The following is a 57671-nucleotide window of genomic DNA, read 5'->3' as shown; positions in this document are numbered from 1 at the left end:
ATATTTTGATCAACCCATTGCGACGTGATAACCGTATGGCTTACGTACCTCGCCCAGGGATCGGTGAGTGGGTTGTACCAAAAGGTGAGTATTTTGTTATGGGTGACAACCGTGACAATAGTGCTGATAGTCGTTACTGGGGTTTTGTACCAGAAGCGAATTTAGTCGGCAAGGCGGTAGCTATTTGGATGAGCTTTGATTTCGATCGCAAGCCTGATAGTTTACTTCCATCTTGGATCCCTACCGGCGTACGTTTTGAGCGTATAGGTAGCATTAAATAATCGAGAGAAAATGACAACTCCAGCGAATAGGCTTCAGCGCAAGCTGGGCTACCAATTTAACAATTGTGAGTTGATGACATTAGCACTGACACATCGCAGTGCTAATGGCACCCACAATGAGCGCCTAGAATTTCTAGGCGACTCTATTTTAAGTTTTGTTGTTGCTGATGACTTATATCACCGTTTTCCTACTGTGGATGAAGGTGATATGAGCCGAATGCGTGCAACACTAGTCCGTGGTAAGACATTGGCTGAGCTAGGACGTGAGTTCGAGCTAGGCGACTACTTACTATTAGGTCCAGGTGAACTGAAAAGCGGCGGTTTCCGTCGTGATTCGATTCTGGCTGACTGTGTTGAAGCAATCATTGGCGCGGTTTATCTAGATAGTGATGTTGAGACTGTGCGTCAAGTCGTATTGGCTTGGTATAAATCACGTCTTGATACAATTGAACCAGGCATCAACCAAAAAGATCCTAAAACACGCTTGCAAGAGTGTCTTCAAGGTCGCCGTTTACCATTACCGTCGTATACTGTAATTAAGGTACAAGGTGAAGCTCATAACCAAGAATTCACCGTACAGTGTGATGTTTCAGGTTTGGATGAACCTGTTATCGGTAAAGGCGGCAGTCGGCGCAAGGCAGAGCAGGCAGCAGCAGAAATTGCACTTAACCAGTTGGAATCATGACAGATAAACAACATTGTGGCTTTATAGCCATTGTTGGTCGACCGAATGTCGGTAAATCAACCTTGCTTAACCGTTTAGTGGGACAGAAGTTATCGATAACTTCTCGTAAACCACAAACCACGCGCCACCGCATTATGGGTGTAGACACACGTGACGGCTATCAAGCGGTTTATGTGGACACACCTGGATTGCACATTGAAGAAAAGCGTGTGATTAACCGTTTAATGAACCGCGCAGCAAGCAGTTCATTAACCGATGTCGAATTAGTGTTATTTCTTGTAGATGGCACAGTGTGGACAGCGGATGATGAGATGGTACTGAATAAGCTTATTAAAAGTGAGCTACCAACAGTATTGCTGATCAACAAAGTCGACAACATTAAAGAAAAGCATGAGTTATTTCCGCATTTGCAGGAATTAGCGAACAAAATGCCATTTGTTGATGTGGTGCCTATTTCTGCAAAGAAAGGTACTAACGTTGATACGATTGAAAAAATTGTTCGTGAACATTTACCTGAGTGTGATTACTACTTCCCTGAAGAGTATGTAACGGATCGTTCACAACGCTTTATGGCGTCAGAAATTATTCGTGAAAAACTCATGCGCTTTACCGGTGAAGAATTACCGTATTCAGTGACAGTTGAAATCGAGCGTTTTGATTTTAACCCTGAAACCAACGGTTTTGATATCAACGGTTTGATTCTGGTTGAACGTAAAGGCCAGAAGAAAATGGTGATCGGTAAAGGCGGCGATAAAATCAAAGTCATTGGCCGTGAAGCCCGTTTAGATATGGAAGACCTATTTGAGCGTAAAGTGTACTTAGAACTTTGGGTTAAAGTGAAATCAGGTTGGGCAGATGACGAACGTGCACTGCGCAGCCTAGGTTACATTGACGATCTATAAGGAACGTAATGGAGGGCCTACAGCGTTGTTTCGTCCTTCATTATCGTCATTATAGTGAGACGAGCCTGATCCTTGATGTGTTTAGCGAGGATCATGGCCGTCTTACCCTACTTGCAAAAGGAGCGCGTCGTAAGCGTTCTAACCTCAAAGGAACCTTGCAACCTTTCACACCATTATTTATGAAATGGAGTGGTAAAGGGAGCATGCCGGTTCTCACTCATGCTGAGCCAATCAGTATTGGGCTGCCGCTGCGCAGCTATATTTTATATTCCGCGATGTACGTTAATGAAGTATTAGCGCGAGTATTAGAAAACCATACCCCTTATCCGGTGTTGTTTCTCGATTATTTGAATGTGTTGCGTGAGCTTGCACAAGCGGATAATCCAGAGCCCGCATTGCGTCGTTTTGAACTCGCCTTATTACATCATCTTGGTTACGGTATCGATTTTTTGCATTGTGCCGGCAGTGGGTTTGCGGTCGACGATCATATGACCTATAACTACCGCGAACAATTAGGATTTATTGCCTCAATAAAAATCAGCCAATTGACTTTTCGTGGTAATGAATTGAAAGCCATTGCTGCAAGGTGTTTTGAAACCCCGGAACAACTTCGAGCTGCGAAACGCTTTACACGCATAGCCTTAAAGCCGTATCTTGGTTCAAAACCACTAAAAAGTCGGGAATTATTTATTCCTCGAGCAAGGAGCATCGGAAAATGAGTAACATTCTACTGGGTGTCAATATTGATCATATCGCAACATTACGTAATGCCCGTGGCACACGATACCCTGATCCTGTTCATGCTGCAGAAGTAGCAGAACGTGCAGGTGCAGATGGTATTACGGTGCATTTGCGTGAAGATCGTCGCCATATCAATGATCGTGATGTGCGTATCTTACGCGAAACATTACAAACGCGAATGAATCTAGAAATGGCCGTTACCGATGAAATGGTGGCGATTGCTTTAGAGACTCAACCTGAATATGTCTGTCTAGTACCAGAAAAACGTGCGGAATTGACAACCGAAGGTGGCTTAGATGTGGCTGGGCAATGTGAAAAAATTACTGCTGCAACCACAGCATTAGCCGCAGCAGGGATTAAAGTATCACTATTTATTGATGCCGATAAACGCCAGATTGATGCGGCGCTTGCAACTGGCGCACCCTTTATTGAGTTACATACAGGCCATTATGCCGATGCAACCACAGAAGAAGTGCAAGCTGCTGAACTTGAAAAAATAGCGGTTGCTGCGACCTATGCGGCAAGCTTAGGCATTAAAGTTAATGCGGGACATGGCTTAACCTACCATAACGTCAAAGCTATCGCCGCCTTACCTGAGCTATATGAACTCAATATTGGCCATTCTATTATGGGACGCGCAATGTTTGATGGCCTTGAAAAAGCCGTGGCAGATATGCGTCTCTTGATGCAGGAAGCGCGTGGCTAATGGCAATTCTAGGTTTAGGGACTGATATTGTTGAAATCGAGCGGATTGAAAAAGTCCTTTCTCGTAGCGGTGATGGTTTTGCTGAGCGGGTGTTATCAGCCTCTGAACTTGAACAATATTACCGATTAAAGTTACGCGCTCGTTTTGTTGCAAAGCGATTTGCGGTTAAAGAAGCAGCGTCTAAAGCCTTGGGTACAGGCATTGCTTGCGGTGTCTCTTTTCAAGACTTTAGTGTTAGTAACGATGCACGTGGTAAACCGATGGTGACTTTTTCAGGTCAAGCATTAGTGTTGTTAACAGCAATGGAGGGCCAACATGTGCACCTAACGATTGCTGATGAACGGCGCTATGCTGTCGCAACAGTGATTATTGAGCGTTAAACTAAGGCTAATAACGGTAATAAAAAAAACGCTAGCTGATAAAGCTAGCGTTTTTTTATAACTTTTTAGAGCTATAGTGCGGTGCCACTATGTTGTATTAATCAGCAACAGATTAACGCCGGTATTGCTTTGACGCTTTAACGACATTATCCATTTCATCGATCAACTCAAGCAGCTCTGGTTCAATATCTGCCATTATGGTATTGGCTTTTAATTCGCTCTCAATAGTATGGCAGAGGTATTTTAGCCGTGGGACACCACTGTAAGCACAGCTACCATGTAATTTATGGATTGATGGCCACAGTTCAACCGCTTTACCATCCAGCGCTTCATTAACCAGTAATTCGACCTCAGGCATGTAATCAAGCAGCATCTGTAACATATCTCGCGCCAGATCTTGTTTGCCTGCCGCTTGCTTTAGCGCTAATGACCAATCAAAACTAATGCTATTGTCGATAGCCTGTGGCGCGGTTAGCGCGAGTTGATTTGCTTTGCTTGCGACGGGAGCAGTTAGCTGGGCGCCTGAATGGTGGCTTGGCGTGATCCACTTTGCCAGAATTTGTTGCAAAATATGCTCTTCAATTGGCTTGGTGAGGTAATCATCCATACCTGCATCAATTAACCGCTCACGTTCTCCTGCCATAGCATGAGCTGTAACTGCAATAATTGGCGTAGTATGGTTAAGCTGGGTCTTATGGATTTCTTGGCAAGCAGTCACGCCGTCCATTTCTGGCATTTGAATATCCATAAAGATCAGATCAAATGCTTTTTGATGGGCATATTCGACCGCTTTTTTACCACCGGTTGCGGTAATGACCGTCTCAACCCGCTCGCCAAGTAAGGCTGAAATCAGTTTTAAGTTAGCAGGGTTATCATCTACCGCCATCACAGTTAATGGCTGCACGGGTTCTTGTGGTGGCGCTAACACCGCTAATTCTGGTTCGTTATTTTCATCATTGTTATCACACAGTGCTTCAAATAATTTTCGCGATGCGATCGGTTTACCAAGGCAAAGTTCGACCCCAGTATTGGTGAGCTTTTCAGACAGAGCCAGCTCGGTGGTGGGTAAGCACACCAGAACCTTGTCGGCGATTTGTTCAGCTTTGAAAACGTGATCAAACAGTACTGCCGTTGGTGGTTGCTCACTTGGCGATAAACACAATAATGCAAAGTCATGCTGTTCAATATCATCAGGCATGGTTGAGCGGTAAGTAACATGAACACCGGCGTTAATTAGTCGCTGCTGTACTACTGAAGCTGCCTGCATATTAGGCTCAATCAGTAATAACTTTTTACCCATCAGTGATGAAGTATCAATTAATTGCGAGACAGGTAAGTCGGTTTTATGCATGCGAATGCTAAACCAGAAGGTTGAACCTTGATGGAGACGACTGGTTAAACTGACTTGGCCACCCATTTGACTCACCAGTTTCTGGGTGATCACCAAGCCTAGCCCCGTACCGCCATAACGACGCGATATGCTGGCATCAGCCTGACTAAAGGCTTGGAATAATTGTGCTTGTTGGCGCTCTGAAATACCAATACCGGTATCACGCACCATAAATTGCAGTTCAATATTATTCTCATGCTCAGATTTAAGCTCAACCGAGACATCAATATTGCCTGTTTCAGTAAATTTAACCGCATTACCAATTAAGTTGGTGACAACTTGTTGAATACGTAATGGATCACCAATTAAGCCAGGTGGAATACGGGTATCGATTTTAAGGGTTAATTCTAAGCCTTTCTCATGCGCACTTGGTGCCAATAAGCGCATTACATCATCAAGGGCGTCAGTGAAATCAAATGGAATATTTTCCAGTAATAATTTGCCGGCTTCAAGTTTTGAGAAATCCAAAATATCATTGATGATGGTGAGAAGGTTATTGGCTGAATTCTCAATCGTCAGCAGATAATCTTGCTGATTGGTATTAAGCTTGGTTTTGAGCATTTGGCGAGTAAAGCCAATCACACCATTGAGAGGGGTACGTAATTCGTGCGACATATTGGCCAAAAATTCAGATTTCACCCGTGCTGCTTCTTGAGCGCGTTTTTTGGCGATATCTAACTCAACGTTTTGAATTTCAAGTTGCTCTAAGGTTTCGCGTAAATCAGACGTTGCCTGATCAATACTTTGCTGCATTTCAATATGGTATTCCGAGAGCGAGATTGCCATCGCATTGATACCGTTTTTAAGGGTATCAAGCTCACCTAATAATTGGCCTTCGATACGAATATCAAGATGACCACGACGAATTCTGTCAACCACGCTGATCATATGAGATATCGGGCGAGTAACATCCTGCATTAATCGATACGCAAACAGCGATGATAAACTTAAGCCAAGTAACAGTACCATTAAGGCGGTAAACACTTCTTGATATTGCTGTAATCGTAATGAGCTTAAATCGAGCTCTATGGCAATATAGCCCAGCGGTTTTCCTAATGAGCTAGCACCAGTATTGGCTCCAAATTGGCCTTCGGTCAAAATGGGGGTGCGTAAAATGAGGGTGTTATCGTTGAGCTGGGTATCTAATAATCGTGGAATAGGTTTGTCATCGGGATACATAAACGAGGCAAAATTGCGATGAAAGTTAGAGGTCGCAAAGATTTTATTGTGATCAGTAAATACCGCAATGCTACGAATAATATCGGAATGCTTGCGATGGGTATAACCAATCAAACGTCGAATTGCCTCGCGATTTTTTTCGGTCATACCATATTCTGCCGAAATAGCTAACGGCTCAATGATACTTGTTCCGGTCGAAATCAATTGATGTTCGAGATCTTGATAGCGGCTCATAGTGAAAAAAGCGCTTAATAACAAGCCGATTATCAGTGTAGGTGCTAATGTCAGGGTAAAGACCCTGGCACGAAGTCCATATTTGGTCATGGTTCTCTTAATTACAAGCAAGCGATTCTGTGGGAGAATTAGTACCTATCTATATTCCTAGTTTAATGACACTAGGACTATGCAACAAATACTCAATGTCTGAACGGTGAGCAAAACACTATGGCACGCTTTTTTAAGCCTCAAAAACGTAAAACTGACACCAAACATAAAGAAATTACTATTAATCGCTTAGATCACCATGGCGCTGGTATTGGTCATCTAAACGGTAAATCTGTCTTTGTGGATGGCTTACTTCCCACTGAAACCGCAGTGGTACAGTTAACGGAAGATAAAAAAAATTACGCTCGTGCTCGAGTGATTAAACGCCTTTCAGACAGTAATGCCCGTATTAAACCCCATTGTGCGATCTATGACCAGTGTGGTGGTTGTAATTTGCAGCATTTATCGCATCAAGGCCAAGTGATTGCTAAACAACAAGTGCTGAATGAGTTAATGGCAAAGTTTGCGGTCATTGATCAAGCAAGCTGCATTCAACAACCACCGATTATCAGTCAAGCTTGGCATTATCGTCGTTGTGCACGGATTGCGGTGCGCGTCGAAAATAATGGTCAGCTACAGTTTGGCTTTCGTAAAAAGCAAAGTAATGACATTGTTGATGTTAGCGCGTGTCCAGTATTGGCACAGCCATTGAATGAGTTGTTATTGCCTCTACGTGAGTTATTGCAAAACCTCAAAGGCCGCCGTTTTGTCGGTCATATTGAATTAACCGATGCGGATAATGGCTGCGTGGTGTTAATTCGTCATCTTGCGCCTTTTAATGCCGACGATAGCGCGTTAATTCAAGCCTTTGCAGTCCAACACAATATTATGCTGTTTTTGGCGCCAGAAACCGATGAACTAATCCACAGTTATGGTGACCAACCTTATTATGAGATTGAGGGGCTTAAACTGACCTTTTCACCAAAAGACTTTATTCAGGTAAATGGTGATGTAAATCGCAATATGGTCGCTCAAGCTATCGAATGGCTCGATGTTCAGCCCCAAGATAGGGTGTTAGATTTATTCTGTGGTTTGGGTAACTTTAGTTTACCGATGGCTCAGGGTGCTAAAGCTGTTGTCGGTGTCGAAGGCATTGATGAAATGGTGTTACGCGCCACTGACAATGCTCAAGTAAATGCGCGACACAATGCCACTTTTTATCAGGCTAATTTAGACCAAGATGTGACGAAATTAGTGTGGGCACAAGAGCAATTTGATAAAATTTTATTGGATCCTGCGCGTGCTGGGGCAGCAGGAGTGATGGAACATGTGGTTAAGCTTGCACCTCATAAAGTGGTGTATGTTTCATGCAACCCAGCCACATTGGCGCGTGACAGCCAAGTGCTATTACAACAAGGTTATCAATTAGAGCGTCTTGGTATGTTGGATATGTTCCCTCATACCGGACATTTAGAATCAATGGCACTATTTGTAAAGGTTCAAAAAAAGCAGAAAAAATAGCAACAGCAATTACATTTATTGCCATTAATAGTAAACAGGATAGAAACATGGTCGCAGTACGTGGAGCACATCTAAAACAAAACACGACATTTGAGCTCGCCTCATGGGTCGAAAGTTTACGTTTAGATGCAAAAACGTTTGGACGTTTAGAAGGAACTTACCTGCGTTGTCAGGAACTCATTGTTGATCAGGAAAATGGTGCGCTATTGTTATGGCGTGGCCGTGAAATGGTTGAGATTCTGGTAACGCTAAGCATGGATACCGATACTTTAATATCGGCAATGCTATATCCATTAGTTGAAGCGGGTTGTTATAGCCATGACCAAGTAAAAGAAGACTACAATGCCAACATCCTGCATTTAGTGCAGGGTGTCGAGCAAATGTGCGCCATTAGCCAGCTTAAATCGACTGCAGAAGAAGCGGCACAATCAGCACAAGTTGATAGTATTCGACGGATGCTGCTCTCAATGGTTGATGACTTCCGTTGTGTGGTTATCAAGCTGGCTGAGCGTATCTGCAATTTACGTGAAGTTAAAAATGAACCCGATGCTGTACGACGTGTAGCGGCTCAAGAGTGTGCCAATATTTATGCACCGCTCGCTAACAGGCTGGGTATTGGACAGTTGAAATGGGAAATTGAAGATTATGCTTTCCGTTATCAACATCCAGAAGTATACAAACAAATAGCCAAACAGCTTTCAGAGCGGCGTATTGATCGTGAAGGATACATCACGCATTTTGTTGATGATTTATCTGAAGCGATGCAGGCATCAAATATTCGTGCCGAAGTGCAGGGCCGACCAAAGCATATTTACAGTATTTGGCGCAAAATGCAGAAGAAGAGCTTAGAGTTTGATGAGCTGTTTGATGTGCGCGCGGTACGTATTGTGGCGGAAGAGCTGCAAGATTGTTATGCCGCATTAGGGGTGGTACACACCAAATATCGTCATTTACCCAAAGAATTTGATGACTATGTTGCTAATCCTAAGCCTAACGGTTATCAGTCGATTCATACGGTAGTGCTTGGCCCTGAAGGTAAAACAATAGAGATTCAGATTCGCACCAAGCAAATGCATGAAGAATCAGAGCTGGGCGTGGCTGCGCATTGGAAATACAAAGAAGGACCTGCGGCCTCTGGTGGTGCTCAGTCTGCGTATGATGAAAAAATAAATTGGCTGCGTAAATTGTTAGTCTGGCAAGAAGAGATGTCAGATTCTGGTGAGATGCTTGATGAGCTTCGTAGCCAAGTGTTTGATGATCGTGTCTATGCCTTTACCCCAAAAGGTGACGTGGTTGACTTGCCGTCAAATGCGACGCCGTTAGATTTTGCTTATCATATTCACTCTGAAGTGGGGCATCGCTGTATTGGTGCTAAAGTTGAAGGCCGTATTGTGCCGTTTACTTACCACCTGCAGATGGGTGATCAAGTTGAAATTATCACTCAAAAAGAACCAAACCCTTCTCGCGATTGGCTCAACCCGAATCAGGGATTTGTGACCTCAAGTCGTGCTCGCGCTAAAGTAAATGCCTGGTTCCGTAAACAAGATCGCGATAAAAACATTATTGCAGGTAAAGAGATCCTTGAGGCTGAGCTTACGAAAATTAATGCAACCTTAAAAGATGCTCACTCTTATGCCAGCAAGCGTTTTAATGTTAATTCGCCGGAAGAGCTTTACGCAGGTATTGGTAGTGGTGATTTGCGTATTAACCAGATTATCAATCACATTAATGCGTTAATTAATAAACCAACCGCTGAAGAAGAAGATCAACAACTGCTAGATAAGTTGTCTGAGGCCAGTGATAAAGCTTCTCACAATACCAAAAAACCACGCCGTGATTCGGTGGTGGTCGAAGGGGTTGATAACCTTATGACCCATTTAGCGCGTTGTTGTCAGCCGATCCCTGGTGATGATATTCAAGGCTTTGTCACTCAAGGGCGTGGTATTTCCGTTCACCGACATGATTGTGAACAACTAGAAGAACTGCGTCACCATGCACCAGAACGTATTATTGATACGGTTTGGGGTGGTGGTTTTGTTGGTAACTATACTATCACTGTACGAGTGACAGCTTCTGAGCGTAATGGTTTGCTTAAAGAACTCACCAACACCTTAATGAATGAGAAAGTCAAAGTTGCTGGTATGAAGAGCCGCGTTGATTATAAAAAGCAAATGTCGATCATGGACTTTGAGCTTGAGTTAACCGATTTAGATGTACTCAGTCGCGTATTGAGCCGTATTGAGCAAGTAAAAGATGTTGCTCAAGCTAAACGTTTATACGGCTAACGATGATAGGCAACATCAACTACAGAAATAGGTAGCCTCGGCTACCTATTTTTTTATATAAGGAAGACAATAATGACTAACAACACTGCCGTTGATATTGATAGTTTATTAAAAATCATGGCCCAGTTGCGCGATCCCCAACAAGGTTGTCCGTGGGATTTAAAACAAGATTTTGATTCAATCGTTCCTTATACCATTGAAGAAGCTTATGAAGTGGCTGATGCGATTGAGCAAAAAAATTGGGGTGATGTTAAAGAAGAGCTTGGTGACTTATTATTTCAAGTGGTGTTTTATAGCCAATTAGCCCAAGAACAAGGCTTGTTTGATTTTAATGATGTGGTTGCTGGTATTAGTGATAAACTCACTCGTCGTCATCCACATGTTTTTGGTGAGGCTGAATTTGCTGATGAAGCGGCAGTAAAGCAAAACTGGGAAGCAGAAAAAGCCAAAGAGCGCGCCGAAAAGGCACAAGATGAGAGTTTGCTTGCCAATATTCCATTAGCGTTACCCGCCCTGACACGAGCCAATAAAATTCAGCAGCGTTGTGCTAGCCAAGGTTTTGATTGGGATACGTTAGGTCCTGTGGTTGAAAAAGTACAAGAAGAGCTGGATGAAGTGATGGCAGAGGTAATTCAAACGCCTCAACAGCAACATAAGATCGCGGAGGAAATGGGAGATTTACTGTTTTCAGTGGTAAATTTAAGCCGTCATCTCGATGTAAAGCCAGAACATGCACTGCAACAAGCCAATAAAAAATTTGAGCGACGTTTTCGCCAAGTTGAAAAAAATGTGCTAGAACAAGGTAAGTCTTTAGACCAATGTTCATTAACTGAGCTAGATCTTGAGTGGAATAGAGTAAAGCAGCATGAATGCAAAAAATAACTATTCCCATTAAGAATTGCTATGTTATAAAGGTATGAAAACTTAGTGGTCAAAAGCAGCGAAATGGGGTGAAAACTAGGCGCAAATCACTTCCTTGATTTGAGACAAAAAAAATCTTAGGGGTGTGTGATAGTTTTCACGTTGTGGCGATAAATGGTGTCTGGTATACTAATTTCCCGTCCAGATACACTTTATCCTCTACACCAATCTTCCAGGTTTAACATGACAACGAATTATATTTTTGTTACGGGCGGAGTAGTATCCTCTCTAGGTAAAGGCATTGCTGCAGCATCTTTGGCAGCTATTCTAGAAGCACGTGGTCTTAATGTGACCATGATGAAATTAGACCCTTACATTAACGTTGATCCAGGCACAATGAGCCCTACTCAGCATGGTGAAGTATTCGTTACGGAAGACGGTGCAGAGACTGATCTTGACTTAGGTCACTACGAGCGCTTTATACGCACCAAAATGACTAAGCGTAATAACTTTACTGCTGGTCGCGTATACGCTGATGTTCTACGTAAAGAACGTCGTGGTGATTACCTAGGTGCAACGATTCAGGTTATTCCACATATCACTAACGAAATTAAAGATCGTGTGATTGCTGGTGCTGCGGGTCATGATATCGCGATTGTTGAAGTCGGCGGTACGGTAGGTGATATTGAATCACTACCATTTATGGAAGCTATTCGTCAGCTTGCAGTACAACAAGGTCGTGAAAACACCATGTTTATGCACTTGACGCTAGTACCTTATCTTGCTGCTGCTGGTGAAGTGAAAACTAAGCCAACGCAACACTCAGTTAAAGAATTACTTTCTATCGGTATTCAACCAGATATTTTGGTTTGCCGTAGTGATCGTGTTATTCCTGCCAACGAACGCGCAAAGATTGCGTTGTTCTGTAACGTGCAAGAAAAAGCGGTTATCTCAATGAAAGATGTAGATTCAATCTACAAAATCCCACAGCTTATTAAGGCACAAGGCCTTGATGACTTAGTATGTAAGCGTTTTGGTATTACTGCACCAGAAGCTGATCTATCTGAGTGGGAACAAGTTATTTATGAAGAAGCTAACCCTACTGCTGAAGTGACTATTGGTATGGTTGGTAAGTACATTGAATTACCTGATGCTTATAAGTCAGTCAACGAAGCACTTAAACATGCTGGTTTGAAAAACCGTATTTCAGTACAAATTAAATACATCGATTCTCAAGATGTTGAGTCTAAAGGTACTGAAGTACTTGCAGGTCTAGACGCAATTTTAGTACCTGGTGGCTTTGGTCATCGTGGTATTGAAGGCAAGATTCTGACGGCTCAATATGCACGTGAAAACAAAATCCCTTATTTAGGTATTTGTTTAGGTATGCAAGTCGCGTTAATTGAATTTGCTCGTAACGTAGCAAACATGGCGGATGCACACTCAACAGAATTTAGCGCTGAAACTAAACACCCAGTGGTTGGCTTGATCACTGAGTGGGTTGATGGCGATGGTAACGTAGAAGAGCGTACTGAAAAATCTGATCTTGGCGGTACAATGCGCCTTGGTTCTCAGTTATGTCATCTTCAAGATGGTTCAAAAGCACGTGAATTATACGCACAAGCGTCTATTCATGAGCGTCACCGTCACCGTTACGAAGTTAATAACAACTTGCTGCCTAAGTTAGAGAAAGCAGGTCTGAAAGTATCAGGTTTGTCTGCTGACAAGAAGCTAGTTGAAATTATTGAAATTCCGAACCACCCTTGGTTCGTTGCTGCACAGTTCCACCCAGAATTTACTTCAACACCTCGTGATGGACACCCATTATTTGAAGGTTTTGTAAAAGCTGCGGGTGTACATCACCGCGGTGAATCTGATAAGTAAGGATTACTGATAGCTGTAGCAGTTCTCGCTGCAGCTATTTTATTTAGCTTTTAATTTGAAGATAAAGCAGAGGAAACACAATGTCTAAGATCGTTAAAGTTCTAGCTCGTGAAATCATTGACTCACGTGGCAACCCAACAATTGAAGCTGAAGTTCACCTAGAAGGTGGTTTCGTTGGTATGGCTGCTGCACCGTCTGGTGCTTCTACGGGTTCTCGTGAAGCTCTTGAGCTTCGTGATGGCGATAAATCTCGTTTCCTAGGTAAAGGTGTTCTTAAAGCTGTTGCTGCTGCAAACGGTCCAATCGCTGAAGTACTAATGGGTAAAGACGCGACTGATCAAGCTGCAATCGACCAACTAATGATCGACCTTGACGGTACTGAAAACAAATCTAACTTTGGTGCTAACGCAATCCTAGCTGTTTCTCTAGCTAACGCAAAAGCAGCTGCTGCATCTAAAGGCATGCCTTTATACGAGCACATTGCTGAGCTAAACGGTACTGCGGGTCAGTTCTCTATGCCTCTACCTATGATGAACATCATCAACGGTGGTGAGCACGCAGATAACACTGTTGATATTCAAGAGTTCATGATTCAGCCAGTAGGTGCTAAGTCACTTCGTGAAGCTGTACGCATGGGTTCTGAAGTATTCCACAGCCTAGCTAAAGTTCTTAAGTCTAAGGGCATGAGCACAGCTGTAGGTGACGAAGGTGGTTTCGCACCAAACCTTGAGTCAAACGAAGCTGCTCTTAAAGCTATTCAAGAAGCTGTTGAAGCTGCAGGTTACGAGCTAGGTACTGATATTACTCTAGCTATGGACTGTGCTGCTTCTGAGTTCTACAACAAAGAACAAGGTATCTACGACCTTAAAGGTGAAGGTAAGCAATTCACTTCAGAAGAGTTTAACTACTTCCTGAAAGATCTTACTGAGAAGTTCCCAGCTATCGTTTCTATCGAAGATGGTCTAGACGAATCAGATTGGGCTGGCTTCAAGCACCAAACTGAACTACTAGGTGACAAGATTCAACTAGTAGGTGACGATCTATTCGTTACAAACACTAAGATCTTCGCTGAAGGTATTGAGAAAGGCATCACTAACTCAATCCTAATCAAGCTTAACCAAATCGGTTCTCTAACTGAAACTTTAGCTGCTATCAAGATGGCTAAAGACGCTGGTTACACTGCTGTTATCTCTCACCGTTCAGGCGAGACAGAAGACGCAACTATCGCTGATCTAGCGGTAGGTACAGCTGCAGGTCAAATCAAGACTGGTTCTATGAGCCGTTCTGACCGTGTTGCTAAGTACAACCAACTTATCCGTATCGAAGAAGCACTAGGTGAGCGTGCTGTTTTCAACGGTCTTAAAGAAGTTAAAGGCCAAGCTTAATTTCTAAGCCTATTATTGAGCTTGCTCAATTAGCCTAAATCAAACCGTCTCTTAGGAGGCGGTTTTTTTTTAAGTAAAAAAATGACTGTGCTACAAATATCGCTTAATCAATGATTTTTGGTTGATTTGTCAGCAAAAATGACACGCAGCTAGCACTGGAACAACTCAATAGCCATAATAGTGGTCACAATAAGCCGATTATGGGATTATTACCTTGCCGTAGCATCTATTCCAATTATTCACCGAGTGGTTGATTGGAATGTATATTGTTGGCATTAACATTTGCGCTGATTTTAAAGGGGAACCATGCGTCTGTTTATCATTATCCTGCTAGTGGTTTTAGCATGGCTGCAGTACGATTTTTGGGATGGTAAAAACGGTATGAATGAATATACCGCAGTAAAAGAAAGTGTTGCCCTTCAACAAGCGGCAAATACTGAATTACAACAACGAAACCAACAAATGTACGCAGAAATTAAAGATCTTCATGGTGGTAAAGAAGCAGTAGAAGAACGTGCGCGGAATGATTTAGGCTTAATCAAGCCCGGTGAAACCTTTATTCGTATTTTGGGTGATAATAATTAATTAGCCGCGTTTTCTGTTGTGAGTAATAAGTCTAATGATGACTGAAGAATTTATTGCCGTAGTACCAGCGGCTGGCGTTGGCAGTCGTATGGCGGCTGATCGTCCTAAGCAATACCTTTATATTGCAGGTAAAACGATTTTAGAACATACCGTAGATCGGTTATTGAGCTTAACGGAAATTACACGAGTCGTGATTGCCATCAGTGCAGATGACCCTTATTTTCCACAACTAGCGTTAGCTAATGATCCGCGAATTACTGTGGTTGATGGTGGCGCCGAACGGGCTGATTCAGTGTTTGCGGGCTTAGCCGCGATTGATAATGATAATGCATGGGTATTAGTGCATGATGCGGCGCGTCCTTGTGTGCGTTCAACTGACCTACGGGCATTGATCACCGCGGCGATCACCAGTGACTGCGGTGCAATTTTAGCCGCGCCAGTGCGTGATACTATGAAGCGTGGACTCCATCACTCAACGCCGCCTCAGATCAGCCATACGGTCGATCGCGACAACTTATGGCATGCGCTGACACCGCAAATGTTTCGCGTCGGGTTATTACGTCAATCGTTAACCTCGGCATTAGCGCAAGGCGCAACCATAACCGATGAAGCCTCGGCGTTAGAGTTTTGTGGCCATACACCACTGCTCGTTACCGGACGTAGCGATAATCTCAAAGTGACTCAGCCCGAAGATTTAGCCTTGGCTGAGTTTTATTTACAACTTTTATTAAAGGAACAACCTTAATGCGTATTGGTCATGGGTTTGATGTGCATAAATTTGGTGGCGCCGGTCCGGTTATTATTGGTGGTGTTGCAGTTCCTTATGAACAAGGTTTAATCGCCCATTCTGACGGTGATGTTGCTTTGCATGCTGTCTGCGATGCGCTATTAGGTGCGATTGGCGCTGGTGATATCGGCCGTCATTTTCCTGATACTGACGCCGAGTGGGCAGGTGCTGATAGTCGCTTCTTACTGCGTGATGTTTATAACAAAGTCAAAGCTGCAGGTTATTGTCTGGGTAATGTCGATGTGACGATTATTGCTCAAGCACCTAAGATGGCACCGCATATTGAAGCAATGTGCCAAGCTATCGCTGAAGATCTCGATACTGATATTACCAATGTTAATGTTAAAGCAACCACGTCTGAACGTTTAGGTTTTACCGGACGTAAAGAAGGTATTGCTTGTGAAGCCGTTGTTTTAATTAAAAAGGTATAACCCCACCATGTCGACAAATAACACCTCAGCTAACGTAATGGATTGTTTTAAGTGGTTGCATGATCAACCAACTTGCCAAGGAAGTATTAAGGCAAACCCACAAGATTTTATCGTTAACGAACAGCTAGGTTTTAGCTTTAGTGGTGCTGGTGAGCACTTGATGGTTAAAATTCGTAAAACTGGCGAAAACACTAAATACGTAGTCAATGAATTAGCCAAAGCGTGTGGTGTGAAATCACGAGATGTTAGCTGGGCTGGTCTTAAAGATCGCCACGCTGTCACTGAGCAGTGGATCAGTGTTCATTTGCCGGGTAAAGCCGATCCTGATTTAAGTCAGTTTGAAGCTGAGCACCCAGGGATTGAAGTGCTTGAGATGACTCGTCATGACAAAAAGTTACGCCCAGGTGATCTACAAGGTAACTGGTTTCAATTGCGCTTAACTGATTTAGATCAGCCGCAAGCATTAGCTGAGCGTTTAGAGCTTGTTAAGCAACAAGGTGTGGCTAACTATTTTGGTGAGCAACGTTTTGGTCATGGTGGTAATAACGTCATTAAAGCGCGCGCTTGGGGTAATAACGAGTTCCGTGTGCGTGATAAGAGTAAGCGTAGTTTTTACTTATCTGCTGCACGTTCATGGATGTTTAACCAAGTATTGTCAGCCCGTATCGAACAAAACCTCACCCGTGAAATAATGGTAGGTGATTGCCTACAAGCGGCGGGTGATGAGCGTACGTTTATTGCAGAAACAATTACACCTGAATTACAGCAGCAAGTTATGCAAGCTGAAGTGGCAATTACAGGTCCATTATTGGGCGATAATGCCTTACCGACAACAGCAGATGCACAAGCATTTGAACTGGCGATTGTGGAGCAAGAGCCAGCGTTAGTGGCACTCGTTCGTGACAATCGTATGCGTCATGATCGCCGCCCATTATTATTATTGCCGCAGAATATGCAATGGCAGTTTGATGATAACGGTGTGATCCTTTCTTTTGCTTTGCCTGCTGGTAGTTTTGCGACTTCGGTTGTGCGTGAGTTGATCATGCCGCTAGAATCAGAAGGTATGAATGATGAGAATACTGATCAGCAATGATGATGGTATTTTTGCTGAAGGAATAAATACCTTAGCCCGCGTCTTAGCAGACTTGGGCGAGGTAACTGTAGTGGCGCCTGATCGTAATCGTTCAGGCGCATCCAATTCATTAACGATTGATTACCCACTACGTATTCGTCAGCAAAGTAATAACAAGGTTGCAGTGCAAGGTACACCAGTTGATTGTGTTCATTTTGCGCTTACTGAATGGTTAGATGAGTTGCCTGATATTGTGGTAACTGGCATTAACCATGGTGCCAATCTTGGCGATGATGTGTTGTATTCAGGCACTGTTGCCGCAGCGACGGAAGGCTACTTTTTAGGTGTACCAGCGATTGCGGTGTCATTAGTAGGCGATAACCACTTTGACACCGCCGCTCAAGTGGTCAAAGTGTTGATTGAAAAAATGATCAACCAGCCATTAGCGACTCAAAAAATAATTAATGTTAATGTTCCCGATGTGCCGTTTGAGCAATTAAAAGGGTGGAAAATAACCCGTTTAGGTGCTCGACATCGTGCTGTCAGTATGATCAAAAAAACCGATCCTCGAGGTAATCCCTTGTATTGGTTAGGTCCTCCTGGTGACACACAAGATGCGGCAGCAGGAACAGATTTTTTTGCGATTGAACACGGAGAAGTATCGATCACTCCGTTGCAAGTCGACCTGACTGCGCATGATGCCATAGCTGGGTTAGAAAGCTGGATGCATGTTGTGGAGATCCGATAACTATGCGTTATCAGAGACAAGTTGATAATTTAATTGCACTATTAACCCAAAGAGGCATTACTGATCAACGGGTGTTGCGCGCGATTGCAGCAATACCACGTGAATTTTTTGTCGATGAAGCATTTTCTTATCAAGCGTATGAGAATAATGCGCTGCCTATCGGTAGTGGTCAGACAATTTCACAACCTTATATTGTTGCTAAAATGACGTCGCTATTAGCACTGACACCGCAATCTTCGGTGTTAGAAATTGGTACCGGTTCCGGTTATCAAGCATCAGTATTGGCACAATTAGTTGATCATGTTTATTCTGTAGAGCGAATTAAAGGCCTGCAATGGCAAGCAAAACGCCGCTTTAAGCAGTTAGAACTGTATAATATATCAACCAAACATGGTGATGGATGGCAGGGCTGGGAAAGTAAAGGCCCATTTGATGCTATTATTGTCACCGCCGCGCCAAGTGAGGTTCCCCAGAGCCTAAAAGATCAACTTGCTGATGGCGGTCGCTTGATATTACCCGTAGGTTATTCTGAACAAGTGTTAAAATTGATTGTTCGCAATGGCGAGCAGTTTATTGAAACGAATATCGAACCGGTTAAATTTGTGCCGTTAGTGGCTGGAGATTTGGCGTAAACCATGAGTATTGAACGTATGATAAAAAAAATAATTCAACCTTCTTTGCTAGCAGTAAGCTGTGTAGCTCTGCTGTCGGCATGTAGTAGTCATACGCCTGCTCCTGTTTCAAATCTTGCTAAAGATTATTCTCAATTACAGCGTGGTAGCTTTCACGGCCGTTATTACACCGTTCAGAAGGGTGATACGTTATATTTTATCTCTTACATGACTGATCGCGATGTAAAAGATATCGTCAAATTAAATCGCTTACCTCGCCCTTATACAATTTATCCAGGGCAAAAATTAGCGATTCCAGTTGCAGACAGTTACGCATCGACAGCTTCACGTAATAGTAATGTGGTTGTAACCCCACTGGTTGCGCCATCGACAGCCCCAACGGTAACCCATACTGTAGCCAAACCTGTCGCTGTTAAACCTGTTGTGCAAAAAACAACCAACAAACCAGTTGCGAAGCCGAAAGCAAAAGAGTACTCTGGAAATTCAAAAGTTAACAAACCTGTAACAACCAAGCCAGTAACTAAAGCGCCAACCAAGCCGGTGGCTAAGCCGACAGTACAAGTTTCAAGTTCTGGCTGGGCTTGGCCAGTAAAAGGTAAAGTTATTGCAGGGTTCTCTAGTGCAGATAATGGCAACAAAGGTATCGATATTACTGCCGCTCGCGGTACACCAATTCGAGCCACAGCCGCAGGTAAAGTGGTATACGCCGGCGATGCATTACGAGGATATGGTAACTTAGTGATCATAAAGCACAGTGAAGATTATCTCAGTGCTTATGCCCACAACGATAAAATATTAGTCAAAGAGCAGCAGTCAGTTAAAGCTGGCCAGGAAATCGCTACTATGGGTAGTTCGGGTGCATCAAGCGTTAGGTTGCACTTTGAGATTCGTTATAAAGGTAAGTCAGTTGATCCAATGCGCTTTCTTCCCAAGTAGCAAGCCATAATAAAAATAGTGAGAAACGTACAAATTAGAGATGACATCATGAAGTTGTAATGTCTTTAACTCGCCATCTGGGAGGCGCTATGAGTAGAAGCAGCACAGCCAAAAAACTTGAATCATTGACATTAGATGACAGCATTGAGCTTAACAGCTTAGTGATGCCAACTGATAATAATTCTGATACGTCAACATCGAGTGAAGATGTTGATATCTCCAAATATGAGACCAACGCTAAAGCGCTTGATGCAACACAACTTTATCTAGGTGAAATTGGATATTCTCCTTTGCTTACTGCTGAAGAAGAAGTGTTGTATGCTCGCCGTGCCCTGCGTGGTGATGAAGTGTCACGAAAACGCATGATTGAAAGTAATCTTCGTTTAGTGGTCAAAATATCACGTCGCTATAGTAATCGTGGTTTAGCGTTACTTGATCTGGTTGAAGAAGGTAATCTTGGGCTTATTCGTGCGGTTGAGAAATTTGATCCAGAACGAGGCTTTCGTTTTTCAACCTACGCAACATGGTGGATCCGTCAAACTATTGAACGGGCGATCATGAACCAAACCCGTACTATTCGTTTACCTATTCATGTAGTGAAAGAGCTTAATGTCTATTTACGTACGGCACGTGAACTCGCACAAAAGCTTGATCATGAACCAACGGCTGAAGATATCGCACTGCAACTTGAAAAATCGGTGGATGATGTTAACCGTATGCTGCGTCTTAATGAACGAGTGAGTTCGGTTGATAATCCTATCGGTGGCGATTCTGATAAAGCACTATTAGACATTATTCCTGATGAAAAAGGCGGTAGCCCTGAAACGTCGACTCAAGATGATGATATTAAGAACTCGATAGTACATTGGTTACAAGAGCTGAATCCAAAACAGCGTGAAGTATTGGCGCGTCGATTTGGCTTATTGGGCTATGAAGCATCAACATTAGAAGATGTGGGTCGAGAAATTGGCTTAACCCGTGAGCGTGTTCGCCAGATTCAGGTCGAAGGTTTACGTCGTTTACGCGACATGCTAATCCACCAGGGGTTAAGTATTGAATCCTTATTTAACCAAGAAGTTTAACCAACAACTATCATAAACAACTGCTATGTTGAATATCAATGCGCACGGTCTTTTTGAACCTACTTTTACGTGAGCAAATCTTATAGCCAATAAAAAAGGACGCGCGAGCGTCCTTTTTTTATGAGCTTAAAATGTGATATTTGTTATTAGCTATTAGTGTATTAACGCTTTAAGGCGATACAGCTCATCTAATGCTTGGCGAGGGGTTAACTCATCAGGGTTAACATTTGCCAGTGCTTCTTCGACTTCACTTGGCTCAGGGATCAAGCTCAGTTGATGTTCCTCACGTGGCGGCTGTCCTGCAACAACGGGTTGTTGAGCTTGTTGGTGTCCAAGTGCCTCTAACTGCTTAAGCTTAATTTTAGCACGCTTAATAACGGCTTTGGGTACGCCAGCAAGGCTTGCCACGGCTAGACCGTATGACTTACTAGCCGCGCCATCTTGAACGCTATGCATAAAGGCAATATTGTCGCCGTGTTCAACCGCATCAAGATGGACATTGGCCAACCCAGAGAGTAGTGATGGCAGCTCGGTTAACTCAAAGTAGTGGGTGGCAAATAATGTCATTGCAGCAATTTTATCTGCTAGCCATTCAGCACTTGCCCATGCCAGAGATAAACCATCATAAGTACTGGTACCACGGCCAATTTCATCCATTAACACTAAGCTATGTTTAGTTGCATTATGAAGAATATTGGCTGTTTCTGTCATTTCGACCATAAAGGTTGAGCGTCCAGAAGCAAGATCATCAGAAGCACCAATACGAGTAAATATACGATCTAGCGGACCGATTGTTACTGCCTCTGCTGGTACAAATGAACCCACATGTGCCAATAATGCGATCAAGGCTGTTTGACGCATATAAGTTGATTTACCGCCCATGTTAGGACCGGTAATGATCAACATGCGACGATCTTGGTGTAACGCGATCGGGTTAGCAATAAACGGTTCACTTAGCACTTGCTCAACCACAGGGTGACGGCCCGCAGTAATATTAATGCCAGTGGTGGTGGTTAACTGTGGACGACAGTAGTTTAGGCTATCAGCACGCTCGGCTAAGTTGGTCAGAACATCTAATTCAGATAATGCACTTGCTGCCAGTTGTAACCGTTCTAAATGCGGCAGTAGCTGATCAAATAACTCATCCCACAATTTTTTCTCAAGCGCTAACGCTTTTGATTTGGAATTGAGTACTTTATCTTCGTGCTCTTTTAATTCAGGAATAATATAGCGTTCAGCATTTTTTAGGGTTTGACGACGAATATAGTGTTCAGGCACTAAATGACTTTGACCACGACTGACTTGAATAAAGAAACCATGAACCTGATTAAAGCCAACTTTAAGGCTATCAATGTCATGACGTTCACGTTCACGGTTTTCAAGATCGGTTAAGTATTGTTTAGCGCCATCGGCTAAATCTCGCCATTCATCGAGTTCAGCATTATATCCCGGTGCGAGCACGCCACCATCACGAATAATCACGGGCGGATTTTCAATAATAGCGTGTTCAAGTAATTGGCACAGATCATCCATTGGCGCAGCATTCTGGGCTAATTCTGCAATGCGATCTTGGGGTATTTCAGCTAATAATTGCGCCAGTTCTGGCAAATATTGCATCGCGGTACGCATGCGGGCTAAATCACGTGGGCGTGCTGAACGTAACGCTAATCGTGCGAGAATACGTTCTAGATCGCCCATATGACGTAATACGATAGCGGTATCAACAAACATGCCGCTATCTTTAAACGCTTCAATGGCATTTAAGCGGCCATTCAGTTGCTGTTGATCGCGAATTGGTTGGTGAAGCCAGCGCTTCAATAAGCGGCTGCCCATTGGGGTCGCGGTATGATCCAATACCGATGCGAGGGTGTTATCAAAGCCGCCAGCTAAATTTTGGGTTAATTCTAAATTACGTCGTGTCGCAGCATCTAAAATAACCGCATGATCTTGGGTATCAAGAGTGATTGCACGAATATGAGGTAGCGCAGTACGTTGAGTGTCTTTGACATATTGCATCAAACAACCAGCAGCACATAAGCCAAGGTTGGCTTTTTCAACCCCAAAGCCGACTAAGTCTCGAGTACCAAATTGTAAGGTTAGTTGCTGGCGCGCAGTTTCAAGTTCAAATTCCCAAATAGGGCGACGACGCTTACCTTTAAACGGTTCAACTAAATGTAAATAAGTAAAATCTTCAGGGTAGAGTAATTCCGCTGGACTGGTTCGTTGCAGTTCTGCCTGCATTTCTTCTTCAGTCGTAGGTTCAGTTAACATGAAACGGCCAGAGGTAATATCAAGCGTTGCATAGCCAAATTTATTATTAGCAGTGTAGATTGCTGCAATTAAATTATCACGACGTTCATTAAGCAGCGCCTCATCACTAACTGTACCTGGAGTGATGATACGCACAACTTTACGTTCAACTGGGCCTTTACTGGTCGCGGGATCGCCGATCTGCTCACAGATAGCAACAGACACCCCTTGCTGAACTAATTTAGCCAGATAGCCTTCAGCTGCATGGTGAGGAATACCCGCCATCGGAATCGGTTCACCGTTGGTCGCACCACGTTTTGTCAGAGAGATATCAAGTAGTTGTGAAGCTCGCTTGGCATCATCAAAAAACATCTCATAGAAATCGCCCATGCGGTAAAACAATAAAATATCAGGGTTTTCAGCTTTGATTCGAAGGAACTGCTGCATCATAGGAGTATGTTTTTCTAAGCCTTTTATCGTCACGATATTGCCTACTCTTGCTGGTTCAACGTCGGCCACTTAAGGTAGCTCGACCAATTAAATAATGAAGCTTAAGGATACGTGAATCAGTGGATCGGGCAAAGTAACCATTAGAGTTTTTTTATCATCTTTGCAATGGTCGTTAACAAGCGTAAAGTTAACGCTTACCGCTCAATATGTTAAATACCGTAATGGGTAACCCGCTTGGAGGCATCAATGACAAATATCGAACAATTAGCTGTTGAACTTGGTCAGGTATTAACAGTAAAAAAATGGATCGCAACCACCGCAGAGTCGTGTACCGGAGGTGGGGTTTCATTTGCTATAACCGATATTCCAGGAAGCTCTGCCTGGTTTAATCGTGCATTTATTACTTATAGCAATGAAGCTAAGCAGCAAATGCTAAGTGTTACCGAGCAAGCGCTGACTGAGTTTGGTGCTGTCAGTGAGGCGGTAGTATTTGAAATGGCATGTGGCGCTTTAGCCGCTTCTCGAGCAGATATCAGTGTTGCTATCAGTGGTATTGCAGGACCTGACGGCGGCACTGATGAAAAACCAGTTGGTACAGTATGGTTCGCTTGGGCTGATGCGACAGGATGGCAACAAACACGCTGCTGTTTATTTAATGGTTCACGCCAAGCGGTGAGACAACAAGCGATTGCTGAAGCGTTGTCAGGGTTGATTGAGCGAGTTAAGCAAGTCATAGCACAGTGATATTATTCTTAAAAAATTGTATTTAACAAAAAAAATTAAACCAGAACTAGACACTGTATGAATAGACAGTATACTAAGTCTCATACCCAGTTTAGTCACTTTATTTTAGCATCCGTTGGAGAGTCAAATGGACGACAACAAGCAGAAGGCTCTTGCCGCAGCGTTAGGCCAGATTGAGAAACAGTTCGGTAAAGGTTCAATCATGAAATTGGGCGATAACCGTACTATGGATATCGAGACCGTTTCAACGGGTTCATTATCACTTGATATTGCATTAGGTGCTGGTGGCTTACCAATGGGACGTATCGTAGAAATCTACGGTCCAGAATCATCAGGTAAAACAACCCTAACCTTAGAAACAATTGCAGCGGCTCAAAAAGCAGGTAAGACGTGTGCATTTATCGATGCAGAACACGCTCTCGATCCAATTTATGCTGAAAAGTTAGGTGTTGATATTAACCAACTTCTTGTTTCTCAACCTGATACTGGTGAGCAAGCATTAGAAATTGTTGATGCACTAGCACGCTCAGGTGCTGTTGACCTAATTGTTGTCGATTCGGTTGCTGCTTTAACACCAAAGGCTGAAATTGAAGGCGAAATGGGTGACTCTCATATGGGTCTGCAAGCACGTATGCTATCGCAAGCAATGCGTAAGTTAACTGGTAACCTTAAACAGTCTAACTGTATGTGTATCTTCATCAACCAAATCCGTATGAAAATTGGTGTGATGTTTGGTAATCCAGAAACCACAACAGGTGGTAACGCGTTGAAGTTCTACGCTTCTGTTCGTCTTGATATTCGTCGTACTGGCGCAATTAAAGATGGCGATGAAGTGGTAGGTAACGAAACCCGCATTAAGGTTGTTAAAAATAAAATTGCGGCACCATTTAAGCAAGCAGAAACACAAATTCTTTATGGTCAAGGCTTTAACCGTTTAGGTGAGCTGATTGATCTTGGTGTTAAGCACAAGTTTGTTGACAAAGCAGGTGCTTGGTATAGCTACAATGGTGACAAAATTGGTCAAGGTAAGGCTAACTCTACTAAGTACCTTGCTGATCACCCAGAGCTAGCTGCGGAATTAGATAAAAAATTACGTGATTTACTATTAAGTCCAGCCGTTGAATCAGAGCAAAAAGACAGTGAAACATCTGCTGCTGAAGACGGTGATGCTTTTTAATTAAACGCATTCGCCTTGTAGGCTAAAACAATACATACTTTAACCCAGCCTTTGTGCTGGGTTTTTTTATGACATTTTTTGTATTAATCAACATTAACTTTAATTCGCAAACCGAGGCTGTTTTCTGCTTTAATATGCTAACTAAACGTTTTTGCTTTATATTTTTTATTCAATTGAGTTATTAATTTCATTAACTAGGCATATTTATAATGAAAGAACACGTGTCGTGGATACGTTGGGTAGGGCAAACCATTCGACGGTTTACCGAGTGGCTTTACACTCTGCGCCATATTTTTGTGGCAGTATTTGTTTTAGGTAATAGCGGCCTTATTTTTCATACAATCTATGGCTTACCAATTAACCTGCTTACATTATTTAATGTTCGAAACTACGACCAAATTAACGTCAGTTTTTTAACTAACGCGCCTTACTTTATGTTAGGGGTGTTTATTGTGATGAGTTCGGTGGGGCTGTTTTTCAGGGCGCGAATTTCATGGATGATCAGTTTTACATTAATGCTGATCAATATCTTTTATACCGCGCACATTCATCCTCAGCAAACCCATAATATTCATTACGGTATCGCGTCATTAATTTTGTTATTTATGGTGCGGAAATATTTTTCTAAAAGCAGTGTTGCTGCCGGTAGTATTTTTGCGTTAATTAGTGTGATCACTTTATTATTAACTTCTACTTATGGCGCATTATATTTTGGCGACGGATTTAATCCTAAAATCACCAGTTTATTGACCGCGTTTTACTATGCGATAGAAACCATGTCGACAGTAGGATATGGCGATATCGTACCGGTTACAGAGCCAGCTCGATTGTTTACCATTTCGGTCATTGTGTCTGGTATTACAGTGTTTGCCACATCGGCAACATCAGTGTTAGGCCCTGTTGTTCATAGTGGTTTTGAACGACTTGTTAAAGGTAATAGCAAAAAAATGGATCGTACTAATCACTTTATAATTTGTGGCTTATCAAGCCTTGGCATTAATACCATTAAACAGCTCACAGAGCGTAAACAGCCAATTACGATTATTGTTTCACCTCGCATACAGCAAGTGGCAAAAGATCAATTAGAAGGGCTAGATGTGGTTGTGGGTGATTACAGTGATGGTGCTATTTTAACGCAAGCTGGGGTGATGAATGCCAAGGCGATACTGGCATTGAGTGATGATGATGCTGATAACGCATTTATTGTATTATCAGCGATTGAATTAGCCAGCTCAGCGCGCACCGTGGCATTGGTTAACGAAAGTAAAAATATCAATAAAGTGAAAAGCGTTAATCCTGACATTGTGATTTCACCGCAACAGTTTGCGAGTGATATTCTGGCGCGGGTATTAAACGGTGAAAGTATCGATAGCGATTCGATTGTGGCGTCGCTACTGCATTCTGTGCAAGGATTGTCAGATAACGAAATTAATAAATAATCGTTAATTTATCGCCATTAGCAGCGTGAGTTCATATGTTATATGAATAGGTTACAAGGGGAGTGAGCTTGTAGGTAGCAAACTAACGGCGATTATTTGATACATTTTGCCACATATCATTTCCCGTAATAGCTACCGTTGTTTTACAATAGCCCCCAAAAAATTTATCTTAGCTTTATTACTAGACGGTGACTGTTGATTGAGCCTTATGTTTAAAGGCCTAAACGGTTACCGAAGAAAATCGCCATTGGGTGTTTTTCTGTCCTTCTATTTCAAGCATTAATTCAGGATTTGCCAATGTACATGAGCACTGATGAGATTCGCCGCGCGTATCTTGCGTTTTTCGAGAGCAAAGGCCACCAGATCGTGGAAAGCTCATCTCTAGTTCCTGCGAATGACCCAACGTTGTTATTCACTAACGCAGGTATGAACCAATTTAAAGATACATTCCTTGGTCTTGAGAAGCGTAACTATACACGTGCGACAAGCGCTCAGCGTTGTGTTCGTGCGGGTGGTAAACATAACGACCTTGAAAATGTAGGTTTTACAGCGCGTCACCATACTTTCTTTGAAATGCTAGGTAACTTCAGCTTTGGCGATTACTTTAAGCATGACGCGATTGGCTATGCATGGGAGTTTCTAACCAAAGAGCTTAAGCTTCCTGAAGATCGTTTAGTGGTTACTATCTATGAAAGTGATGACGAAGCGTTTGAAATCTGGAATAAAGAAATTGGTATTCCAGCTGATCGCATCGTACGTATTGGTGATAACAAAGGCGCACCGTTTGCTTCTGATAACTTCTGGCAAATGGGCGACACTGGTCCTTGTGGTCCTTGTACTGAAATTTTCTACGATCACGGCGATCATATCTGGGGTGGCCGTCCTGGCACGCCAGAAGAAGATGGTGACCGCTTCATTGAGATCTGGAATAACGTATTTATGCAGTTCAACCGTCAAGCTGACGGCACAATGGAACCGCTACCTAAGCCATCTGTAGATACAGGTATGGGTATTGAGCGTATTGCCGCAATTATGCAAGGCGTACACTCAAACTATGAAATCGATATTTTCCAAACCCTAATTAAAGAAGCTGCGGCTGTTATTGGTTATGACGATCTGTCTAATCAATCACTACGCGTTGTTGCTGACCATATTCGTTCGTGTGCATTCTTGATTGCTGATGGTGTTATGCCATCAAACGAAGGCCGTGGTTACGTATTACGTCGTATTATTCGTCGTGCAGTACGTCACGGTAACAAGTTAGGCGCACAAGGTGTGTTCTTCTACAAACTTGTGGGGCCATTAGCTGAAATTATGGGTACTGCAGGTCTTGAGCTTAAAGCACAACAAGAGCTAGTCGAAAAAGTACTTAAGATTGAAGAAGACAACTTCAGCCGCACACTTGAGCGTGGCCTAACAATTCTTAATGAAGCACTGGATAACATCGACGGTAACGTACTTGATGGCGAAACAGTATTTAAGCTTTATGATACTTACGGTTTCCCTGCTGACTTAACTAACGATGTTGCGCGTGAGCGTGGTTTCTCAATCGATGAAGACGGTTTTGAAACTGCGATGGAAGCTCAACGTCAACGTGCTCGTGACGCAGGCAACTTTGGCGTTGATTACAATGACGCAATCAAAGTTGATGCTGAAACGACGTTCTGTGGTTACAGCGCAACAGATGGTGAAGGTGTTGTTGTTGCACTATACCGTGACGGTAATGCTGTAGATGCCATCAATGCTGGCGACAATGCACTAGTGGTATTATCAAATACACCATTTTATGCAGAGTCAGGCGGTCAATGTGGTGATAGCGGTTTATTAACGGCTGAAGGCGTAGTGTTTAACGTTGCAGATACGCAAAAGTTTGGTGCTGCAACTGGCCATAAAGGTCAATTAGTTGAAGGTTCCCTAACTGTGGGTCAGCAACTAACTGCTGCTGTTGACTCAGAGCGTCGTCAAGCGATTAGCTTAAACCACTCAGCAACTCACTTAATGCACGCAGCGCTACGCACTATTTTGGGCGATCATGTTGCTCAGAAAGGCTCATTAGTAAAAGCTGACGGCCTGCGTTTTGACTTCTCAAACCTAGAAGCGGTTAAACCTGAGCAGTTACGTGCTGTTGAGGATATGGTCAACGAGCAAATTCGTGCAAACCATAGCATTGATACTAACATCATGGACATTGAAGCTGCGAAAGCGAAAGGCGCAATGGCATTGTTTGGTGAGAAGTACGATGACCAAGTTCGTGTGTTAAGCATGGGTGATTTCTCGACTGAGCTATGTGGTGGTGTTCACGCTAACCGTACTGGTGATATCGGTCTATTTAAGATTGTTTCTGAAAGTGGTATCGCTGCAGGTATTCGTCGTATCGAAGCGGTAACGGGCGCTGGTGCGATTGCAGCAATGCATGATGAAGATATGATGCTAGCGAAAACAGCGCGCTTAGTGAAGTCTGACGTTGCTTCTGTAGTTAGCAAAGTCGATGCGTTAGTGTCACACAGCAAACAACTAGAAAAAGAAATTCAACAATTAAAAGACAAGCTAGCCGCGCAAGAAGGCGCAAGCTTGATTAATAAAGCCCAACAAATTAATGGCGTTAAGGTATTAATTGCCCAACTTGACGGTGCTGATAACAAAGCATTACGTGGCATGGTTGATGAACTAAAAAATCAACTAGGTAGCGGTGTAGTGCTATTAGGTAACGTTAGCGAAGATAAAGTAGGCCTAATTGCTGGTGTTACTAAAGATTTAATTGGCAAAGTAAAAGCAGGTGAGCTAGTTAACTTGGTGGCATTACAAGTTGGTGGTAAAGGCGGCGGTCGTCCTGATATGGCACAAGCGGGTGGTACTGACGCAGCAGCATTGCCTGCAGCATTAGACACTGTTGCACCATGGCTTGCTGAAAAACTGTAATCACTGGAGATCTAATGTGGCACTATTAGTGCAAAAATTTGGTGGCACATCGGTCGGCAGTATTGAGCGAATAGAAGCGGTTGCTGAGCGAGTGATAAAAGCTCGCCAGTGTGGCCACCAAGTTGTAGTTGTATTGTCTGCTATGGCCGGTGAAACGAATCGTTTATTAGGCTTAGCTAAGCAGATTGATGCGATACCGACACCTCGTGAGCTGGATGTTTTACTGGCAGCGGGAGAACAGGTATCAATTGCTTTATTAGCTATGGCGTTGAATAAACGCGGCTATAGCGCGATCTCATTGACGGCTGATCAAGTTGTTATTCATACGGATAATAACTTTAATAATGCCACGATCCATGAGGTTGAAACCCAGCATATGACCACATTACTAGGCCAAGACAACATTGTTGTCGTGGCCGGTTTTCAAGGACGTGACATTGATGGCAATGTCACAACCTTAGGCCGTGGTGGGTCTGATACGACTGCGGTTGCTATTGCGAGTGCGCTTAAAGCAGATGAATGCCAGATCTTTACTGATGTTGATGGCGTATACTCAACAGATCCAAGAATTGTACCAAGTGCGACGCGTTTGGATGTGATTCATTTTGATTATATGACTTGCATGGCGCGCTTAGGGGCAAAAGTGCTACAATTACAATCTGTAGAGTATGCATGCCAACATCGCGTTCCATTACGTGTTCTTTCTTCATTTGAAGAAGGAGAGGGGACGTTAGTCAATTTTGATGTGATGAGTAATCAAAACATCATTGGCGTTGCACTTCAAAGGCAGCAGGTTTTAGTTAATATCACACTACCAGCCACTGTTCTAAATGAGCAGCTGGGGTTATATGGTTTGACAGCTTGGAATTTATCAACTAATTCTAGTGATGATATATCACAAATCGTTATTTCTAATGATGATTTAGCGCGTTTAAGGCTAGTGTTTGATAGCAAAATGCGCCATATTGGTATGGTCTCTATACTTTCTTTGATAGGAAAGGATATTCAGCAACATTTGGAGTGTATTCAAATGGTACTGCGAGAGGCTGGCATTATAGTGCATACATATCAGGGCGATAAGAAGTGCTTATCTTTATTGATTAATGAAGATGACCATCTTGCAGCTGTTGATTTAATCCATGAAAAATTTGTGGTTGATGGCCAGTGTTTAGGTAATCTATCGCATCTTGCTGTTTCTTGAGCCACGGCTATTTATGAAATTGTGATTTTATTGGATAAAAAACGTTAAATTCTTATAAGACTGAGATTACTCAAGGAGCACTCGAATGCTAATTTTAACACGTCGTGTAGGTGAAACTCTAATGATCGGTGACGAAGTAACCGTTACTGTTCTTGGTGTTAAGGGAAATCAGGTACGTATTGGTGTAAATGCACCTAAAGAAGTATCTGTTCACCGTGAAGAAATTTATATGCGAATTCAAGCTGAAAAAGAATCTGGTACTCCGAGTACTGGTAACTACTAATTCGAAGAGGGCTAGGATATTTATCCTGGCCTTTTTTGTGTCTGCAGCAAAGTAATACCGATCTAGTAACGATAAGATGCCGTTGTTATTAGTGAGTTTTAAGCGTTGTTATTAAGCCTAAGAAATGAATACTTCATTAGTTACGTTGCATTAATTATCGCATTGCTTACTAAGTGTGCATTCGTGCGGCAAGTGTTGGTTTTTATCAATAAAGTGTTTGACTTATTTTGGTCTAACAGTAATATGTGCCTCCACAAGACGGTGAGGTGGCCGAGAGGCTGAAGGCGCTCCCCTGCTAAGGGAGTATACGGTTTATCCCGTATCGAGGGTTCGAATCCCTCCTTCACCGCCATTATTTTTTAATGGATATTGTGAACGCTTTCTTATTGATTTAATTATCTTAATTTGGGATAATGTAACGGTAGTAAAGCACAGTGCGCGCGTAGCTCAGCTGGATAGAGTACCTGGCTACGAACCAGGCGGTCGGAGGTTCGAATCCTCCCGCGCGCACCATTATTTAAGCAATGAGTCATGTTAGCCTTTAGCAGCTAATATAACTTGTTACTTGCACCGAATTGTGTGGTGAGGTGGCCGAGAGGCTGAAGGCGCTCCCCTGCTAAGGGAGTATACGGTTTATCCCGTATCGAGGGTTCGAATCCCTCCTTCACCGCCATTCTTTATTGATGGCAACGATGTTGATATCAATATGGTGTTTTCTTTAGCAAGAAACACCCAGTGCGCGCGTAGCTCAGCTGGATAGAGTACCTGGCTACGAACCAGGCGGTCGGAGGTTCGAATCCTCCCGCGCGCACCATTATTTAAGCGATGAGTTGATTATAGTCATTAACTTGTTACTTATACCAATTTGTGTGGTGAGGTGGCCGAGAGGCTGAAGGCGCTCCCCTGCTAAGGGAGTATACGGTTTATCCCGTATCGAGGGTTCGAATCCCTCCTTCACCGCCATTCTTTTGCAAGTTGTTAAAAATTACCGCAAGGTAAGGTTTGACGATTGCATTATTCCTTTTTATCGCTAAAAGGAATTGTTTCTAGTAAGATGTTGTCTTAAAAGAAACACAGTGCGCGCGTAGCTCAGCTGGATAGAGTACCTGGCTACGAACCAGGCGGTCGGAGGTTCGAATCCTCCCGCGCGCACCATTATTTAAAGTGATAAGCCTCAATGCTTGTTACTGTTACACCGATTTAGTGCGCGCGTAGCTCAGCTGGATAGAGTACCTGGCTACGAACCAGGCGGTCGGAGGTTCGAATCCTCCCGCGCGCACCATCATTTAAAAGCTCAGCTTAGGCTGGGCTTTTTTTATACCCTCATTTTAGTCTCGATATCATTTCTGCGTTGTTTAATCATAATTCTGCTGCTTATTAGATCACCATGCTGTAGTTAACAGCCTTGGTGCCACTATTGTCAGAGTTAAATAAAGATTAAATAACAGACTATTAATCAGCTTAGTATTATTATCAAAATCAAATAATTTATATTATTGTAGCTAGGGTTTCGAGCTGCATTTCGTCTTTAAAGCATTAACTTATGAGATAACCGCTCGATGACAGAATTAATTAATGGTGATCTTGGATTATGGGTACTGTTTGCGACCGGTTTTTTAAGTGCGACGTTGTTACCCGGTGGTTCAGAAGCTAATTTAATTGCCGCTTTAAAAATGGGGGATAACCCGATTTGGCAAATTGTGGCGGTGGTGACAATCGGTAATACCCTTGGTGGACTGACTAATTATTGGTTAGGTTTATTACTGCCGGATAAAACGGTGGATAATAAACACAGTAATAAAGCATTATTATGGCTAAAGAAATACGGTTATTGGAGCTTATTTTTAAGCTGGATGCCAATTATTGGTGATCCATTATGCTTAGCGGCTGGGTGGTTGCGCATGCGGTTTTGGTGGTGTGCTGTCGCTATTTTTATTGGGAAAATGATACGCTATATTGCTCTAGCTGTGATTGTGCTAGGGCTATTTCCCGGATTATCAGTGTAAGGAATGTATTAACGTGCAAAAGTGGGTCTTAAGTGCTGCATTGCTATCATTAGCGGGTTGTAGTCAATGGAGTGAACATAGCTCTGTAAATGATAACTTACCGCAAGGGATTAAGTTTATCGAGCAGGTAAAAGCGGTACCTGGCAAGGCGGTAATACCTTACAGTAAATATCAATTAGCCAATGGGTTAACGGTTATTTTGTCACCTGATGATTCTGATCCGTTAGTGAATGTTGATGTCACTTATCATGTTGGTTCAGCACGTGAGCAGCAGGGAAAATCTGGCTTTGCTCATTTCTTTGAACATATGATGTTTCAAGGCTCAAAGCATGTGGGTGATCAGCAACATTTCAAATTGATCACAGAAGCAGGCGGTAGTTTAAATGGCAGTACTAACCGCGATCGCACCAATTATTATGAAACGGTTCCAGCGAATCAACTTCAAAAAGTATTGTGGTTAGAGGCTGATCGTATGGGTTTCTTATTGGATGCGGTGTCACAGCGTAAATTTGAAATTCAGCGTTCAACAGTTAAAAATGAGCGTGCACAAAATTTTGAAAATCGTCCTTATGGAATGATTTATGAAAAAATGGCTGAAGCGCTGTACCCACGTAGCCACCCGTATTCATGGCAAACCATTGGCTATGTTGAAGATCTTGATCGCGTTGATGTGAATGATCTTAAAGCTTTTTTCCTGCGTTGGTATGGGCCTAATAATGCGACGTTAACCATTGGCGGTGATATCAATAAAGCCGAGACACTGGCATGGATCAATAAATACTTTGGCTCGATTCCACGTGGCCCTGAAGTGAAAAATTCCCCTAAGCAGCCAGCTAAAATAGTTCATAATCGCTTTATTACTCTGCAAGATAATATTCAGCAGCCAATGCTAATGATAGGGTGGCCAACGGCTTATCTGGGGGCGAAAGATCAATCATCTTTGGATATGCTTGGACAAATTATTGGTAGCGGTACTAATAGCTTACTGTATCAAAAATTGGTCAAAACTGGCGCAGCTGTCGATGCTGGCGCTTTTCAAGATTGTGCTGAATTAGCCTGTACTATGTATGTCTATGCGATGGCACCTAGTGGTAATCAGGGCAATTTAAAACAGCTGCGTACTAAAGTGATGGCGGTGGTTGATGGCATTAAAACCCAAGGCATTAATCAGCAGCAATTAGATGAGATCAAAGGTTCAGCTGCAGCAAGTGCGATTTATGGTTTGCAAAGCGTAGCAGGTAAAGTTTCACAGCTTGCGGCTTATCAAACATTTTTTGGTGATCCTAATTATTTACCTACCGAGCTTGCTAACGTTAATCGCGTTACGACCAATAGCGTGATGGCCGCTTATAATAAATATTTATATCAACAGCCAAGTGTGAGTTTAAGTGTGGTACCCAAAGGAGAGCTTCAGTTAGAGGCTGCACAGCCAAACTTTACGCCTGCGCCACGCCACTTACCTGTACATCATAAAATTGCTGAAAAAGACTTAGCTTATCGTAGTGTCACTGATAACTTTGATCGCAGTGTAATGCCACAAGCATCAACACCAGTAAAAGCGTTGATGCCAAGCTTATATGAATTTACGTTAACTAATGGTATTAAAGTGATTGGTACCGAATATAAAGAAACGCCAACCATTACTTTACAACTAAGTGTACCTGCTGGGCGTCGATTTGAGCCGGAAGGCAAAGCGGGATTAGCACAACTTACTGCTGCGATGATGAATGAAGGCACTGCTAAATTAACCGCAGAGCAGATGGCATCTCAGTTAGATACTTTGGGAAGTCATATTACCGTCAATGCAGGACTGTATAACTCGACCATCTCATTAACGACGCTGACCAAAAATTTACCACAAACATTAGCATTATTTGAGCAGCGATTATTACAGCCTAAATTTACAGAGTCTGATTTCAAGCGTTTGAAAAAACAAATGTTAGAAGGCATTGTTTATGAACATCAAAGTGCAGAATGGTTAGCCAATCAAGCCACGCGTGATGTGTTGTTTAAAGGCACTGTATTTAGTCGTCCAGCAGAAGGTACTCAGGCGTCTATTAACGCGATTACATTGCAAGATGTTAAGCGATTTTATCAGCGTTATTACACTCCAAATGGTGCAGATATTGTGGTGGTAGGCGATATTAAACAAGTTAACTTACACACAGATCTCGCACCATTAGCAGCTTGGCAAGGAGCGCCTAAACCAACATTAATTACACCGACATTGCCGACGTTATCACAACAAGCTATTTGGTTAGTCAATAAGCCTCATGCGCCGCAAACAGTGGTGCGTTTAGTCCGTCAGGGGATGGCCTATGACGCAACAGGAGAATTATTTAAAACTCAACTTGCGAACTTTAATTTAGCGGGTAATTTTAATAGTCGTTTAAATTTAAACTTACGTGAAGATAAAGGCTATACCTATGGTGCGGGCGGTTATTTAACCGGAGGCCGTGAAATTGGTATGGCAAGTTTCTATGCGCAGGTACGTGCTAATGCCACTTTAGCTGCGATAAAAGAATTTATGGCTGAATTAAAGCGCATTAGCAAGAGTGGATTAACGGCTAAAGAAGTGAAATTTATGCGGTTAGCAGTCGGTCAGCAAGATGCGTTAAGCTATGAAACGCCATCTAAAAAAGCGGCGTTACTCGGCACTATTTTAAGCTATAACTTAGCGCCTAATTTTGTCGCTCAACGCAATCATATTGTGGCGACAATAACCAAAGCAGAAATGGATAATTTGGCGCAGAAGTGGTTTAACCCGCAAGATTATCAAATCATTATTGTCGGTGATGCGAAGACATTATTGCCGCAATTAAAGAGCTTAGGTTTACCAATTCATCAATTAGCTCTGAATCAGTAAAAATTCACCACAGTAACAGCTTTTATTAAGTAATGGCTGTTACTGTGTAGTAACTATGTTTCACAATTATTAATACTATAAAGCATGGTAATCGTGGTTAATAATGATTACCCTGTTTTCTTCAATTGGATAAAAATGAGTATGGCCTTCATGACTTTTTCCGAAAGGTTGCAACAGGTTGCTAATAACCCAGAAGCCTTAACACAGTTAGGGCGCGGTCTTGAGCGTGAGTCTTTGCGCATAACAGAAGATTTAAAAGTATCTTCATTACCACATCCAAGTGCTTTAGGTTCAGCGCTAACTAACAAGTGGATCACGACTGACTTTGCTGAATCATTGTTAGAGTTTATCACCCCTGTTTCACGTGATGTTGATGATCTACTTGCACAATTAGACGATATCCATAAGTTTTCTTTAAGCCATATGGCTGGCGAGCGCTTATGGCCGATGTCTATGCCATGTTTTGTTGGTGATCAAAACGATATAGAGTTAGCCCAATACGGTAGTTCTAATAGCGGCCAAATGAAAACCCTTTACCGTGAAGGACTAAAGCGTCGTTACGGTAGCGTGATGCAGATTATTTCTGGCGTACACTTTAACTTTTCATTTCCTGATGCATTTTGGGATGGCTTGTTTGGTGAGCAAACGGAGCTACAGCGCCAAGATTCAGTGTCTGATGCCTATTTTGCATTAATTCGAAACTATTACCGTTTCGGATGGCTAATTCCATATTTGTTTGGTTCATCTCCAGCATTATGTGGCTCATTTATTCAAAACGAAGCCTTGAAAGATTCTTTTGAAAAAGTGGGTAAAGGAACTTACTTTTTAGAGAATGCAACAGCACTGCGATTGAGTGATTTAGGTTATACCAATAATGCGCAAAGCTCGCTAAAAATTGGATTCAATAATATTGAGCAATACCTTACTGGACTAAATAGCGCAATTCATACTCCATCAGCAGAGTTTGCGAAATTAGGTGTGATTGTTGATGGTAAACGTCAACAGCTTAATAGTAATGTATTACAGATTGAAAACGAACTTTATGCACCAATAAGACCTAAACGTGTTGCTAAAAGTGGTGAAAAGCCATCAGAAGCATTAAAGCGAGCAGGAGTAGAATATATTGAGGTGCGCTCGTTAGACGTTAATCCATTTAGCCCAATCGGTATTGATGAAGACCAAGTGCGTTTTCTTGATTTGTTCTTAACTTGGGCGGTATTAACCCCATCACCTGAGATGAATGATTGTGAATTAGCGTGTTGGCGTGATAATTGGAATAAAGTGGTTGTTGATGGCCGTAACCCACAATTAGAGCTAAGAATTGGCTGCGATGGTGAAGAGTTACTGCTAAAAACATGGGGTCAACGTGTATTTGCAGAGCTTGAGCAGGTTGCAATTACCATGGATAAGCTTCATAGCGATAGCAAGTATCAGCAAACGTGTCAGCGTTTACTAAGCTGGATCAACGATCCACAGTTAACGTTTTCAGCTAAATTACTTGAACAAATTAAAGCTAAGCAAGGGATTGGTGCAGTTGGTGATCATTATGCGACCGAGCATGCAAAACAATTGGCTCAGCAAGATTTCCGTTTTTATGATCAAGCAACGTTTGAGCAAGAAGTTGCAGCCTCAGTGATCAAGCAACGTCAAATAGAACAAAGTGATACATTATCATTTGATGATTTTCTCGCTGACTATTTTGCTGATGTTGATGTGGAGATTCCAACCCTCAGCTAATAAGTTATGGTATGAAGCTGGCGCTGTTAAGTGTCAGCTTTTTTTTTGATCTATATTCATTGTTATAAGACAGGAACAATAATGCGATTACGTGTACGGTTGTTGATGCTGACTGTTGTAACTGTGATTGTCAGTGGTTGTGCAACACCGCCACCAAGCAATCAATCAAATTTATGCAGTATATTTAGACAATATCCAGATTGGTATGAAGATGCTGTTGATATGCAGCAAAAGTGGGGCACGCCAATAAATGTTGCGATGGCGATTATGAAACAAGAAAGTAGTTATCGTCACGATGCGTTGCCACCGAAAGATTATATGTTGGGTTTTATTCCTTGGGGTCGAGTAAGTAGTGCTTATGGTTATGCACAGGCGCAAGATCCAGCTTGGTCTGACTTTCAAAAGCATACTGGCCATGGTGGCTCACGCAGTGACTTTGGTGATGCGATGCAATTTATTGGCTGGTATACCCATGAAACTCAACGTCAATTAGGTATTTCTAAATGGAATGCCTATGCTCAGTATCTAGCCTATCACGATGGACGTGGTGGTTATAAGCGTGGCACCTATCGCCGTAAACCGTGGCTAATGAAAGTTGCACGTAAGGTTGAACAGCAATCGAAAAATTACGGTTGGCAGTTAAAGCAATGCCGAAAAGAGCTCGATGCCAATAAAAGTTGGTGGTAGGTTAGTTGTAAGTAGCACTATATAACGGAAGTGCTAGGCGTTATTTTTATTTAGACAAGGAGAAGTAAGCAATGCCATTACTTGATAGCTTTACTGTCGATCATACCAAAATGCATGCACCTGCAGTCAGGATCGCAAAGACCATGCAAACCCCTAGCGGTGACACTATTACCGTGTTTGATTTGCGTTTTTGTCGCCCCAATGCTGAAATTCTCAGTGAGCGTGGTATTCATACTTTAGAACATTTGTATGCTGGATTTATGCGTCAGCATTTAAATTCTGACACGGTCGAAATTATTGATATTTCACCTATGGGGTGCCGTACTGGTTTCTACATGAGTCTAATTGGTTCACCGACAGAACAACAGGTTGCCAGCGCATGGCTAGCGGCAATGACAGATGTGTTAGCGGTTGAAACTCAAGCGCAGATCCCTGAGCTCAATGAGTATCAATGTGGTACTTATAATATGCACTCACTCGATGAAGCCAAAGCAATTGCAACAGCGATTATTGATGTAGGTATCGAGGTTAATAAAAATGATGCTCTGGCGCTGCCAGATACGATATTACAGCAATTGCAGGTTAAATAAGCGGTTGCTTTAAGCATAAAAAAAGCCACTCAGTATGAAAAATTACTGAGTGGCTTTTTTATTGAGATAGATCTTTGGTTAATGGGTGCTTGACGATTGAGGTGTTTGCTCGGTGTCAGTTTCAGCATTAATTTGAGTGGTGCTGTGTGTGGGCAACACTTTAACCAATTTAATCATATTATCTGCAACATCAATGATTTCTATTTTGTGACCAGCAATGTCGACTTTGACATTTTCTTCGGGAATATATTCTAAATGTTCAAGAATAAAACCGTTCAATGTGCGTGGACCATCGGTAGGAAGCTGCCAATTTAAGCTTTTATTTAAATCACGAATATTGGCACTACCTTCAATCAATAAACTACCGTCTTTTTGTTGGGTAATTTCTTCTGCCAGTGTTGGCGCAATAGAAGTAGTAAACTCGCCAACGATCTCTTCTAGAATATCTTCAACAGTGATCAAGCCTTGAATATCGCCATACTCATCCACAATTAAGCCAATACGCTCTTTATTGCGTTGAAATTTTAATAATTGAATATTTAATGGTGTGCCTTCTGGAATGAAATAGACTTCATCCGCTGCGCGTAATAAATTTTCTTTACTAAAGTCATTTTTATCCATCATTAAACGGTAAGCTTCACGTACGCGTAGCATACCAACCACTTCATCAATGCTGTCGCGATATAACACAATCCGCCCATGTGCAGAGTGACTTAACTGACGTACAATTGACTTCCAATCATCATTGACATTAATGGCTGCTATTTCATTACGTGGAATCATTAATTCTTCCACTGTCACGTTTTCTAGATCAAGAATAGAGAGCAGCATATCTTGGTGACGACGAGGGATCAGAGAACCTGCTTCGTTAACAATAGTACGTAACTCTTCTGAGTTAATGTTTGAAGCGTTATCAGAATCTTTTTTCACCCCTAGAATAAACAAGAAACCATTAGTAATGCCATTAACAAACCACACTAATGGGTAAAGTAACTTCATTAAAATATTTAGTAATACGCTGCTTGCGTAAGATATCTTTTCTGGGTGTAGAGCAGCGACGGTTTTTGGTGTTACTTCTGCAAATACCAAAATAACAATAGTTAACACTGCGGTTGCAATAGCCACACCCGCATCACCATAGAGACGCATACCAATAATGGTCGCAATTGCCGATGCAATAATATTAACTAAGTTATTACCGATCAGAATTAAGCCTAATAAACGATCAGTACGTGAAAGAAGTTTCTCAACCCGTTGAGCCCCTTTATGGCCTTGGCTAGCAAGGTGGCGTAACTTATAGCGATTGAGGGTCATCATTCCGGTTTCAGAGCTTGAAAAGTAAGCTGAAATGATGATCATAAGAGCGAGTAAAGCAAATAATAAGCCTGTGGAAATTTGGTCCAAAGGGGCAGTCCTTAACAGATTAACTAAGTATTGTTAGTTATTGAATAACTAACAATAATGTATAAAACAGTAGTAATTATAAAAACAAGTGTAGCAATAAAATTCGTCGTTGTAGCTTAACTAGCTACCAATGATAATTTCTTTGACAAAACGGCTACCGAAATAGGCTAATGTCAGTAAAAATGCACCGGCTAAGCTAAACCAAACAACCTTACGTCCGCGCCATCCTTGACGGTAATGACCCCATAACAATACGCTGTAAATAATCCAAGCAAGCAAGGATAAGACTGCTTTATGGGTTTTGCCTTGAGCAATAATGTCGCCAATAAAAAAGTAGCCGCTAATTAAAGTGACGCTTAATAAACCATAACCAACAATAATGATCTTGAAAAGTTGGCGCTCTACCATCATTAATGGTGGAATGTTAGGATTAATCTGTAAGCTTTTTTTGCGCTTTAACTTATGATCAAGCCAAGCCAGTTGTAATGCGTACAGTGTCGCTATCATTAAGGTTGAATATGAGAACAATGCCAGAGAAATATGGATTAACGCTTGCGGTTGTGCCTCTAAATGGGTAATAAAAGCACCCGGTAGCATAGTGGCAGCAAATAAGTTAATCGCGGCGAAACTATAAACAACCGGCAATAAAAACCAAATCCGCATTTTTAATATTGCAAACGTGGTTAAACTGGCAACAATAACGCTAATCAGTGATGCAACGTTAAGGATGCTAAGGTTTTGACCTGATGCTCCAAGGATAAGATCCTTAAGTAATAGCAAGTGTAAGGCAATAGCAATAATGGCAGTAATAAACACCGGTTGGGTTTTAATGCCGTTATTGCTGGTAAGCCCTGGAACAACAAGCAGTAATGCAATGATGTAAAAGCATACTGCAGGGATGGCAATTAGCATGTCCATAGTCAACCAGATAGCTCCTTTAGTAACGAATAGCTATTTTTAATATTTAGAAGCAGCAATTATACCCTGCTCAAACCTTCGTCGCCAATGTAATCCCAAAAAGAGCTGTGGGTTTACATGAAAGACCAAGCTTTTTTGCGGTATACTTGTAGCAATTTTAATAATTTTGCAATTTTTGATTGAGTTGCGTAACGAGCGAGTAGCACCACATGTTCGAAAATTTAACCGAGCGTTTATCGCGAACGCTAAAAAATGTCAGCGGCCGTGGTCGTCTTACGGATGACAATATAAAGGATACTTTGCGTGAAGTTCGGATGGCATTACTCGAAGCCGACGTTGCGTTACCTGTCGTTCGTGAATTTGTTAAGCGTGTAAAAGAGCGCGCTGTTGGTACTGAAGTATCAAAAAGCCTTACTCCTGGCCAAGAGTTTATTAAGATTGTTCAAGCTGAGCTTGAAGCTGTCATGGGTGAAGGTAATGAAGCGCTTGATTTAAGTTGCCAACCACCGGCAGTGATCTTAATGGCCGGCCTTCAAGGTGCGGGTAAAACGACCAGTGTTGGTAAACTAGGTAAGCTATTAAAAGAGCGTGATAAAAAGAAAGTCTTGGTAGTTTCTGCCGACGTTTACCGTCCTGCGGCAATCAAGCAGCTAGAAACGCTTGCTGCTGATGTCGGTGTGGATTTCTTTCCATCAACGGTTGAGCAAAAACCACTAACTATTGTAAAAGCTGCATTAGAGCACGGTAAAACCAAGTTCTATGACGTAGTGATTGTCGATACTGCAGGTCGTTTGCATGTCGATGAAGAAATGATGGATGAAATTAAAGATGTCCATAAAGCATTAAATCCAGTCGAAACGCTGTTCGTGGTTGATGCCATGACGGGTCAAGATGCGGCGAATACAGCCAAAGCGTTTAATGATGCCTTACCACTGACCGGTGTTATCTTAACCAAGGTTGATGGTGATGCGCGTGGTGGTGCAGCGTTATCTGTACGGCACATTACTGGTAAACCAATTAAATTTTTAGGTATTGGTGAAAAAACTGATGCCCTAGAACCATTCCACCCTGATCGTGTTGCTTCGCGTATTTTAGGAATGGGCGACGTTTTATCGTTGATCGAAGATCTAGAACGTAACGTTGATAAAAAAGAAGCTGAGAAATTAGCCAAGAAATTTAAAGATAAAAAAGGCTTTGATCTTGAAGATTTCCGTAGCCAGCTTCAACAAATGAAAAACATGGGTGGCATGATGGGTATGCTCGACAAGCTGCCAGGCATGTCGCAATTACCCGGTGATATGAAAGATAAAGTTGATGATAAAATCTTCGTTCAAATGGAAGCTATCATTAACTCAATGACCAAGGGTGAACGCGCTCGACCAGAGCTTATTAAGGGCTCACGTAAGAAGCGTATTGCTGCAGGTTCTGGTACTCAAGTACAAGATGTAAACCGTCTATTGAAGCAATTTACCCAGATGCAAAAGATGATGAAAAAGATGCAAAAGGGCGGAATGAAGAATATGATGCGCCAAATGAAAGGCATGATGCCTGGTGGCGGTATGTTCCCAGGGCGCTAATAGTCTGATTTTTAATGGTTTTAAAGCTTTTGTTCTACTTAAACGGTGAAAAAGTAACTAAAGCAGTTGCATTCGCCGCTCCAAAGGGTAAAATTCCGAGGCTTTATTTTGGCACGGACCTCGTTATTATAGCGGGGTCATTTATTTTACAGTAATGCAAAGAGGACGATATGGTAACCATTCGTTTGGCACGTCACGGCGCTAAGAAGCGTCCATTCTATCAAATCGTTGTTGCTGACTCACGTGCTCCACGTGACGGCGCAAACATCGAGCAAATCGGTTTCTTCAACCCACTAGCTAAGGGTCAAGAAGAGCGTTTACGTTTAGATCTAGATCGCGTAAACCACTGGTTAGGTCAAGGCGCATCTACGACTGACCGTGTAGCTAAACTAATCAAAGACGCAGCTAAAACTGCAGCTTAATTAGTGCTAATTAGGTACAGAGAAAAACGATGAGTATAAAAGACCAAGACCACATTATTGTCGGTAAACTGGGTGCCACCTACGGTATCAAGGGTTGGCTCAAAGTTTTTTCCTACACCGAACAATCTGAAAGTATCTTTTCCTACACTCCTTGGATGATTAAAATCAAAGGTGAGTGGAAAGAAATCCATGTTGAATCATGGAAACGTCACGGCCAAGGTCTTGTTGCTAAGCTAGAAGGCATGGACATTCGCGAGGATGCTCAAGTTTTCACTAATGCTGAAGTAGCAGTTTTGGCTGATCAACTACCCGCACTGTCAGATGAAGAATTTTACTGGCGTGAATTGTTTGGTATGTCAGTTGTTACAACCGAAGGTTACGACCTAGGTAAAGTCACTGATATCCTGGAAACAGGTTCAAACGATGTGTTAGTTGTAAAGGCGAATCTAAAAGATGCTTTCGGACAGAAGGAACGTTTAATCCCGTTCCTCGATGAGCAGGTCATCAAGTTGATTGATCGCACTGCTCAGCGGATCGAAGTTGACTGGGATCCTGACTTTTAACCTCTAGGTAAATTAAGCGAGTGAACATATGTGGGTTGGAGTAATCAGTCTTTTTCCTGACATGTTCTCTTCCATTACCAATTTTGGGGTAACAGGCCAGGCGGTAAAAAAAGGCCTTTTGACTGTTGATACGTGGAATCCTCGTGATTTTACGCACGACAAACATCGGACGGTGGATGATCGACCGTACGGTGGTGGACCCGGCATGTTAATGATGGTGCAGCCTTTGCGCGATGCCATTCATACAGCTAAAAAGTCTGCAAAAGGTTCGGCTAAAGTAATCTACCTTTCACCTCAAGGCCGTAAGCTGGATCAAGCTGGTGTTGAGGAGTTGGCTCAAAATGAGAATCTGATTCTTATTTGTGGTCGCTATGAAGGGGTTGATGAGCGCATTATTCAACAAGAGGTAGACGAAGAATGGTCTATCGGTGATTTTGTGTTAACGGGTGGCGAATTGCCAGCTATGACGCTAATTGATGCAGTGGTTCGGTTTGTTCCGGGCGTACTGGGTGATTTTGCGTCAGCAGAAGAAGATTCTTTTGCAAATGGTTGGTTAGATTGTCCTCATTACACCAGACCTGAATTGTTGGACGGACAAGAAGTACCTGCGGTATTAATGTCTGGCAATCATAAAGAGATTAGTCGCTGGCGATTAAAGCAATCGTTGGGCCGTACATGGCTGAGAAGACCAGAGCTCCTGGAAAACCTAGCTCTGACTGACGATCAGGAATTCTTGCTCGCGGAATTTATTCGCGAATATAAAGCAAGCATTTAATTAAATTAGTATCAGTTTATTCTAGGGTATATACCAAATGAGTAACATCATTAAAGCTCTTGAGCAAGAGCAGCTAAAAACAGACCTACCAACTTTCGCACCAGGTGACACTGTTGTTGTTCAAGTTAAGGTAAAAGAAGGTGATCGTGAGCGTCTACAGGCTTTTGAAGGCGTTGTAATCGCAATCCGTAACCGTGGTCTACATTCAGCATTTACTGTTCGTAAAATCTCGAACGGTGAAGGCGTTGAGCGTGCGTTCCAAACTCACTCTCCAGTAGTTGACAGCATTACTGTTAAACGTCGTGGTGCAGTACGTCGTGCCAAGTTGTACTACCTACGTGAGCGTTCTGGTAAATCAGCACGTATCCGCGAGAAGCTTACTAAGAAATAATAAGCGTCTGACGTTTATCAAAAAGCCCACCTTCATGGTGGGCTTTTTTTTGGCTGTAAATCAGAGAGTAGCGATAAATTAAGCTAATAAAAAACCAGTGGCGAGCACTGGTTTTGTTGATGCACTTATTCTGTATATTCGCTCTGAATATCAGCTTTTTGATGATAAGGGGGTGCTGGTTGGCTCAATTTCATCAGCATCAATATCAATCACGCCTTTACCTTGTGATTTTTTGATGATCATCACCGTGATAACGCTGGTTGCAATCATAGCGATAATCGTTGAGACCGTCATTGGTAAGCCAAAGCCGAGTTGATCGTTATTAAGAATAAAACAAATACAAACCGTAGTCATAAACATCGCAGGGATAGTGGCTACCCAATGTAACTTATCAAGACGGAGTAGATAGGCGGATGCCGTCCATAACATCATTACGGCTGTGGTTTGGTTAGCAAAGCCAAAGTAACGCCAAATAATAGCAAAATCGACTTGAGTTAAAATTGCGCCTAATACAAACAGTGGCATTGCCATTAATAAGCGATTACGTAATGGTTTTTGATCCATATTGAAATATTCAGCCAAAATTAAACGGCTTGAACGGAAAGCGGTATCGCCAGAAGTAATCGGTAGAATGACTACCCCAAGAAACGCAATAATGCCACCAAAGACGCCTAATAGTCCAAATGACGAACTATAAACCACATTACCTGGGCCACCATTGGCTACCGCTTCAGATAATGCTTCAATAGAGCCAAAGAATGATAATGCTAGCGCACACCAGATAAGAGCGATGATACCTTCACCAATCATTGCACCATAAAAGATAAAGCGGCCATTTTTCTCATTCTCAATACAACGTGCCATTAACGGTGATTGAGTGGCGTGAAAGCCTGAAATCGCGCCACAAGCTATAGTAATAAACAGTGCTGGCCATAATGGTAAGTCATTAGGGTTCATGTTGGTGAACATGTGGCTGATTTCAAAACCGCCTAATAATTCATGTTCATCTGAAATGCCAATCGCGGTGATTAAACCGACAGACATAAAAATCAGTAATGCGCCAAAGAAAGGATAAAAACGGCCAATAATTTTATCAACGGGTACGATGGTCGCTAAAATATAGTAAGCAAAAATAATCACTACCATGGTCGTCATTGAGACATTGAGGCTAGTTTGATCATTAATCAGATTAGTGATCATTCCTGCCGGAGCTGATACAAATACCACCCCAACAAGCAGTAACAGTACGATAGCAAAGATATTCATAAAATGTTTTGCACCGTTACCCAAGTAGCGGCCAGTGAGTGTCGGTACTGAAGCGCCACCATTACGAACAGAAAGCATGCCTGAAAAATAATCATGGACTGCGCCTGCAAAAATACAGCCAAGTACAATCCATAACATCGCTGCAGGGCCGTATAGCGCGCCCATAATCGGACCAAAGATCGGTCCAACGCCGGCAATATTTAATAATTGTACTAAGTAGACCTTGCTGTTGGACATGGGAACATAGTCAACACCATCTTGTTTGGTATAGGCAGGTGTTTGGCGGTTAGTATTAACACCAAATACTTTTTCAATAAAGCTGCCATAAATAAAATAACCGCCAATTAAGGCTGCTACACAAAGTAAAAACCATGTCATATATCTTCTCGCTATCTCAGATGGTGACTTAATAAAAATCGCGTAATTGCAGTTAGCGGCTAGTGTAGTGGTTTCATTTTTTTGCTTCTTAAGATAATGTTATGAATGTGATATGCATTAACATTCATTAATGGTGAATAACGAGATCTGTTAACATAGGCACATTTTTTATGTGGTATAGCTGTTGGGGTATTTTCTCTTCTAATGGGCAGTGATAAGTCAGTCATTATTAGCTTTAGTATTGCCATAGCACACATTGTAAATAAAAATTTACAAATGGCATTTTATGTTTACAAGTTATTGCAATGATGGTGCTGCAATTGTTATGTTGGTGGAAGAATATCTATTACTTACAGGGATGACTCATGGAAAAAGATGGCTTAAATAATATTCATATTGCGGAAGAGTCAGTACTCATTACCCCCGCTCAATTGAAAAAAAAGATGGCAGTCTCTAACGAAGCACTGGCCTTTATTGAACAATCTCGTCAAACCATTGCCAATATTATTCATCAACGTGATCATCGCTTATTAGTCGTGTGTGGGCCTTGCTCTATTCATGATGTTGAACAAGCAAAAGTCTATGCCGAAAAATTAAAGCAACTTGCAACAGAGCTTGATGATCAACTTTATATTGTGATGCGGGTGTATTTTGAAAAGCCACGTACCACAGTGGGTTGGAAAGGATTAATCAATGATCCTTACCTTGATGGTTCATTTGAAGTTGAAGAAGGGCTACATATTGGACGCCAACTATTGATTGACTTGGTTGAAGCGGGGATCCCGGTTGCAACGGAAGCGCTTGATCCGATTAGTCCGCAATATTTAGGTGACTTATTCAGTTGGGCTGCGATTGGTGCACGTACCACTGAATCACAAACGCACCGTGAAATGGCAAGTGGCTTATCAGTTCCTGTCGGTTTCAAAAATGGCACCGATGGAAGTTTAGCGACCGCAATTAATGCAATGCAAGCGGCCGCTTCTGGGCATAAATTCATGGGTATTAACCCTGATGGTCAAGTGGCCTTGTTAGCAACCCAAGGTAACCCAGATGGTCATGTCATTTTACGTGGTGGTAAACAGACGAATTACGATTCTGTCTCTGTGGCTGAATGTGAAAACGAAATGACAGCAGCAGGTCTTATGCCTTCGTTAATGATAGACTGCAGTCATGCTAACTCTTTGAAAGATTATCGTCGTCAGCCATTAGTGGCAACCGATGCCATTCATCAAATTCGTGAAGGTAATCGTTCTATTATTGGTTTAATGATTGAAAGTCACCTTAATGAGGGCAATCAAAGTGCTGATTTGCCGTTAAAAGATATGGCTTATGGGGTGTCGATTACTGATGCATGTATTAGCTGGGATACCACTGAACAGCTATTACGCCAAGCACATCAAGAGTTAGTGCCTTTTTTACAAAATAGAATTAAATAACCCTTTGCACTATAGTTGCAACGGGATAAATACGGATGTCAAAAGTCATGGTTGCTGAGTTAAGCCTATTAAGAGATCAAATCGACGATGTTGATCGTCAAATGGTGGAGTTATTAGCTCGCCGTTTAGCGTTAGTTGAACAAGTTGGGGTAGTTAAAAGCCAGCATGGATTACCTATTTATGCCCCTGATCGTGAAGCGGCAATGTTGGCATCTCGTCGTCAAGAAGCGGAATCAAAAGGGGTTCCAGCCGATCTTATTGAGGACGTGTTACGGCGAACCATGCGTGAGTCATATTCAAGTGAGAATGATTCAGGCTTTAAGTGTCTTAACCCGCAATTGCGTTCGATTGTGATTGTTGGTGGTCATGGTCAATTAGGGCAATTATTTCAACGGATGTTTGAGTTATCTGGTTATCAGGTGCGTATTTTAGGCCGTGATGATTGGCATCGTGCTGATGAAATCTTACATGACGCTGGAATGGTGGTTGTTTCTGTCCCAATTCATATGACGGAAACCATTATTGCTAAGTTAGGCCAGCTGCCTGAGGATTGTATTCTTACTGATCTGACTTCAGTCAAAAGTGGTCCTTTGCAAGCAATGTTAGAAGTGCACTCCGGACCTGTAGTTGGTTTACATCCAATGTTTGGTCCTGATATTCCAAGTTTAGCCAAGCAAGTGGTTGTTTACTGTGATGGCCGTAACCCTGAAAGTTACCAATGGTTGTTGGAGCAGATTCAGATTTGGGGCGCATCATTAAATCGTATTAGTGCGATTGAACATGATCAGGGAATGACATTAATTCAAGCATTGCGCCATTTTACGTCATTTGTTTATGGGGTTCATCTAGCAGAAGAAGATCCTAAAATAGACCAACTGATGTCGCTCAGTTCGCCTATCTACCGATTAGAGTTAGCGATGGTCGGACGCTTGTTTGCTCAAGACGCGCAGTTATATGCTGATATTATTATGTCGGCACCTCAAAACTTAGCGATGATTAAACGTTTTCATCAACGTTTTGGGGAAGCAATTGAGATGTTAGATCATCAAGATAAAGCAGCGTTTAAACAGGCATTTAGTCAGGTTGAGCATTGGTTTGGTGATTATGCTCAACATTTTTTAGTCGAGAGCCAGGGACTACTTAGACAGGCGAACGATTCGACTCGACGTAAATAAAGACAGTACTGTTTAATATAATAGATATTAATAAGCCCGCGAACAGACCATGTTCGCGGGCTTTTTTTATCCAGTAAAACGATGTTGAATTGGCCTTAGTCGATGAAATCAACCTCAGTTGGGGTGACATTTTCACTTGGGTAGCAACCTAATACTTTAATAAAGCGGGTTAAACGCGTGAGATCATCTAATACTTGCTGCATCAGTGGATCTTTTAAATTAATTTCAACATCAACATAAAACATCTCTTCCCATGGGTTACCGATTACTGGGCGAGATTCAAGTTTGGTCATATTAATTTTAGCGTTACGTAGTACCAGTAAACATTCAACTAATGAACCTGCCGCTTGTGCGGTTGACATAATCAGGGTCGTTTTAGCTGGAATAAGGGAAGTCACACTAACGGGTTTGCGAGCAACCACAATAAAACGGGTAAAATTTTGTTGTTGATTGGCGATATTGGTTTTTATCGGAGTTAAGCCATAGATCTCGCCACTTGATGCATTACCAATAGCGGCGACATTGGGTTGTTTAAGCTCTGCGACGGTGAGCATGGCATCAGCTGTACTTGAACAATATTGCTGATTAATTTTCCCCATGCCATGTAAGAACTCACTGCATTGTTGGTGAGGTTGTGGATGAGAGTAAAGGGTATCAATCTGTTCGAGTTGAGTATCAACCGCGGTTAGTAAGCAGTGTTCTATCGGTTGAGTAATCTCACCTACAATCGATAAACTGGTGTGTTGCAGTAAGTCATAGACTTCATTGATAGAGCCTGAGCTGGTGTTTTCTATCGGCAATACACCGTAATCAGCATGGCCAGTCTCGACCTCATTGATAATATCTCGAAAAGAGCTACAACTTATTTCAACTAACTGAGTTTGCTTACGACTGAAATAATTACGACTAGCAAGGTGAGAGTATGATCCCTTAGCACCAAGAAATGATACCCGTGCGGTGGGCAAGGCATTTTCAGGATTTACTAAGCGTTGCAAATAGGCTTGTTGATATAAAACCGAGTCTTCAATGATGGTATGAAAAAGTTGAGTAACGTATTGCGGATCGAGCTGATGCTCTTTACCTGCATCAATAAGGCGTAATAATAATGCTTGTTCACGAACCTGATCGCGCACCGGTTTAGCGGTACTTATTTTACTTTTAGCTACTTCAAGGCTTAATGTGCGACGTTCAGCTAAAAGAGCCAGGAGTGTATTGTCAATACGAGTGACATTGCGGCGAATATCATCCAATGAATCATGTGTGTTAACGGTCATAGCGATCCCTATTATGATCGGCTCTCTTGAGCATGAAAGCGGTATATTATTGTGTTGGCATTGAAATCCACATTAGGCAGGGGAGGTTTTATTGTCAAGTACAAAGCAAACAGCCCTGCATTAGCAGGGCTGTTCTAAATCCTCTTAATCGTTAACGATTATACTTCATCAAACTCTACTTCATCATCATATTCAGTGGTATCTTCAGCTTGTACTGGTTTCTCACTATGACTAGCACGGCGTGAATTTGGTTTGTGAGCTTGTTTCTTCAGTTGGCGATCAAGCTTTTGGTAAAGGTCAGTGATCGCACCAAACAAATCTTCATGTTCTGCTGAGGCGACAAGTTGACCGCCGGCAATGCTAACAGAAGCTTCGATTTTAAATAGCTTGCTTGGTTCTTTACTAATCATAATATGCTTTTTGATTAGCGGTACTTGAAGTTTTTCTAACTTATCGAATTTAAATTCAAAGCGCTCACGGATAGCCGGGGTGATATCGATGTTCTTGCCAGTGATTTCTAATGTCATATTTATCTTCCTCGTTTGCTACCCTTCGTTGGGTTAAGTTCAGATTACTAAAAATACCAACTTATAATGTGACTTGTGTCACACAATTATCGTTAGTCATTTTTGAGCAAAAAAAATGTGATCGAAGTGGGTTTGTTGCAAAAAAGTTTCTAAAAAATGCTTGAGATTTACTGATAAGTTAGGGCAGTATGGATGATATTGATTGCTGGTGGCTAGTGCTAACTAGGGATTTAATTCGTTTTATTTCAAGTTGTTGAGTGTTTTTTGTTCGCGAGCAATTTGTTGTTATTACGTTGTTATTCACCACAGCGAGTGAAAATTGTTAACAGGATTAAAAAAAATGGCAGCTCAATGAGCTGCCATTTTTTATTGGTGTGTTTTTAGGGTGTTATTTGACAGGATTAAGTTTAATCATCGCTTCAGTGCGTGACACTTCTTTATCCAGTTTCAATTTTTGATAAGCCGTTTTTTCAAGTAATAACGATTTACGCGCAGCGCTAGTGTCTGGGTATAGACGTTGTACTTGTTGGCAACGGTTGATAGCTGCAATCCATGCTTCACGGCGTACATAAAAATCAGCAACAGCAAGATCATATGCAGCTAATTGATTTTTCAAAAATACCATACGTGCTTTTGCATCTGCGTCATACTGACTATCAGGGAAGCGTTCCAGTAAGTATTTAAAATCGCTAAATGCTTGGCGTGAAGGGGTAGGATCACGATCAAAACGATCAACATTGAACATGTCATGCATAAAGCTACGATCTTGTGCCATATGCGTTAAGCCACGCATATAGATAACCCAATCCGCTTGTGGATGGGTTGGATTTAAGCGTAAAAAGCGTGCAATCGTTGCTTGTGCTAACGCTAAATCATCATTTTTGTAGTAGGCATAGATCAAATCGAGTTGTACTTGATCTGAGTAAGCGCCAAATGGATAACGAGAGTCCATTGCTTCTAAGCGCTCGATGGCATTATTCCAATTACCGCTCTGCAATGCTTGCTGGGCAGTAGAATATAAGTCTGATGGCGGAACATCAGGAATGACTTTCTCAGTACTGGAACAGCCTGAAAGCAAGGCTACAGCAAGTAAAGTCGGTATTGTCAGGCGTTTCATTACGGCGTCAGTTTCCTTGATAAAAATTTTATTTTGCTCGATCCATTACGGACTGAGCCGTTAACAGATACAATGACATTATATTAGTTTACATCAAGCATCGTTTTATTAAGCTTGGTACATTTTACGCAGCGTATGACAATTAGTCTCACGCTTTTTAAAAAAGTTCGTTATGGCACAGCAAATAGAATTAACAAATACAGTTAGCGAAAGCCAACTAGGCAAGCGCCTTGATCAGGTTATTGCTGAATTATATCCCGATTACTCCCGCTCTCGCATCAAAGAGTGGATCCTTAAAGACATGGTTTCAGTTAATGGTAAAATTGACAATAAACCTCGTTCAAAAATGATGGGTGGCGAAGAACTTTTCATTCAAGCTGAAATTGAAGATGAAGTTCGCTGGATTGCACAAGATCTGCCACTAGATATCGTTTATGAAGATGATGATATTTTAGTCATTAACAAGCCACGTGATTTTGTTGTTCACCCAGGTGCGGGTACGCCAGATGGTACTGTGCTAAATGCACTATTGCACCATTATCCAGCATTGGCAGAAGTGCCACGTGCAGGTATCGTGCACCGTCTAGATAAAGATACGACTGGCTTAATGGTAGTCGCTAAAACTATTCAAGCACAAACACGTTTAGTGCGCGCACTACAAAAACGTAAAATCACCCGTGAATATGAAGCGCTTGCAATCGGTCAAATGACGGGTGGTGGTACGATTGAAAAACCTATTGGACGTCATGCAACCAAGCGTATTTGTATGGCTGTTCATGAATTAGGTAAAGATGCGATCACCCATTATCGTGTCGCAGAACGTTTCCGTGAACATACACGAATTGTATTGCGCCTAGAAACTGGCCGTACTCACCAAATCCGTGTGCACATGTCTTACATGAGCCATCCGTTGATTGGTGATGTAATTTACGGTGGTCGTCCTCGTCCACCACGTAACGCATCTGAGCAATTTATTCATGCTTTACGTTCATTTGATCGTCAAGCATTGCACGCACGTATGTTACGTCTATCACACCCGATTACCGGTGAGTTAATGGAATGGCATGCGCCGTTACCTAACGATATGGTAGCGATGATTGACATTCTACGTAAAGACAACGTTGAAAATAACGAAGATATGTATTAATGCAGACCATTATTCCTAACTGGCCAGCTCCAGATAATGTATTAACGGTCAGTACGACTCGCTTTGGCGGTGTCAGTTCAGCACCCTATGATGCACTTAATTTGGGGTTGCACGTTGGGGATGATGTCAGTTCAGTGCTGGCAAATCGGCAGTTGTTGAAACATCACTGTTGGTTAACGACAGAGCCAGCATGGTTAAATCAAATTCACAGTCCAGTTGTGATTGATTTAACGGCGCCGTTAACTGAGGTTGTTGATGCTGATGGCAGCTTTACCCGTGTGCCTGGCTTAGCCTGTGCCATCATGACGGCTGACTGTTTGCCCGTTCTCTTGTGTAATAAGCAAGGTACTGAAGTGGCAGCTGTTCATGCTGGGTGGCGGGGACTTGCTGCAGGAGTCATTGATAACGCGATTGCTAAGTTTTCCTGTCCAGCCGCTGATATTATGGCGTGGATGGGACCGGCAATTGGTCCAACCGCATTTGAAGTAGGCACTGAAGTACGTGAGCAGTTTATTGGTGTTAATGCTAAAGCGGCGGATGCATTTGTTGCTCATGGTGATAAGTGGTTAGCTAATCTATACCTGTTAGCGCGGCAGCGATTACAACAGCATGGTATCGACGCAATTTATGGTGGCGAATACTGCACCTTTAATAATGATGAATTATTTTATTCTTATCGTCGTCAAGCCGTCACTGGACGCCAAGCTTCATTGATTTGGTTGCGTTAATTAATACAAAATACGATAAATAATGAGCGGGTATATTGGTTAACAATATACCCGTTTTTTTTGCAGCATTATTTTGCGATTTAAGAGCCTTGAAAAACCCCTACGAACTACCATATAACTAGTAACAGGTTATTAAATTTATTATTGGGGGACCTATGCGTCTTGACCGATTTACCAGTAAGTTCCAAGCTGCAATTTCTGATGCACAGTCATTGGCACTAGGACGTGATCATCAATATATTGAGCCTGCTCATCTAATGGTGGCGTTATTAAACCAAGAAGGCAGCACAGTACGTCCTTTACTCACCCTTTTGAATGTAGATTCTACTCAGTTGCGTTCACGCTTGGGTGAGATATTAGAGCGTATTCCAAAAGTGACCGGTATTGGTGGTGAGGTTCAGCTATCAAATAGCATGGGCTCGTTACTGAATATGTGCGATAAGTTGGCACAAAAGCGCAACGATAAATTTATTTCCTCTGAATTATTTATTCTGGCCGCTGTTGATAATGACAAAGGCCCGTTAGGTGACTTGTTACGTGAACTTGGTTTAAAAGCTGATCAGATTGGTAAAGCGATAGATCAAATTCGCGGTGGTCAGAAAGTTGATGATCAAAACGCAGAAGAGAACCGTCAGGCATTAAGTAAGTACACTATCGATTTAACTGAGCGTGCAGAACAAGGTCGATTAGATCCTGTGATTGGTCGCGATGATGAAATTCGTCGTACCATTCAAGTCTTGCAGCGTCGTACTAAAAACAACCCAGTGATCATTGGTGAGCCTGGTGTCGGTAAAACCGCGATTGTTGAAGGTTTAGCACAGCGTATTGTTAATGGTGAAGTGCCAGAAGGTTTACGTGATAAACGCGTACTTTCATTAGATATGGGCTCATTGATCGCTGGTGCTAAATTCCGCGGTGAATTTGAAGAACGTTTAAAAGCGGTATTAAACGAACTGTCTCAAGAAGATGGTCGAGTGATTCTATTTATTGATGAAATCCATACTATGGTCGGTGCTGGTAAAGGCGAAGGCTCAATGGATGCAGGTAACATGTTAAAACCTGCACTTGCTCGTGGTGAGCTACATTGTGTCGGTGCGACTACCTTAAATGAATACCGTCAGTATTTAGAAAAAGATGCCGCATTAGAACGTCGTTTCCAAAAAGTGCTGGTGGATGAACCAAGTGTTGAAGATACCATTGCTATTTTACGTGGCCTAAAAGAGCGCTATGAGCTTCACCACCATGTAGAGATCACCGATCCTGCGATTGTAGCAGCAGCGACATTATCACATCGCTATATTTCAGATCGTCAATTGCCCGATAAAGCGATTGATTTGATCGATGAAGCCGCTTCAAGTATTCGTATGCAGATTGATTCTAAACCGGAGTCAATGGATCGTTTAGAGCGTCGCATTATTCAATTAAAGATTGAACAGCAAGCATTAGAAAAAGAAAGTGATGATGCTAGTCAAAAACGTCTAAGTAACTTACTTGAAGAGTTAGATATTAAAGAGCGTGAATATTCTGAACTTGAAGAGGTTTGGAATGCAGAAAAGGCTTCATTGTCAGGTACGCAACATATTAAAGCCGAGCTTGAGCAAGCGCGTACAGATGTTGAAATCGCGCGTCGTGCGGGTGATTTAAATCGGATGTCAGAATTACAGTACGGCCGTATTCCTGAACTTGAAAAGCAACTTGATTTAGCCGCTCAAGCTGAAATGCAAGATATGACGTTGCTTAAAAATAAAGTAACTGATGTCGAAATCGCTGATGTGCTTTCTAAAGCAACAGGTATTCCAGTTGCAAAAATGCTTGAAGGTGAGCGTGATAAATTATTGCGTATGGAAGACGAGTTACATAACCGTGTTATTGGTCAAGAAGAAGCGGTTGAAGCGGTAGCCAATGCGATTCGTCGTAGTCGTGCTGGTTTATCTGATCCACAACGTCCAATCGGTTCGTTCCTATTCTTAGGTCCAACCGGTGTTGGTAAAACTGAATTATGTAAATCACTAGCGAATTTTATGTTTGATAGTGAAGATGCGATGGTACGTATCGACATGTCTGAGTTTATGGAAAAACACTCAGTGGCACGTTTAGTGGGCGCACCTCCAGGTTATGTGGGTTATGAAGAAGGTGGCTATTTAACTGAAGCGGTTCGTCGTCGTCCATATTCAGTTATTTTACTTGATGAAGTAGAAAAAGCGCATCCTGATGTGTTTAATATTCTATTACAGGTATTAGATGATGGACGTTTAACGGATGGTCAAGGTCGTACCGTTGATTTCCGTAATACCGTGATCATCATGACCTCGAACTTAGGTTCTGATCGTATTCAAGAAAACTTCGGTAGTTTGGATTACGAAGGCATTAAAGCATTAGTGATGGAAGTTGTTGGCCAACACTTCCGTCCTGAGTTTATTAACCGTGTTGATGAAACCGTTGTGTTCCACCCATTGGGTAAAGAGAACATTAAACACATAGCTTCAATTCAGATTGCACGCTTAGAAAAACGTTTAGCGGAAAAAGATTTCCAGCTTGATGTACAAGAGAGCGCGTTAGAACTAATTTCAGAAGCTGGTTTTGATCCTGTGTTTGGTGCGCGTCCATTAAAACGTGCAATACAACAGTATATTGAGAACCCGTTAGCGCAAGATTTGTTATCTGGTAAGTTTATACCTGGTAAACCAATCGTATTATCAGTCGTTGACGATAAGATTGTTACTCAGCAAGATTAATTATCAGTAGCATACTAAAATAACCTATTATCGTTAATAAACGCCTTAGCAGTAATGAGCTAAGGCGTTTTTTTATGGGTTAAATTCGGCTTAACTCATCACTATTAATAATGAAAGGTGTTTTATTTGTCACAAAACAAAGTTATGGGTTAATGATTGAGCGAACGATAAAAAATGATAAAAATAAGGTTGTCAGCAGATAAAATCCCCCTATAATGCGACCTCACTGACACGGACAACGGCGCAAGCGGTTACCGAAAGTCAGGATGTTCTTTAACAATTTGACCATGCAATCTGTGTGGGCACTCGTTGAATAGTTAAGTCGAAAGATTTATCAATGAACTGAGTGACCAATACAAATAACCTAATCTATTTATAGAGAAGATTGTTTGGCACAGTCAATTCATTACCATTCTGTTGGAATGGTAATAGCTTTAAAATTACTAAGGTAGTTTTGAAGTCAGTATTCATTGAGCCGTCTCGAAAGAGACAACAAAACTTTAATTGAAGAGTTTGATCATGGCTCAGATTGAACGCTGGCGGCAGGCCTAACACATGCAAGTCGAGCGGTAACAGAAAAGAAGCTTGCTTCTTTTGCTGACGAGCGGCGGACGGGTGAGTAATGCCTGGGAATATACCCTGATGTGGGGGATAACTATTGGAAACGATAGCTAATACCGCATAATCTCTTCGGAGCAAAGAGGGGGACCTTCGGGCCTCTCGCGTCAGGATTAGCCCAGGTGGGATTAGCT

At 42.2% G+C, this 57671-nt stretch carries 49 protein-coding genes, 7 tRNA genes and 1 rRNA gene (1 of these 57 running past the window's edge); 48 read left to right on the top strand and 9 right to left on the bottom strand.

Going from position 1 to position 57671, the window contains the following annotated elements; translation table 11 throughout:
• The 6 genes in view from lepB to acpS are tightly spaced (at most 10 nt apart) and all read left to right on the top strand, a layout consistent with a single transcriptional unit that may run on beyond the window.
• Positions 1-281: the final stretch of a signal peptidase I gene (gene lepB, locus G6R09_RS18470; RefSeq protein WP_065167876.1), read on the top strand. 619 nt of this gene lie to the left of the window's left edge; 281 of the gene's 900 nt are visible here — the last part of the coding sequence; its start codon lies off the left edge, out of view; it ends in the stop codon at positions 279-281.
• Positions 282-291: 10 nt separating this feature from the next.
• The gene (gene rnc, locus G6R09_RS18465) at positions 292-966 is read left to right on the top strand and encodes a ribonuclease III (RefSeq protein WP_065167877.1); all 675 of its coding nucleotides are present in this window, start codon (positions 292-294) and stop codon (positions 964-966) included.
• A complete protein-coding gene (gene era / locus G6R09_RS18460) occupies positions 963-1868 on the top strand; it encodes a GTPase Era (RefSeq protein ID WP_060999817.1) in 906 nt (301 codons plus the stop codon). The genes rnc and era overlap by 4 nt, the downstream gene beginning before the upstream one ends.
• Before the next feature lie 8 nt (positions 1869-1876).
• Positions 1877-2587: a DNA repair protein RecO gene (gene recO, locus G6R09_RS18455; protein WP_065167879.1), complete on the top strand. Its 711-nt coding sequence runs from the start codon at positions 1877-1879 to the stop codon at positions 2585-2587.
• On the top strand, positions 2584-3315 hold the full coding sequence (gene pdxJ / locus G6R09_RS18450; protein ID WP_065167880.1) for a pyridoxine 5'-phosphate synthase: 732 nt from the start codon (positions 2584-2586) through the stop codon (positions 3313-3315). The genes recO and pdxJ overlap by 4 nt, the downstream gene beginning before the upstream one ends.
• Positions 3315-3695: a holo-ACP synthase gene (gene acpS, locus G6R09_RS18445; RefSeq protein WP_065167881.1), complete on the top strand. Its 381-nt coding sequence runs from the start codon at positions 3315-3317 to the stop codon at positions 3693-3695. Before pdxJ ends, acpS begins: the two co-directional genes overlap by 1 nt.
• A 112-nt stretch (positions 3696-3807) precedes the next feature.
• Here acpS and barA read toward each other — a convergent pair whose 3' ends face one another.
• A complete protein-coding gene (gene barA / locus G6R09_RS18440) occupies positions 3808-6588 on the bottom strand; it encodes a two-component sensor histidine kinase BarA (protein WP_163923953.1) in 2781 nt (926 codons plus the stop codon).
• A 120-nt stretch (positions 6589-6708) separates the two neighbouring features.
• Between barA and rlmD the strand changes: the two genes are divergently transcribed.
• From rlmD to rpoS, 13 genes are all read left to right on the top strand, one after another.
• Positions 6709-8049, top strand: a complete 1341-nt coding sequence (gene rlmD, locus G6R09_RS18435) for a 23S rRNA (uracil(1939)-C(5))-methyltransferase RlmD (protein ID WP_065167883.1) — start codon at positions 6709-6711, stop codon at positions 8047-8049.
• 47 nt (positions 8050-8096) lie between these two features.
• Positions 8097-10334, top strand: a complete 2238-nt coding sequence (gene relA / locus G6R09_RS18430; protein WP_065167884.1) for a GTP diphosphokinase — start codon at positions 8097-8099, stop codon at positions 10332-10334.
• A 72-nt stretch (positions 10335-10406) separates the two neighbouring features.
• Positions 10407-11216 (top strand): nucleoside triphosphate pyrophosphohydrolase, encoded by an 810-nt coding sequence (mazG, locus tag G6R09_RS18425; protein WP_065167885.1) that lies wholly within the window; start codon positions 10407-10409, stop codon positions 11214-11216.
• A gap of 222 nt (positions 11217-11438) precedes the next feature.
• Positions 11439-13079 (top strand): CTP synthase, encoded by a 1641-nt coding sequence (locus tag G6R09_RS18420; RefSeq protein ID WP_065167886.1) that lies wholly within the window; start codon positions 11439-11441, stop codon positions 13077-13079.
• Positions 13080-13159: 80 nt separating this feature from the next.
• Complete coding sequence (eno, locus tag G6R09_RS18415) at positions 13160-14464, top strand: phosphopyruvate hydratase (protein ID WP_060999801.1); 1305 nt, start codon at positions 13160-13162, stop codon at positions 14462-14464.
• 306 nt (positions 14465-14770) lie between these two features.
• The gene (gene ftsB / locus G6R09_RS18410) at positions 14771-15049 is read left to right on the top strand and encodes a cell division protein FtsB (RefSeq protein WP_065167887.1); all 279 of its coding nucleotides are present in this window, start codon (positions 14771-14773) and stop codon (positions 15047-15049) included.
• Between the two features lie 37 nt (positions 15050-15086).
• Positions 15087-15794, top strand: a complete 708-nt coding sequence (gene ispD / locus G6R09_RS18405) for a 2-C-methyl-D-erythritol 4-phosphate cytidylyltransferase (protein ID WP_163923978.1) — start codon at positions 15087-15089, stop codon at positions 15792-15794.
• Positions 15794-16267 (top strand): 2-C-methyl-D-erythritol 2,4-cyclodiphosphate synthase, encoded by a 474-nt coding sequence (gene ispF, locus G6R09_RS18400; protein WP_065167889.1) that lies wholly within the window; start codon positions 15794-15796, stop codon positions 16265-16267. The genes ispD and ispF overlap by 1 nt, the downstream gene beginning before the upstream one ends.
• Before the next feature lie 37 nt (positions 16268-16304).
• Positions 16305-17360, top strand: a complete 1056-nt coding sequence (gene truD, locus G6R09_RS18395; RefSeq protein WP_065167902.1) for a tRNA pseudouridine(13) synthase TruD — start codon at positions 16305-16307, stop codon at positions 17358-17360.
• Positions 17338-18087, top strand: a complete 750-nt coding sequence (gene surE, locus G6R09_RS18390) for a 5'/3'-nucleotidase SurE (protein ID WP_065167890.1) — start codon at positions 17338-17340, stop codon at positions 18085-18087. Before truD ends, surE begins: the two co-directional genes overlap by 23 nt.
• A gap of 2 nt (positions 18088-18089) precedes the next feature.
• Positions 18090-18719, top strand: a complete 630-nt coding sequence (locus tag G6R09_RS18385; RefSeq protein ID WP_065167891.1) for a protein-L-isoaspartate(D-aspartate) O-methyltransferase — start codon at positions 18090-18092, stop codon at positions 18717-18719.
• Between the two features lie 3 nt (positions 18720-18722).
• Positions 18723-19655 carry a peptidoglycan DD-metalloendopeptidase family protein gene (locus tag G6R09_RS18380; RefSeq protein ID WP_065167892.1) on the top strand — a complete coding sequence of 311 codons (933 nt, stop codon included), beginning with the start codon at positions 18723-18725 and terminating at the stop codon, positions 19653-19655.
• 89 nt (positions 19656-19744) lie between these two features.
• A complete protein-coding gene (rpoS, locus tag G6R09_RS18375) occupies positions 19745-20737 on the top strand; it encodes an RNA polymerase sigma factor RpoS (RefSeq protein ID WP_163923950.1) in 993 nt (330 codons plus the stop codon).
• 153 nt (positions 20738-20890) lie between these two features.
• Here rpoS and mutS read toward each other — a convergent pair whose 3' ends face one another.
• On the bottom strand, positions 20891-23470 hold the full coding sequence (gene mutS, locus G6R09_RS18370; protein ID WP_163923976.1) for a DNA mismatch repair protein MutS: 2580 nt from the start codon (positions 23468-23470) through the stop codon (positions 20891-20893).
• A 213-nt stretch (positions 23471-23683) separates the two neighbouring features.
• On the opposite strand from mutS, the gene pncC reads away from it, so the two are divergent.
• The 3 genes from pncC (at position 23684) to kch (ending at position 26797) form a co-directional block, all read left to right on the top strand.
• Positions 23684-24181, top strand: a complete 498-nt coding sequence (gene pncC, locus G6R09_RS18365; RefSeq protein ID WP_065167894.1) for a nicotinamide-nucleotide amidase — start codon at positions 23684-23686, stop codon at positions 24179-24181.
• Between the two features lie 127 nt (positions 24182-24308).
• Positions 24309-25358: a recombinase RecA gene (gene recA, locus G6R09_RS18360; RefSeq protein ID WP_065167895.1), complete on the top strand. Its 1050-nt coding sequence runs from the start codon at positions 24309-24311 to the stop codon at positions 25356-25358.
• Positions 25359-25567: 209 nt separating this feature from the next.
• A complete protein-coding gene (gene kch / locus G6R09_RS18355) occupies positions 25568-26797 on the top strand; it encodes a voltage-gated potassium channel protein (RefSeq protein ID WP_065167896.1) in 1230 nt (409 codons plus the stop codon).
• A 220-nt stretch (positions 26798-27017) separates the two neighbouring features.
• On the opposite strand, the gene G6R09_RS19955 is transcribed toward kch, so the two are convergent.
• Positions 27018-27176, bottom strand: coding sequence for a hypothetical protein (locus G6R09_RS19955; protein WP_235859678.1), 159 nt, complete (start codon positions 27174-27176; stop codon positions 27018-27020).
• Between G6R09_RS19955 and alaS the strand changes: the two genes are divergently transcribed.
• From alaS to luxS, 15 genes are all read left to right on the top strand, one after another.
• A complete protein-coding gene (gene alaS, locus G6R09_RS18350) occupies positions 27101-29716 on the top strand; it encodes an alanine--tRNA ligase (RefSeq protein ID WP_240345797.1) in 2616 nt (871 codons plus the stop codon). The genes G6R09_RS19955 and alaS overlap by 76 nt on opposite strands.
• Before the next feature lie 16 nt (positions 29717-29732).
• Complete coding sequence (locus tag G6R09_RS18345) at positions 29733-30917, top strand: aspartate kinase (protein WP_087845444.1); 1185 nt, start codon at positions 29733-29735, stop codon at positions 30915-30917.
• An 85-nt stretch (positions 30918-31002) separates the two neighbouring features.
• Positions 31003-31200: a carbon storage regulator CsrA gene (csrA, locus tag G6R09_RS18340; protein ID WP_060999777.1), complete on the top strand. Its 198-nt coding sequence runs from the start codon at positions 31003-31005 to the stop codon at positions 31198-31200.
• 260 nt (positions 31201-31460) lie between these two features.
• Positions 31461-31552: transfer RNA gene (locus tag G6R09_RS18335), tRNA-Ser, on the top strand.
• A gap of 84 nt (positions 31553-31636) precedes the next feature.
• Positions 31637-31713 (top strand) — tRNA-Arg (locus tag G6R09_RS18330).
• Between the two features lie 68 nt (positions 31714-31781).
• Positions 31782-31873: transfer RNA gene (locus G6R09_RS18325), tRNA-Ser, on the top strand.
• Between the two features lie 64 nt (positions 31874-31937).
• Positions 31938-32014: transfer RNA gene (locus G6R09_RS18320), tRNA-Arg, on the top strand.
• A gap of 57 nt (positions 32015-32071) precedes the next feature.
• A tRNA-Ser gene (locus G6R09_RS18315) sits at positions 32072-32163 on the top strand.
• A gap of 115 nt (positions 32164-32278) precedes the next feature.
• Positions 32279-32355, top strand: a tRNA-Arg gene (locus G6R09_RS18310).
• A 50-nt stretch (positions 32356-32405) separates the two neighbouring features.
• Positions 32406-32482 (top strand) — tRNA-Arg (locus G6R09_RS18305).
• 277 nt (positions 32483-32759) lie between these two features.
• Entirely contained in the window at positions 32760-33206 is a 447-nt protein-coding gene (locus tag G6R09_RS18300; RefSeq protein ID WP_065168365.1) for a YqaA family protein, read from the top strand.
• A gap of 13 nt (positions 33207-33219) precedes the next feature.
• Positions 33220-36072 carry a pitrilysin family protein gene (locus G6R09_RS18295; protein WP_163923944.1) on the top strand — a complete coding sequence of 951 codons (2853 nt, stop codon included), beginning with the start codon at positions 33220-33222 and terminating at the stop codon, positions 36070-36072.
• A 150-nt stretch (positions 36073-36222) separates the two neighbouring features.
• Positions 36223-37809 carry a glutamate--cysteine ligase gene (gshA, locus tag G6R09_RS18290; protein WP_163923941.1) on the top strand — a complete coding sequence of 529 codons (1587 nt, stop codon included), beginning with the start codon at positions 36223-36225 and terminating at the stop codon, positions 37807-37809.
• Positions 37810-37890: 81 nt separating this feature from the next.
• Positions 37891-38496 carry a hypothetical protein gene (locus G6R09_RS18285; RefSeq protein WP_065168367.1) on the top strand — a complete coding sequence of 202 codons (606 nt, stop codon included), beginning with the start codon at positions 37891-37893 and terminating at the stop codon, positions 38494-38496.
• A gap of 71 nt (positions 38497-38567) precedes the next feature.
• Positions 38568-39086 (top strand): S-ribosylhomocysteine lyase, encoded by a 519-nt coding sequence (gene luxS, locus G6R09_RS18280; protein WP_065168368.1) that lies wholly within the window; start codon positions 38568-38570, stop codon positions 39084-39086.
• Between the two features lie 78 nt (positions 39087-39164).
• On the opposite strand, the gene G6R09_RS18275 is transcribed toward luxS, so the two are convergent.
• Both G6R09_RS18275 and G6R09_RS18270 read right to left on the bottom strand, forming a co-directional pair.
• The gene (locus G6R09_RS18275; protein ID WP_163923938.1) at positions 39165-40490 is read right to left on the bottom strand and encodes an HlyC/CorC family transporter; all 1326 of its coding nucleotides are present in this window, start codon (positions 40488-40490) and stop codon (positions 39165-39167) included.
• A gap of 120 nt (positions 40491-40610) precedes the next feature.
• Positions 40611-41408 (bottom strand): inner membrane protein YpjD, encoded by a 798-nt coding sequence (locus tag G6R09_RS18270; RefSeq protein WP_065168369.1) that lies wholly within the window; start codon positions 41406-41408, stop codon positions 40611-40613.
• A 209-nt stretch (positions 41409-41617) separates the two neighbouring features.
• On the opposite strand from G6R09_RS18270, the gene ffh reads away from it, so the two are divergent.
• The 5 genes from ffh to rplS all read left to right on the top strand — a co-directional run bounded on the left by ffh (position 41618) and on the right by rplS (position 45136).
• Positions 41618-42985 (top strand): signal recognition particle protein, encoded by a 1368-nt coding sequence (gene ffh, locus G6R09_RS18265; RefSeq protein WP_061000708.1) that lies wholly within the window; start codon positions 41618-41620, stop codon positions 42983-42985.
• A gap of 170 nt (positions 42986-43155) precedes the next feature.
• Entirely contained in the window at positions 43156-43407 is a 252-nt protein-coding gene (gene rpsP / locus G6R09_RS18260) for a 30S ribosomal protein S16 (RefSeq protein ID WP_061000710.1), read from the top strand.
• Between the two features lie 29 nt (positions 43408-43436).
• Positions 43437-43970, top strand: coding sequence for a ribosome maturation factor RimM (gene rimM / locus G6R09_RS18255; protein ID WP_061000713.1), 534 nt, complete (start codon positions 43437-43439; stop codon positions 43968-43970).
• 28 nt (positions 43971-43998) lie between these two features.
• Positions 43999-44745 (top strand): tRNA (guanosine(37)-N1)-methyltransferase TrmD, encoded by a 747-nt coding sequence (trmD, locus tag G6R09_RS18250; protein ID WP_061000715.1) that lies wholly within the window; start codon positions 43999-44001, stop codon positions 44743-44745.
• Positions 44746-44782: 37 nt separating this feature from the next.
• The gene (rplS, locus tag G6R09_RS18245; protein ID WP_036793356.1) at positions 44783-45136 is read left to right on the top strand and encodes a 50S ribosomal protein L19; all 354 of its coding nucleotides are present in this window, start codon (positions 44783-44785) and stop codon (positions 45134-45136) included.
• A 150-nt stretch (positions 45137-45286) separates the two neighbouring features.
• Here the strand turns inward: rplS and G6R09_RS18240 are convergent, their stop codons facing one another.
• A complete protein-coding gene (locus G6R09_RS18240) occupies positions 45287-46780 on the bottom strand; it encodes a carbon starvation protein A (RefSeq protein WP_065168370.1) in 1494 nt (497 codons plus the stop codon).
• Between the two features lie 365 nt (positions 46781-47145).
• Between G6R09_RS18240 and G6R09_RS18235 the strand changes: the two genes are divergently transcribed.
• Both G6R09_RS18235 and tyrA read left to right on the top strand, forming a co-directional pair.
• A complete protein-coding gene (locus tag G6R09_RS18235) occupies positions 47146-48216 on the top strand; it encodes a 3-deoxy-7-phosphoheptulonate synthase (protein WP_065168371.1) in 1071 nt (356 codons plus the stop codon).
• A 47-nt stretch (positions 48217-48263) separates the two neighbouring features.
• On the top strand, positions 48264-49391 hold the full coding sequence (tyrA, locus tag G6R09_RS18230; RefSeq protein ID WP_163923974.1) for a bifunctional chorismate mutase/prephenate dehydrogenase: 1128 nt from the start codon (positions 48264-48266) through the stop codon (positions 49389-49391).
• A 95-nt stretch (positions 49392-49486) separates the two neighbouring features.
• Here tyrA and pheA read toward each other — a convergent pair whose 3' ends face one another.
• The 3 genes from pheA to bamD all read right to left on the bottom strand — a co-directional run bounded on the left by pheA (position 49487) and on the right by bamD (position 52309).
• Positions 49487-50665, bottom strand: a complete 1179-nt coding sequence (gene pheA, locus G6R09_RS18225) for a prephenate dehydratase (RefSeq protein ID WP_163923924.1) — start codon at positions 50663-50665, stop codon at positions 49487-49489.
• 158 nt (positions 50666-50823) lie between these two features.
• A complete protein-coding gene (gene hpf / locus G6R09_RS18220) occupies positions 50824-51192 on the bottom strand; it encodes a ribosome hibernation-promoting factor, HPF/YfiA family (RefSeq protein WP_163923921.1) in 369 nt (122 codons plus the stop codon).
• 388 nt (positions 51193-51580) lie between these two features.
• Positions 51581-52309, bottom strand: coding sequence for an outer membrane protein assembly factor BamD (gene bamD / locus G6R09_RS18215; protein ID WP_065168375.1), 729 nt, complete (start codon positions 52307-52309; stop codon positions 51581-51583).
• A 172-nt stretch (positions 52310-52481) separates the two neighbouring features.
• Between bamD and rluD the strand changes: the two genes are divergently transcribed.
• From rluD to G6R09_RS18195, 4 genes are all read left to right on the top strand, one after another.
• Positions 52482-53456 carry a 23S rRNA pseudouridine(1911/1915/1917) synthase RluD gene (rluD, locus tag G6R09_RS18210; protein ID WP_087855070.1) on the top strand — a complete coding sequence of 325 codons (975 nt, stop codon included), beginning with the start codon at positions 52482-52484 and terminating at the stop codon, positions 53454-53456.
• Positions 53456-54184 (top strand): peptidoglycan editing factor PgeF, encoded by a 729-nt coding sequence (gene pgeF / locus G6R09_RS18205; RefSeq protein ID WP_065168377.1) that lies wholly within the window; start codon positions 53456-53458, stop codon positions 54182-54184. Before rluD ends, pgeF begins: the two co-directional genes overlap by 1 nt.
• Before the next feature lie 155 nt (positions 54185-54339).
• Positions 54340-56919, top strand: a complete 2580-nt coding sequence (gene clpB, locus G6R09_RS18200; RefSeq protein ID WP_065168378.1) for an ATP-dependent chaperone ClpB — start codon at positions 54340-54342, stop codon at positions 56917-56919.
• Positions 56920-57420: 501 nt separating this feature from the next.
• A 16S ribosomal RNA gene (locus G6R09_RS18195) occupies positions 57421-57671 on the top strand; the annotation flags it as partial.

This window comes from Photobacterium sp. Alg240-V54, from assembly GCF_900537155.1.
Taxonomy (GTDB): Bacteria; Pseudomonadota; Gammaproteobacteria; order Enterobacterales; family Vibrionaceae; genus Photobacterium.
Note: the sequence above shows the minus strand (reverse complement) of the source record. Positions and strands in the feature narration are given on the sequence as shown.

Excerpts from the sequence above, each read along its gene's own strand:
- rnc (WP_065167877.1), top strand. The coding sequence starts at position 292 with ATGACAACTCCAGCGAATAGGCTTCAGCGCAAGCTGGGCTACCAATTT.
- era (WP_060999817.1), top strand. The coding sequence starts at position 963 with ATGACAGATAAACAACATTGTGGCTTTATAGCCATTGTTGGTCGACCG.
- recO (WP_065167879.1), top strand. The coding sequence starts at position 1,877 with ATGGAGGGCCTACAGCGTTGTTTCGTCCTTCATTATCGTCATTATAGT.
- pdxJ (WP_065167880.1), top strand. The coding sequence starts at position 2,584 with ATGAGTAACATTCTACTGGGTGTCAATATTGATCATATCGCAACATTA.
- acpS (WP_065167881.1), top strand. The coding sequence starts at position 3,315 with ATGGCAATTCTAGGTTTAGGGACTGATATTGTTGAAATCGAGCGGATT.
- barA (WP_163923953.1), bottom strand. The coding sequence starts at position 6,588 with ATGACCAAATATGGACTTCGTGCCAGGGTCTTTACCCTGACATTAGCA.
- rlmD (WP_065167883.1), top strand. The coding sequence starts at position 6,709 with ATGGCACGCTTTTTTAAGCCTCAAAAACGTAAAACTGACACCAAACAT.
- relA (WP_065167884.1), top strand. The coding sequence starts at position 8,097 with ATGGTCGCAGTACGTGGAGCACATCTAAAACAAAACACGACATTTGAG.
- mazG (WP_065167885.1), top strand. The coding sequence starts at position 10,407 with ATGACTAACAACACTGCCGTTGATATTGATAGTTTATTAAAAATCATG.
- G6R09_RS18420 (WP_065167886.1), top strand. The coding sequence starts at position 11,439 with ATGACAACGAATTATATTTTTGTTACGGGCGGAGTAGTATCCTCTCTA.
- eno (WP_060999801.1), top strand. The coding sequence starts at position 13,160 with ATGTCTAAGATCGTTAAAGTTCTAGCTCGTGAAATCATTGACTCACGT.
- ftsB (WP_065167887.1), top strand. The coding sequence starts at position 14,771 with ATGCGTCTGTTTATCATTATCCTGCTAGTGGTTTTAGCATGGCTGCAG.
- ispD (WP_163923978.1), top strand. The coding sequence starts at position 15,087 with ATGACTGAAGAATTTATTGCCGTAGTACCAGCGGCTGGCGTTGGCAGT.
- ispF (WP_065167889.1), top strand. The coding sequence starts at position 15,794 with ATGCGTATTGGTCATGGGTTTGATGTGCATAAATTTGGTGGCGCCGGT.
- truD (WP_065167902.1), top strand. The coding sequence starts at position 16,305 with ATGGATTGTTTTAAGTGGTTGCATGATCAACCAACTTGCCAAGGAAGT.
- surE (WP_065167890.1), top strand. The coding sequence starts at position 17,338 with ATGAGAATACTGATCAGCAATGATGATGGTATTTTTGCTGAAGGAATA.
- G6R09_RS18385 (WP_065167891.1), top strand. The coding sequence starts at position 18,090 with ATGCGTTATCAGAGACAAGTTGATAATTTAATTGCACTATTAACCCAA.
- G6R09_RS18380 (WP_065167892.1), top strand. The coding sequence starts at position 18,723 with ATGAGTATTGAACGTATGATAAAAAAAATAATTCAACCTTCTTTGCTA.
- rpoS (WP_163923950.1), top strand. The coding sequence starts at position 19,745 with ATGAGTAGAAGCAGCACAGCCAAAAAACTTGAATCATTGACATTAGAT.
- pncC (WP_065167894.1), top strand. The coding sequence starts at position 23,684 with ATGACAAATATCGAACAATTAGCTGTTGAACTTGGTCAGGTATTAACA.
- recA (WP_065167895.1), top strand. The coding sequence starts at position 24,309 with ATGGACGACAACAAGCAGAAGGCTCTTGCCGCAGCGTTAGGCCAGATT.
- kch (WP_065167896.1), top strand. The coding sequence starts at position 25,568 with ATGAAAGAACACGTGTCGTGGATACGTTGGGTAGGGCAAACCATTCGA.
- alaS (WP_240345797.1), top strand. The coding sequence starts at position 27,101 with ATGAGCACTGATGAGATTCGCCGCGCGTATCTTGCGTTTTTCGAGAGC.
- G6R09_RS19955 (WP_235859678.1), bottom strand. The coding sequence starts at position 27,176 with ATGAGCTTTCCACGATCTGGTGGCCTTTGCTCTCGAAAAACGCAAGAT.
- csrA (WP_060999777.1), top strand. The coding sequence starts at position 31,003 with ATGCTAATTTTAACACGTCGTGTAGGTGAAACTCTAATGATCGGTGAC.
- G6R09_RS18300 (WP_065168365.1), top strand. The coding sequence starts at position 32,760 with ATGACAGAATTAATTAATGGTGATCTTGGATTATGGGTACTGTTTGCG.
- gshA (WP_163923941.1), top strand. The coding sequence starts at position 36,223 with ATGACTTTTTCCGAAAGGTTGCAACAGGTTGCTAATAACCCAGAAGCC.
- G6R09_RS18285 (WP_065168367.1), top strand. The coding sequence starts at position 37,891 with ATGCGATTACGTGTACGGTTGTTGATGCTGACTGTTGTAACTGTGATT.
- luxS (WP_065168368.1), top strand. The coding sequence starts at position 38,568 with ATGCCATTACTTGATAGCTTTACTGTCGATCATACCAAAATGCATGCA.
- G6R09_RS18270 (WP_065168369.1), bottom strand. The coding sequence starts at position 41,408 with ATGGACATGCTAATTGCCATCCCTGCAGTATGCTTTTACATCATTGCA.
- ffh (WP_061000708.1), top strand. The coding sequence starts at position 41,618 with ATGTTCGAAAATTTAACCGAGCGTTTATCGCGAACGCTAAAAAATGTC.
- rpsP (WP_061000710.1), top strand. The coding sequence starts at position 43,156 with ATGGTAACCATTCGTTTGGCACGTCACGGCGCTAAGAAGCGTCCATTC.
- rimM (WP_061000713.1), top strand. The coding sequence starts at position 43,437 with ATGAGTATAAAAGACCAAGACCACATTATTGTCGGTAAACTGGGTGCC.
- trmD (WP_061000715.1), top strand. The coding sequence starts at position 43,999 with ATGTGGGTTGGAGTAATCAGTCTTTTTCCTGACATGTTCTCTTCCATT.
- rplS (WP_036793356.1), top strand. The coding sequence starts at position 44,783 with ATGAGTAACATCATTAAAGCTCTTGAGCAAGAGCAGCTAAAAACAGAC.
- G6R09_RS18240 (WP_065168370.1), bottom strand. The coding sequence starts at position 46,780 with ATGACATGGTTTTTACTTTGTGTAGCAGCCTTAATTGGCGGTTATTTT.
- G6R09_RS18235 (WP_065168371.1), top strand. The coding sequence starts at position 47,146 with ATGGAAAAAGATGGCTTAAATAATATTCATATTGCGGAAGAGTCAGTA.
- tyrA (WP_163923974.1), top strand. The coding sequence starts at position 48,264 with ATGGTTGCTGAGTTAAGCCTATTAAGAGATCAAATCGACGATGTTGAT.
- pheA (WP_163923924.1), bottom strand. The coding sequence starts at position 50,665 with ATGACCGTTAACACACATGATTCATTGGATGATATTCGCCGCAATGTC.
- hpf (WP_163923921.1), bottom strand. The coding sequence starts at position 51,192 with ATGACATTAGAAATCACTGGCAAGAACATCGATATCACCCCGGCTATC.
- bamD (WP_065168375.1), bottom strand. The coding sequence starts at position 52,309 with ATGAAACGCCTGACAATACCGACTTTACTTGCTGTAGCCTTGCTTTCA.
- rluD (WP_087855070.1), top strand. The coding sequence starts at position 52,482 with ATGGCACAGCAAATAGAATTAACAAATACAGTTAGCGAAAGCCAACTA.
- pgeF (WP_065168377.1), top strand. The coding sequence starts at position 53,456 with ATGCAGACCATTATTCCTAACTGGCCAGCTCCAGATAATGTATTAACG.
- clpB (WP_065168378.1), top strand. The coding sequence starts at position 54,340 with ATGCGTCTTGACCGATTTACCAGTAAGTTCCAAGCTGCAATTTCTGAT.